The following is a 55,071-nucleotide window of genomic DNA, read 5'->3' on the forward strand; positions in this document are numbered from 1 at the left end:
GGCCGCCGGCGCCTACCCGCCGCGGAGGAAGACCTGCAAACCGTGCAGCAGCCGCCAACGACCTGTTATCGGCGAACAGACGCGTACCAATCCAGGAGAGCCGGATTGTCGACAGCACTGCGCTCCACCACTTTTGCCGCATCGGCGCCTTGGAAGAGCTTCTTTATCGGCACCTCGAGCTTCTTGCCTGTGCGGGTGTGCGGAACACCGGGCGCGACGATGATCTCGTCAGGCACGTGGCGCGGCGACACCTCGGTGCGAATGGTCTGCTTGATGCGTTCGGTCAGCTCGTCGGTGAGGTCGACGCCGTCGGACAGCACAACAAACAACGGCATCCAGTAGCCGCCGTCAGGCTGCTCGGCGCCGATCACCAGGGCTTCGACGATCTCGGGCAGCCGCTCCACCGATTGGTAGATGTCGGCGCTGCCCATCCGGATGCCGTGCCGGTTGAGCGTAGAATCGGAGCGGCCGTGCACGACGATGCTGCCGTGGTCGGTGATCGTGATCCAGTCGCCATGCCGCCACACGCCCGGGAACATCTCGAAATAGGCGCCGCGGTAACGCGATCCGTCAGCGTCATTCCAGAAGGCGATGGGCATCGACGGCAGCGGTTTGGTGATGACGAGCTCGCCGACCTCGCCCCGGACGGGATTTCCGGCTTCATCCCACGCATCGAGCGCCACACCGAGATACGGTGCAGACAGCTCACCCGGCCACACCGGAACCGTCGGCACACCACCTATGAATGCCGACACCACATCGGTGCCGCCGCTGATCGACGCGACCTGGACACGTTCACCGATGTTGTCGCGCAGCCACAAGGACGAAGACGGCGGCAGTGAGGACCCCGTGATGCCGACGACCTTGAGCGCCGACAGGTCGTGCTCCTTGCGTGGCACAGAACCGGCTTTGGCGCAGGCCAAGACGTAGCCCGGGCTGGTGCCCAGCACCGTGGCACCGACGCTGGCCGCGATGCTCCACAGCGCGTCGGGCTCCGGATAGGTGGGGCTGCCGTCGTAGCAGACGATGGTTGCACCCACCAGCAGGCCCGCCACCTGAAAATTCCACATCATCCAACTGGGGCTGGTGTACCAGAAAAATGTGTCATCGGCACCGATGTCGGACTGCAAGGCAACGGCTTTGAGGTGTTCGAGGACCACGCCGCCATGGCCGTGCACAATGCCTTTGGGCAAACCGGTGGTGCCCGACGAATACAGGATCCACAGCGGATGGCCGAATTCCACTGCCGCGGTGTTCAACTCAGCGTCGACGGGCGCGGACGTCGCTGCCCAGTCGAGCCAGTCGGATCGTGCCGCACCAAGGCGGGCCACCAGCACCGACGCCTTCAGAGTGGGCAGACCGTCCCGCAACGCGGTGATGTCGTCGGTCTTGTCGTGCGTCTTACCGCCGAATCGATAGCCGTCGGCGGCCACGAGCACTGTCGGCTCCAACTGGCCGAGGCGGTCGAGCGCCGCTTTGGCGGTGTAGTCCTGGCCGCACGCGCTCCAGATCGCGCCGATGCTGGCGGTGGCCAGGAAAGCGATGATCGCTTCGGGGATGTTCGGCAGATAGCCGACCACACGGTCACCCTGCTGCACCCCGAGCGAGAGCAGGGTGTCGGCGAATGCAGTTGTGCGCTGGAGCAGTTCGGTCCAGGACAGTTCACTGACGGCACCGCCCTCGGCGACATACAGGATGGCCGGCCGGTCGGTGCGGGCATTGCGCTTGATCTGGTCGACATAATTCAACCGGGCACCGGGAAACCAATGGGCACCGGGCATTGCCTCACTGGCGAGCACCTCGTCGGGCCGGTCTCCGAGTTCGAAGTAGTCCCACAGCGCACCCCAGAACGCGTCGGGATGGTCGACCGACCATCGCCACAGTGCCTGATAGTCGGGCGCAGCGACGCCAGTGCGCGATTCGACGAATCGGCCGAAGTCCGTGACCCGTGCCTCCGTGAGTTCCCGATCCGTAGGTACCCACTGAGGTTCGGCCGCTTCGCTCATCTTGCGCTCCAACCACCGTCCATCGTGTACGACGCACCGGTCACCATGCGGGCGGCCGGCGATGCCAGCCAACCTACCAATGCGCCAACCTCTTCGGGTTCGACCAGTTGTTTGATCGCGCTTTCCTTCAGAAGAATCTGCGCGACGACGTCATCCTCGGGGATGCCGTGAATGCGGGCCTGGTCGGTGATCTGCTTGGTCACCAGCGGCGTCCGGACATAGCCGGGGTTGACGCAGTTGCTGGTCACCTGGTGCGGACCGCCCTCGAGGGCAGTCACCTTGGACAGCCCTTCCAGCGCGTGTTTGGCGGTGACGTAGCCGACCTTGTACTCGGAGGCTCGCAGCCCGTGCACCGACGAGACGTTGATGATGCGCCCGAACCGCTGGCGGTACATGTGCGGCAGCGCAGCCCTGATGAGCAGGAACGGCACCTCGACCATCAGCGCCAGCAGCATCCGGAACTTGTCCGGCGGGAACTCCTCGATCGGGTTGATGCTCTGGACACCGGCGTTGTTGACCAGGATGTCGCAGTCCAGCTCCAACGTCTCCAGTGCGGCCACGTCGAGAAAATCCACGGCCCAGGGCTTTCCGCCGATCTCGGCAGCCAGCGTGCCTGCCCCGTCGGCATCGACGTCGGCCACGGTCACGGCGGCCCCGCGTGCGGCGAGTTCGCGCGCACATGCCGCACCGATACCGCTCGCCGCCCCCGTGACCAAAGCCGTGCGACCTGCAAGGTCGGTCACAGGACACCGTGCTTCGCGAGGACCTCACGGTCGGCCTGATCGATGCTCTCAAGGTCGGTACCCGCCGTCTCGCGCATGAAGATCGCAGCGACGAGCGTGACCGCGGCGGCGCAGGCGAGGTAGATCGCGATGGGAACCCACGAGTCGAAGATGTCGAGCAGTTTGACGGCGATGATCGGTGCCAGCGATCCGGCCACGATCGACGTCACCTGGTACCCAAGGGACACACCGGAATACCGCATGCGGGTCGGGAACATCTCGGCCATGATCGCGGGCTGTGGTGAGTACATGAGCGCGTGGATGATCAGACCGATGATGATGGCACCCATGATGACCAGGTAATTGGCGCTGTTCATCATCGGGAAGGCGAAGAACGCCCAGGCCCCCGCGCCGATCGCGCCGACGATGTACACCGGGCGTCGCCCGAATCGATCGGACAGCCGGCCCACCGTCGGGATGGCGACGAAGTGAACGGCGTGCGCAGCGAGCAGCCACCAGAGGATGTCGCTGGTGTCTGCGCCCACCTGAACCTTGAGATACGTGATGGAGAACGTGACCACCAGGTAGTACATGATGTTCTCGGCGAACCGCAGCCCCATCGCGGTGAAAACGCCACGGGGATAACGCGTGAGCACCTCGACGACGCCATATGAGACGGCTTTGACCCGCTCGACCTCCTGCTGCGCGGCCAGGAAGATCGGGGCGTCGGAGACCTTGGTGCGGATGTAGTAACCGATGAGCACCACCACGGCGGACAGCCAGAACGCGACGCGCCAACCCCAGGACAGGAACGCGGCATCGGACAGTGTCGTCGTCAACAGCAGCAGCACGACGGTCGCGAGCATGTTGCCCACCGGCACGGCGGCCTGCGGCCAGCTCGCCCAGAACCCGCGACTCTGGTTGGGACTGTGCTCGGCCACGAGCAACACCGCGCCGCCCCACTCCCCGCCGACGGCGAAGCCCTGGATGAATCGCAGCACCACGAGCAGAGTCGGTGCCCAGTATCCGATCTGGTTGAACGTGGGCAGGCAGCCCATCAGGAAGGTGGCCGCACCGACCAGCAGCAGGCTGAACTGAAGTAGCTTTTTGCGGCCGTACTTGTCGCCGAAGTGACCGAACACGATCCCACCGAGCGGGCGTGCGATGAAGCCGACCGCATACGTCACGAACGCCGCGAGAATCGCGTCGAGATCGCTCGTGCTCTCGGCGAAGAAGACCTTGCTGAACACCAGCGTGGCGGCAGTTCCGTAGAGGAAGAACTCGTACCACTCCACGACGGTGCCGGCCATCGACGCGGCGACGACGCGGCGCAGGCCGGTCGGGATGGGCGCGCTCATCGGCGACTCCTTTATGACGTGTGTCATCTATGTCCGGACTCTGTGATGTCCATGACAGCTGAGGTGAGTATTCCTGCAGGTTCACTTGCCTCGCAATGGCCAAATGTGCGCCAGCATTCTGCGAAAATGCAGATATGGATGTTGCCCGACGACCCAGCGCCGATGACCTGCTCGTGCTGCTCGCCGTCGGCCGGTCCGGCCGCTACACCACCGCGGCCGACGAGCTCGGCATCAACCACACGACCATCTCGCGTCGCATCGCCGCGCTCGAGCAGGCGATCGGCGGACGCGTGTTGACGCGCGGCGCCGGCGGTTGGGAGCTGACGGAGCTCGGACGTTCGGCGCTGTCGGCCGCCGAAGCCGTCGAGTCGGCGGTGGACTCCCTGTCCGCGGGCGGGCTTCGCCGGCTCGAGGGCGTCGTGCGGATATCGGCGACCGACGGCTTCAGCGCATACATCGCCGCGCCGGCAGCCGCCCAGGTGCGGCGGCACCACCCTCTCGTCACCGTCGAAATCGTGGCCGCCACCAGACGCGCTTCGCAGCAACGCTCCAGCGTCGACATCGAGATCGTCGTCGGAGCGCCTCAAGTCCGCCGTGCCGAAGCGATCCGTCTCGGCGACTACTGCCTCGGCCTCTACGGTGCTCGCGATTACCTCGCCGAGCATGGGACCCCGCTCAGCGTCGATGATCTCGCCCGGTTCCCGCTCGTCTATTTCATCGACTCGATGCTCCAGGTCGACGATCTCGACATCGCCGCGAGCTTCGCGCCCGCCATGCAGGAATCGGTGACGTCAACGAACGTTTTCGTGCACGTCGAAGCCACCCGGGCCGCCGCGGGCCTCGGCCTGCTGCCGTGCATCATGGCCGACCGGCACGACGATCTGGTCCGGGTGCTGCCGGATACCGTTGCGGTGCAGCTCAGTTACTGGCTCGTGGCCAGGGCCGAGACGCTCCGCCGCCCCGTCGTGGCGGCCGTCGTCGATGCGATCTCAGATCGCATGGCCGACCAGCACGACGTGCTGCTCGGCGTCTGCTGAACCAAATGCTTGCGGTTCGGCGCCGATGTTGCTGCAGTGAAGACCATGCCATTCATCGACCACGAGCGCGGGCGCGCGTACTACCGGCACTGGGCGGCGGCGCAGCCGCGAGCCGCGGTGATCTTCCTGCACGGGTTCGGTGAACACACGGGCGTCTATCACCGGTACGGCTTTTCGCTGAACGCGGCGGGCATCGATCTGTGGGCGGTCGACCAGTTCGGTCACGGGCTCAGCCCAGGCACGCGCGGAGATTTCGGCACGATCGAAGACAGCTCGGCACTCGCCGAGTCGCTGACCGGACTCGCGGCGGCCGAACATCCGGGATTGCCGTTGATCGCGCAGGGGCACTCGTTCGGTTCGGTTGTCACCCTGTTCCGGCTGTTGGGCGAGCCCGACAAGTACCGCGCCGGAGTGATATCCGGCGCGCCGCTCGTACCGATACCGGAAATGCTCGACGCGGACACGTCATTCGAGCTGCATCCCAGCGTGCTGTCGAGCGATCCGTTCTATGTGGACTCCTTGGAGAACGATCCGCTCGCGTTCGTCGACGCGGACGGCGCGCCGCTGACCCGCGAACTGGACCGGGGCTGGGACCGGTTCGGCACGGAATTGCCGAAGCTGAAGGTACCGACGCTGGCGGTGCACGGTTCGGCCGACGTCATCGCACCTGCCGGCGCCGTCCGCGCGTATGCCGAGCAGATCGAACCCTTGCAGTTCAAGGAGTTTCACGGATACCGCCACGACATCCTCAATGAGTCGGTGCACCGCGAGGTCGCCGCGACGATCGTGGAATTCATCAACACGCAGATCGGCTAACGCGACGCGTCATAGCCGGCGGTCAGCCACCGCACGGTGCGATCGAGACTCGGCAGGATGTCGGTGACCTCGATCTCGCCAGCGGCGAAGCGCCCGGTCAGGCCGAATACCAAGCTGGACAGGATGGTGTCGAGGTCGGCGATGAACTTTTCGTCGATGCCCGCCAGAATCTCCATCGCGGCAGGCACCACGGCGTCGAGGCCTCGCCGGACCAGGCGATCTCCACCTGGCGCGGACCGCGACCTGAAGTACGCCATCAGCATGCCTGGGTGCTTTTCCCATGGTTCGAATATGGTGCGGAACATGCGCATCATGCCGTCATAGAGGGTTTCGTCGGCCGGATGTGGCTGGCCGGCCAGGCCCGAGTACCGGTTCTCTTCCATCCACGAGTCCAGCGCAGCAAGGATGAGTTCGTCGCGCGTGGAATAGCGCTTGTAGATCGTGGCGAGCGAAGTCTTGGACCGGCGGGCGACCTCACGTAGCTGTACGGCGTCATAGCCGTCCGATTCCAAGATCTCCACGACGATGTCGAGGATCCGATCGCGCTCACTGGCCACTTCGAGAACCCCCTTGCCGCGAATGAGTAACCCGGTTACCGTACCCGGAGTAACACAGTTACTCACATTCCCACTGCGCAATGAAGCGAGGATCCATGGGGCACTTAGACGGAAAAGTCGCCTTCATCACCGGGGTGGCCCGCGGCCAAGGCCGAAGCCACGCCGTCCGGCTTGCCACCGAGGGCGCATCGATCATCGGCGTGGACATCTGCGCTGACATCGCGTCGAACGGCTACCCAATGGCGACCCGCGCCGAACTCGACGAGAGCGTCGCCCTAGTCGAGGCGGCCGGCGGCAAGATGGTGGGCTCGATCGCCGACGTCCGCGACTTCCACCAACTCAAAGCCGCGCTCGACGCGGGCGTCGAGCAGTTCGGCCGTCTCGACATCGTGTGCGCGAACGCCGGAATCGCGACGATGGCATTCCGCGAGCTCACGATCGAAGAAGACCTCGAGATGTGGACCGACGTGCTCGACGTCAATCTGGTCGGGTCGTTCCACACCGCCAAGGCGGCGATCCCCCACCTGATCGACGGCGGCCGGGGCGGCGCGATCGTCTTCACCAGTTCCACCGCGGGCCTGCGCGGGTTCGGCGGGCTGCAAGGCGGTGGCCTCGGCTACGCGGCATCCAAGCACGGCATCGTCGGACTGATGCGTACTCTCGCCAATGCGCTTGCACCGCACAGCATCCGGGTCAACACCGTGCACCCGACTGCGGTCAACACCATAATGGCCGTCAACCCCGCCATGACGGCGTTCCTGGAGAACTATCCCGACGGCGGGCCGCATCTGCAGAACCCGATGCCGGTATCGCTGCTGGAGCCCGAGGACATCAGCGCGGCGATCGCCTACCTGGTCTCGGATGCCGCCAAATACATCACCGGGGTGACCTTCCCCGTCGACGCCGGATTCTGCAACAAATTATGACGGGCCGCGTAGCGAGCAAGCGCGTGCTGATCACCGGCGCGGCACGCGGTATGGGCCGTAGTCACGCCGTCCGCCTCGCCGAGGAAGGCGCCGACCTGATCCTGGTCGACATCTGCCGTTCGCTCGACGAGATCGAGTACCCGCTCGCCTCGCGCGAGGATCTCGATGAAACCGCACGGCTCGTCGAAAAGCAGGGCCGCCAAGCCGTTACGCACATCGTCGACGTGCGTGACGGCGCGGCACTGGCCGCTGCCGTCGACGACGGTGTCGCGCAACTCGGCGGGCTGGACGCCGCGGTGGCCAACGCGGGCGTGCTGACCGCGGGCACCTGGGACACCACGACGTCCGAGCAGTGGCGAACGGTCGTCGACGTCAACCTGATCGGGGCTTGGAACACATGCGCCGCGGCGCTGCCCCACCTCGTCGAACGGGGCGGCAGCCTGGTCAACATCAGCTCGGCCGCGGGCATCAAGGGCACACCGCTGCACACGCCCTACACCGCATCGAAGCACGGGGTGGTCGGCATGAGCCGAGCATTGGCCAATGAACTTGCCGCCCAGCATGTCCGGGTCAACACGGTCCATCCGACGGGTGTCGAGACCGGTATGCGTCCCGCCTCGCTGCACACGCTGATCGCCGAACAGCGGCCCGATCTAGCGCCCTTGTTCGGAAACGCCATACCCATCGTGATGGCCGAGGCGATCGACATCAGCAATGCGGTGCTGTTCCTGGTATCCGACGAGTCGCGGTACGTCACCGGACTGGAATTCAAAGTCGATGCGGGGGTGACGATCCGATGACCGCATTGGACACTCGGTCCGAGCGGGGCCGGCGCGAGTTCGCCGAGGTGATGACGTTCTCGGCGCCCGCCGATCCGACACCTGCCACCGCGAACCTCATCGACTTCGTGTTCGCCGAGGTGTGGACGAGGCCTGGCCTGAGCCGTCGGGACCGGCGATTCATCACGCTGCCGTGTGTCGCCGCGGCCGACGCCGAGGGAGCGTTGCGCGATCACGTGTACGCAGCACTCAACAGCGGCGACGTGACGATCACCGAAATACGGGAAACGGTACTGCATTTCGCGGTGTACGGCGGCTGGCCCAAGGCGTCGCGCTTCAACATCATGGTCGACGAGCAATGGGACCGCATTCACCGCGAGCGGGGACTGACACCGCCCCCGCCCGAACCGCTGCTGCCGCTGGTCACGCCGAGCGATCCCGAGAGCCGGCTGGCCTGCGGCGAACAGTCCTTCAAGGACATCAACTGCATGCCGTTCGCGCCGATCCGCGACAACCCGTATTCCGGCGCCGGGATTCTCAACTTCGTGTTCGGCGAGATGTGGCTGCGACCCGGCCTCGGCATGAAGGAGCGGCGGCTCGTGACGGTGGCGTGCGTGGCGTTCCAGGACGCACCGCTGCCGATCATGAGCCACGTCTACGCCGCGCTGAAGAGCCGCGACGTCTCGTTCGAGGAAATGGACGAATTGGCACTGCATTTCGCCGCGTACTACGGATGGCCCAAGGCGTCACACCTCAATCAGGTGATCGGCGAGCAGAAGCAGCGCGTGTTGGCGGAGTGGCAAGCATGATCTTCGAGCACATCTATCCGGCGACCGGAAAGCCGAACGGGACCGTGACGCTCGCGGGGGCCACCGAGATCGGCCGCGCGGTCGAAGCGGCCCGTGACGCACAACGCGAGTGGATGTCGATGACCGTCGACCGGCGACGCGACCTGCTGATCGACCTTGCCGACGTCGTGCACGACCACCTGGACGAACTCGCAAGCCTGAATGTGGCCGACTACGGCGTGCCGATATCGTTCGCGGGCACCGCGTTATTGCTCGAGCGGTTCCTGCGTCATTTCGCCGGATACGTCGACAAACCGCACGGTGCCAGCACCCCGGTCAACGGCTCGTTCGACATCAATCTCATCGAACGCGAACCGTACGGTGTCGTCGGTGTGATCACGCCGTGGAACGGCGCACTCGCGGTCGCCGCATCATGCGTCGCGCCCGCGCTCGCGGCAGGCAACGCCGTGATCCTCAAACCGTCCGAGCTCGCACCGTTCGCCGCACTGCGATTCGGTGAACTGTGCGACGAGGCGGGGTTGCCCGCGGGCCTCGTCAGCGTCGTGCCCGCCGGATTCGAGGGCGGCGACGCCCTGGTGCGGCATCCCGGCGTCGGCAAGATCGCCTTCACCGGCGGCGGTACGACCGCACGCAAGGTGTTGGCCGCCGCGGCGGCGAATCTGACTCCGGTGGTCACCGAACTCGGCGGCAAGTCAGCCAACATCATTTTCGACGACGCCGACCTCGACCTGGCGGCGACGCTGTCCGCACACCAGGGCCCGCTCATGCAGTCCGGCCAGAGCTGCGCGTGCGCGAGCCGAATCCTGGTGCAGGATACCGTCTACGACGCGTTCGTGGAGAAGTTCGTCGGCGTGGTCGCACGGGCCAAGGTCGGCGATCCGATGGATCCCGCCACCACATTCGGACCGGTCATCAGCCAAGCCGCGGCCGACCGAATCCTCGACACCGTCGCTGCGGCGGTGTCGAGTGGCGGGGGCGAATTGTTGTTGGGCGGCAGCCGGATCGGTGGCGACCTCGCCGACGGCTACTACATCGAGCCGACGGTGTTCGGCGAGGTGGACAACTCGTCTGAACTGGCGCAGGTGGAGACCTTCGGCCCCGTGGTGTCGGTGATGAGATTCCGCGACGAGCAGGAAGCCGTGGAGCTGGCCAACGCCACGCCGTACGGACTCAACGCGTTCGTGCAGACGACCGATCTGGCGCGGGCGCATCGCGTGGCCCGCAAGCTCGAGGCCGGTTCGGTATGGATCAATCAATTCAGCGACATCTCACCACAGGGCCCGTATGGCGGGTACAAGCAGAGCGGCTCTGGCCGAACCGGGGGCATCGAAGGGCTCAACGAGTTCAGGCAGGTCAAGAACATCAGGATCGCCATGCGGTGATCGGCTCGCACATCGAATTCACCCTTCGACCGGGGTGAATTCGATGTGGAGTTCGGTGAGTCCGCGCAGCAGAAACGTGGGCTCGTACGCGTAGCGGCGGTCCCCTGCGGGTCCATGTGCAGCCTCGCTGATGGCGATGTCGCGCATGCGGTCGAGCAGTCGGTGCACGGTGATCACGCCTTCCACGCGCGCGAGCGGCGCTCCGGCACAGGTATGGATCCCGCGCCCGAAGGCGATGTGCTCGCGCACATTCGGGCGTTGGATGTCGAACTCGTTCGGATCGTTGAACTTTCGCGGATCCCGGTTGGCGGCACCGAGGCACAGCATCAGCACGGTGCCCGCCTTGATGTGGACGCCACCGAGCGTCGTGGTCTTGCGAGCAAGTCGGAAGTCGACCTTGGTGGGGCTCTGCATGCGCAGGGCCTCCTCGATGAATGCCGGGATCAGGTCCGGCTTGTCGCGCAGCAGCTGCTGGTAATCAGGCCGCTCACCAAGGGTCTGCACCGCCGCACTGAGCAGCTTGGTGACGGTCTCCTGGCCCGCGGCGAACAGGAATGTGGCCGGTCTGACCACTTCGAGCAACTCGGGGATCGAGCCATCGGGATACGTCGCAGAAGCCATGCCGCCCAGGACGTCTGCGCGTGGCTCACGCCGGCGCTCGGCAATGTAGGCGCTGAACTTGTCGTCGAGATACTGCAGCGGATTGAGACCGACCGGTTCGCCGTCGAGCGCGCCCACCCGACTGCCCGGCTGCTTGCCCGCGCCGAGCGCCAGCCGGAATTCGGCGCGATCTTCCTCAGGCACTCCGAGAAGGTCGGTGATCGCAAGCGTTGCGAAGGGTTTGGCGTACTCGCCCAAGAACTCGCACCGGCCGTTTGAGATGAACTCGTCGAGTTGGCGGTCGGCCAGCTGCCACATGTAGTCCTCGTTCTCCTTGAGCCGGCGGGGCGTGAGCAGCCGGCTCAGCAGGGACCTGGCCCGCTCATGTTCGGGCGGGTCCATCACGACCATGTGCTCGAATATCGGGAACTCGTGGCGATGCGCCTCGATCTGCGCGGTGATGTCGTCGCCCTCGGGCTCGAACGGCAACGGCGGGAACGGTCCACCGATCGCATTGACCGCCGAGAAGGATTCGGTGTCCTTGAAAGCCGCCATCACCTCCTGGTAGCCGGTCACGGCCACCACGCCGTGGTGCGGCTCGACGAACACCGGCCCCTGGCTGCGCAGATAGTCGTAGTACTCGTAGGGGTCCTGTGTGACCGCCGGGTCAGAGAAGTAGTCGACGGTGGCCAGATCGGTCATTGCTCGTTCGCCTTTCGTGGAGAGAGTTGGAATGTGATCGCCTGGCGCGGACACGCGTCCACAGCTGCTCTCACCCGCTCCCACTGTTCGGGTGTGACTTGTTTGGCGCTGGCGACCTCGTCGTCGCCGAGATCGAACACGTCGGGTGCGAGGTCGATGCACAGCGCGTGGCCTTCGCACAGGGCGGCGTCGACCCGCACGTGCCTGTCGCTGTTGTCGTTGGCCATTTGTTCCTCGATATCCTGCACTTTGATCGATCGATCAAATTGTTAAGATGGCTCATGCTTACCACCTGCCGCGGATCGCGGTCAAGAGCGTCGGCGCTGTCGCGAGACGGCTTGATAGACAGAACTTCTCGGCGGTTCGCCTGATGCCCGCCACACGCGCGACCAAAGAGAAGGACGCCGGCACCCGGCGTCGCCTTATCGAGGCGACCGCTCAAGTCATCCGCGACGAGGGCTACGCCGCAGCGACAACACGCCGTATTGCCGCCGTGGCCGGGGTTCGGTCGGCATTGGTCTACTACTACTTCGACACTCTCGACGACTTGTTCGTCGCGGTATTGCGAAGCGGCGCCGACGCAGCGCTCACCCGGATGCGCGAGGCGATCGCCGACGAGGACCCACTCCGAGCCCTGTGGGTCCTCAACTCCGACTCCCGCGTGACCGGCCTGAACACTGAGTTCATGGCTATGGCCAACCACCGCAAGGCCATCGGCACCGAACTCAAGTCCTATTCCGAACGCGTCCGCGACATCGAGACCACCGCCATGGCCATGGTCCTGCGCACACACGGCGTCGACACGGACGAGTACCCACCCGTCGTGATGTCGATGCTGCTCACCCAGTCGGCGCGCAGCCTGTGCAACGAGGAGGCCGTCGGCGTGACGCAAGGACACGACGAGTTTCGCGCGTTTGTGGAACGGATACTGAAGCGGTTCGCGACGAAATAGGTTGAGCTACTTCAACATGCTGCCGGCGTCGACCGTCACCGGAAGACCGGTGATGTAGCGCGCCTCGTCGGAAGCGAGGAACAGCACGGCATTGCTGATATCGACCGGCTCAACCCAGCCGATCGGCAACACGTGCATGAACTGCGCGACGGCGGCCATATCGTCCGGGCCCGGGTTCTCCAAGTCGGGACGGAACAACTTCATGGTCCCTTCGTTCATGAACATCGGCGTGTTCACGTTGGTCGGATGCACCGAGTTGACCCGGATCGAATGCGCGCCCAATTCGACGGCGAACGTCCGCATCAGCCCCACGACACCGTGTTTGGCCGCGATGTAGTGACCGGTGTTCGGATAGGCCTTCAGCCCGCCGACCGAACTCGTGAGGATGATCGATCCCCCACGCCCCAACGAAAGTAGATGCGGCACCGCGGCTTTGACGGTCTTCCAGACCCCGGACAGGTTGACCCCGATCATGTCGTCCCAGTCCTGCTCACTGGTCTTGTCCAACGTCTCGCCGCCGTTGCCGATACCCGCGTTGGCGACAATGACGTCCAGCCTGCCCAACTGCTCGACACCGCCGTCGACGGCAGCTTTCAGCGCGTCGAAATCGCGGACATCCACCTCGGCCGTGACAATCCTTCGGTTCAAACCCTTGACCAGGTCGGCGGTCTCCGCAAGATCGTCTGGCGTCGATGCCGGGATCACGCTGTTGCTGCTGACCGCCCGACAGACGTCGACCGCGATGATGTCCGCGCCCTCCTGCGCCAGCCGGACTGCGTGACTGCGCCCCTGCCCACGCGCCGCACCAGTGATGAATGCAACCTTGCCTTCTACCCGCCCTGCCATCGCGCGACCCTTTCCATACGTTTGATCGATCGATCAAACATGTCAGTGAAGCGCGCGTGTGTCAATAGGGAATTTGATCGATTGATTAATGACTGCATGCCATCGCGGCGCAGGGCGCGCTTACTGAACTCTCAGGTTGGGAGCGCGTTCGCCGATACGTAGAAATAGGCCGTCTTGCAGCCAGTTCACAGCATACTCACAGTTATGTAGCACTACTAAATGAGGTTAGCCATACCTATTGTCCCTTAGGTAAATCTCAGCTAACGTCTCATCGCCGTCATAGACCGACGTATCAATTCAAAGAGGAGATTTTTGTGCAGATCGCACTTCAGCCCAGCTCGGCGCAATCGCCGGGACGCATGAACAAACTCGTGATTGGCGGCATCGCCGCACTGGGTGCCGGCGTCATCGCCGTCAACCCGGTGGCCACCAGCCCCGCACTGCTCGAAGCCCAGCATCGTGCGGTGCAGCTCGTCGCCGACGTCACGCACTCCCCCAGCGAGGTGTACGGCGAGCTGTTCGCCAAGACCGGCGACAACTTCACCGCCCTCGTCGAATCGATCACCGCCAACCCGTTCCCGGTGCTCAGTCAGATCATGGAAAATGGGATCGGCTATGCCGACCAGGTGGGAACCGGCGTGCAGACCGGCTTCACACAGTTGCAGACGTGGTACGAGACCGGCATCGCCGACAACTACGAGCTGAGGACGTCGGGCAAGACCTACGTCGCAAACATTCAAGCCGCAATCGAGACCGGTGACTTCGGCACGGCTTACGAGAACTTCAACCGGCTCACGCTGTTCGGTCTGATGGCCACCCTTCAGCCGATATACAGTGTCATCCTCTCCTCGACCCCCCGCGGCGGCGGCGCGTACTACACCGGCATCATCGAGCAGATCGCGCAGAACTTCGCCGACGCAGTCGGCGCGGTGGCCAACTCGAGCACCCTGATATTCGGAGCCTTCCAATCCGTGTTCGCGCCACTGAGCGGAGCCGCATTCGAATTCTCGCGCGCCACCGAGGCGATCTCGGCCGCCCTGACGGCAGGCGATACGGAAGCCGCGTTCAACGCGATCGTGAACACCCCCGGCGTCGTCATCAACGGGTTACTGAACGGGTTCGACTACAACGACGACGACACCACCGCCGCATGGCAGGGATTGCTCACCTCGGGCGGTCCGCTCGGACAGTTCCTGGTGACCATCCCGACGAAGATCGCCAACGCGATCGACAACACTCCGGCGACCCCGTCCCTCACCGGAGGGCTCAGTCTGGCGAGCCTGTTGTCGCCCGCCGCCCAGTCGGTTGAAGCTCCCGACGTCGCCGGTGCCGAGGTTGTCACCGATGAGACCAAGGCCGGCGATACCAGTGCGATCGAGGATGCGTCGACGGACGCCGTCGAGAGCGCAGCCGCAAGCGGTGCGGTCAGCACCGCAACCACAACCACGGGCGCCGATGAGGCTGAGATCGCGCCTGCCACCGACACCGAGGCACCCGCTACCGACACCGAGGCCGCCGACACGGACGCCGACGACGCAACCACCACCAAGCCCGCCACGGAAACCAAGCCGAAGCCCAAGACGTTGGGCGACCGGCTTAACGCGGCCGTCAAGAAGCTCGGTGACAAGGTGAAGAAGCCGGCGAGCAAGTCCGACACGTCCGAGAGCGGCGCCGCCGCGTCCTCGACGGGTGCGTCGACCGCCGCGGGAAGCGAGGCCAAGAACGACTCCGGCGATGCTTCGCCGAAGGCCACGGGCAAGCACGCGAAGAAGGAATCGGCCAAGCAGGCCGACAAGTCTGCCGCCTGATCACCGCACAAACAGAACTGGGCCCCCTCCGCGGGAGGGGGCCCAGTCTTGTCAACGACGAAAAGCTCAGAGCCAGGTGTCGTGTGTGGTGGTGGTGAGGAACGCCTCCAGGTCATCGCGCCACTGCGCCGGAGTGTTCTTGTCCGGTTCGATGCCGGTGTACTCGCCGCGATAGAACAGCAGTGGCCGAGGCCTCCGTTTGGGAACCTCCGACAGTGAATGCACCGCACCGAACACCACGAAGTGATCGCCACCGTCGTGCACCGAATCGACCTTGCAGTCGATGTGCGCAAGCGCACCGTCGATCACCGGTGCCCCGAGCTTCGAAGGCTGCCAGTCGATTCCGGCAAATTTGTCGGGCTCCTTTGAGCCGAACCGCGCCGAGACGTGCTGCTGCTTCTCGTGCAGGATGTTCACACAAAACATGCCGCTGGCCTCGATGGCCTGCCACGACCGGGACTGCTTGGTCGGGCAGAACAGCACAAGCGGCGGATCCAGCGACAGCGCGGCGAACGACTGGCATGCGAAACCGACCGGCACCTCGTCATGCACCGTAGTGATGATCGTGATGCCGGTGCAGAACTGGCCAAGCACATTCCGGAATGTGCGCGGATCGATCGGCTCAGACTGCGTCACTTGAATCCGACACTGAAGTCATGGCCCCACAGGCTGACTGCGGTCGATTCACGGGCTACCCAGTCGTTGTCATCGACTTCGAGCCCCTCACAACCGAATTCGATGTCGAACCCGCCCGGTGTCTTCATGTAAAACGACAGCATCTTGTCGTTGACGTGGCGGCCCAGCGTCGCCGACATCTTCACCTTGCGGCGCAAGGCACGGTCCAGGCACAGGCCCACGTCGTCAGCCTCGCCCACCTCGACCATGAGATGCACGATGCCGCTGGGCGTCTGGCCCGGCATGAACGCCAAGCTGTGGTGGCGCGGGTTGACCCCGAGAAACCGCAGCCATGCCGGCTCGCCGTCGGCCGGCCGGCCGACGAGCTGCGGTGGCAGCCGCATCGAGTCGCGCAGGTGAAAACCGAGCACGTCGCGATAGAAGTGCAGGGTTTCGGCATCGTCCTTGGTGGTCAGCACGACGTGACCGAGCCCCTGCTCCTCGGTGACGAACTTGTGCCCGTACGGGCTGACCACACGGCGGTGTTCGAGCGCGACGCCGTGGAAGACCTCGAGCGTGTTGCCGGACGGATCGTCGAAGACGATCATCTCGTCGACCCGGCGGTCGGCCAGTTCGGTGGCAGTGGCTTCTTTGTAGGGGGTGCCAGCGGCCTCGAGCCGGCTGCGGATGTCTTGAAGCTCAGCGGCATTGGCGGTTTCCCAGCCGGACTCCAGCAGCCGGTCATGTTCGCCGGGAACAATCACCAGCCGCGCGGGGAACTCGTCCATCCGCAGGTACAGCGCGCCCTCGGTCTGGCCCTTACCCTCGACCATGCCGAGCACCTTCAGGCCGTACTCACGCCAGGCCGCGACGTCGGTGGCTTCGATACGCAGATAGCCCAGTGACTTGATGCTCATACGGCTTAGCCTCCCAGGAAATCGACAGTGAGCTTGTTGAACTCGTCGAACTTCTCCACCTGAGCCCAGTGCCCACACTGCCCGAAGACATGCAGCTGCACGCGCGGAATCTGCTTGACCGCGACGAGCGCGCCGTCGAGTGGGTTGACCCGGTCCTCACGCCCCCAGATCAACAGCACCGGCTGACGCAGCTTGTACACCTCGCGCCACATCATGCCGAGCTCGAAATCCGGGCCGGCGAACGATTTTCCCATCGCGCGGGCCGCGGCAAGCGACTCGGGCTGGCTGGCGATCTGGAAGCGCTCCTCGACCAGCTCAGGGGTTACGAGCTTCTGGTCGAAGACCATGATGCGCAGGAATTTCTCCATGTTCTCGCGCGTCGGGTCGGCCGTGAACTTGCCGAGCAGCTTCACACCCTCGGTCGGGTCCGGCGCGAACAGATTGACACTGAGACCACCGGGCCCCATCAACACGAGCTTGCCAGCGCGGTCCGGATAGTCCAGTGCGAAGCGCACCGCGGTACCGCCGCCGAGCGAATTGCCGAGTAGTGGAATGCGGCCCTGCAACCCGAGATGGTCGAACAGGCCGAGCAGCGCCTTGGCGCTGTAGCGGTTGTACTGCTCGTGCTCGGTGTGCTTGTCGGAGTGCCCATACCCGGGCTGATCGACCGCGAGCACATGGAAATGCTCGGCCAGCACCGCGACATTGCGGCCGAAGTTGGACCAGGCCGACGCGCCGGGGCCGCCGCCGTGCAGCAGCACGATCGTCTGAGCTTCTGGGTCACCGGCCTCGTGGTAGTGCAGTCGCATGTCCAAGTCACCCGCGCGGACCTGCGCGTACCGCGACGTGGACTCGAACGTGATCTCTTGCTGCTGTGCAGCTTCGGCGGCGAAGGAAGTCATGTCAGACCATCGTGTCCGCGGGCGGGAGGCCGAACTCGTTGTTGCCGAAGATCAGGTACGCGCGCTCGGGATCGTTGGCCGCATGCACGCGACCGGCGTGCGCATCACGCCAAAACCGTTGCAGCGGAGCACTGTTGGCAAGCGCGGTGGCGCCGGCCGACTCGAAGAGCCGGTCGATCGACGCGATCGCGCGGCCGGTGGCGCGCACCTGGTCGCGACGGGCGCGGGCCCGCAGTTCGAACGGGATCTCCTTGCCTTCCTTGAGGAGCGCGTACTCGTCACCGACGTTGCCGATCAGCTGGCGCCACGCGGCGTCGATGTCGCTGGCAGCCTCGGCGATACGCACCTTGGCGAACGGGTCGTCCTTGCCCTTCTCCCCCGCGAAGGCCGCGCGAACGCGCCTGCCCTGATGCTCGACGTGCGCGTCGTACGCGCCGTAGGCCATGCCGACGATCGGAGCCGAGATGGTGGTGGGATGCACCGTGCCCCAAGGCATCTTGTAGACGGGCGCGGTATTGGTCGCGTAACCGCCCGCGGTGCCGTCGTTCATCGACTTGTAGGACAGGAAGCGGTGCCGAGGCACGAAGACGTCCTTGACCACCACGGTGTTGCTGCCCGTGCCACGCAAGCCGACCACGTGCCACACGTCGTCGATCGTGTACTCGGTACGCGGAATCAAAAAGCTGCCGAAATCGACCGGCCGACCGTCCTTGATCACCGGACCACCGAGGAACGCCCACGTCGCATGGTCACAGCCCGAGGACCAGTTCCACGCGCCGTTCACGAGGTAGCCGTCGCCGGCTTCGGTCACCACGCCCGCACCCATCGGGGCGTATGAGGAGGACACCCGAACCGTCGGGTCCTCGCCCCACACCTCTTCCTGCGCCTGCTGATCGAACAGGGCCAGGTGCCAGTTGTGCACACCGATGATCGAGCTGACCCAACCGGTCGAGCCGCACGCGCTCGCGATCCGCCGCACCGCCTCGTAGAAGACCGTCGGGTCGGCCTGCAGGCCGCCCCACTGCTCGGGCTGCAGCAGCTTGAAGAAGCCGACCTCGTCGAGCGCCTTGATCGACTCATCCGGGATCTTGCGCAGATCCTCGGTGGCCTGGGCGCGCTCGCGCAGTTGCGGCAGCAAGTCATCGATGCCGGCCAGTACCGCCTGCACGTCACGCTGTTCAATGGACGTCACTGAATGCCTCCCAAGAATCGCTTAGACAGAGATTAGAACACGTTACGATTTGTGTCGAGTAGCGTGTTCATACAGCGGCTGGACCTGGGCAAGTAGGTTTTTGTAACCTGTTCTAGTTATGGCCGGATTGATGAGTAGAGAGGGCCACCGCCCGTGACCGATGAGCCACTGGGTAGCCACGTGCTCGAACTGCAGGTGGCTGCGGTCGTCGAAGAGACGGCCGACGCCCGCTCTCTGGTGTTCACCGTCCCCGAGGGTTCCACCATCCCCGCTGAACGGTTGCGGTATTCCCCCGGCCAGTTCCTGACGCTTCGCGTACCCAGCGACCGCACCGGGTCGGTGGCCCGGTGCTACTCACTGTCGAGCTCCCCGGTCACCGACGATCAGCTCACCGTCACGGTCAAGCGCACCGCCGACGGTTACGCCTCGAACTGGCTGTGCGACAACGCGCACGCCGGCATGCGGATGCACGTGCTCGCGCCGTCGGGCACATTCGTGCCGCGCAACCTCGACACCGATTTCCTGTTGCTCGCCGCGGGCAGCGGTATCACCCCGATGATGGCCATCTGCAAGTCGGCACTGGCCGAAGGCAGCGGCAACGTCGTCCTGATCTACGCCAACCGCGACGAGAACTCCGTGATCTTCGCGGCCACTCTGCGCGACCTGGCCGCCAAGTACCCGGACCGGCTCACCGTCGTTCATTGGCTGGAGTCCGTGCAGGGCCTGCCGAGCGCCGCGGCACTGGCCGGCCTGAGCGCGCCGTTCGCCGGACGCGAGGCGTTCATCTGTGGGCCGGGTCCGTTCATGGCCGCGGCCGAGGAAGCGTTGCGCCAAGCCGGTGCCGCCGACGAGCGCATCCATATCGAGGTGTTCAAGTCGCTCGAGTCCGACCCGTTCGCCGCGGTGGTGATCGAAGAAGACGAGGACAGCGACCAGGGCCCCGCGACCGCTGTCGTCACCCTGGACGGCACGACGCACGAAATCCGTTGGCCCCGTTCGGCGAAACTGCTCGACGTACTTCTCGACAAAGGTCTCGACGCGCCGTTCTCCTGCCGTGAGGGCCACTGCGGCGCGTGTGCTGTGCTGAAGAAGTCCGGCGAGGTCGAGATGGAGATCAACGACGTACTCGAACCCTCCGACCTCGAGGAGGGGCTGATCTTGGGGTGCCAAGCCACCCCGGTATCTGATTCGGTCGAAGTCACCTACGACGAATAGCGTGCGGGCTAACATTCGCCGGACCGGAGGGAGAGCCGTGAAGAGGATTCTTGGGGTACTGGCGGTGTCTGCGGCCACTGCGGCGCTCACGGCCCCTGCGGTCGCCAACGCAGCGGTCAACAGTGCGGTGACCTCGATACCGACACCCAACGGCATCTTGGAAATGCACGTAACGGCCGACTGTTCGGGCGATCGCTGCACGTTCAACACGCAAGCCAACCTGCTGGGACCCAACGGCCCCATCGGGCTTCCCGGCGATACCTGGGCCCGGCAGACCATCACCCTGCGCAGCACCGATCGCAGTGTGTGGCAGGAAGCGTCTTACAGCGCACCGTCCGGCGTACCGCGCGAACTCAAGGGCGCCAATCACAACAACGTGCTGTCACGGATGCTGAAGGCCACCAACAATGTCGAGGTCTCGGTGACCTACTTCGGCGGCGGCGGGCTCGAGCGCTTCCGTGTCGACGGCGATTCGATGCCGATCGACTGGCGAACCGGCCAGCCCGACCGGGACGCCGACTTCATCGCGTGCTCGGTCATCCAGGTGGTGTCGGGAGGCGCGAACCTCACGACACCGACCGCCTGCGCCCAGACCAACTTCGGCTGAGCGCAGGCCAGGCCCACGTCAGCGCGGCAGGCCCAGCAACCGCTCCCCGGCCAGCGTCAACAGGATCTGCTCGGTGCCACCGGCGATGGTCAGGCAACGCGTGTTGAGGAAGTCGTGCACCTCTGAGTTGAGAACCACACCGCCGCCCGCGGAGAGCTCCATCCGGAACTCGGCCAAAGCTTGCCGATAACGCACGCCGATCAGTTTGCGCGCGCTCGCCTGCGCACCGGGATCCTGGCCGCCGACCGCAAGCTGGGCGATGCGCTGATCCAACAGTGAGCCCACCTGGGCCGTGAGTATCAGCCCGCCCAAACGGTCCTCATCGGCCGCGTCGACGTCGATCTCGCTGACGGTACGCAGCAGCTCCTCCATCGGATTGCCCAGTGCGGTTCCGCCTGCCATCGCGACGCGTTCGTTGGCCAGCGTGGTGCGGGCCAACCGCCAGCCGTCGTTGACGGTGCCGACCACCATCTCGTCGGGCACGAAGACGTCGTCGAAGAAGACCTCATTGAACAGCTCGTCGCCGGTGATCTCGCGCAGCGGGCGGATCATGATGCCCGGTGACCTCATGTCCACAAGGAAGTACGTGATGCCCTTGTGCTTCGGAGCATTTGGGTCCGTTCTGGCCAGACACACGCCCCAATGCGCCTTCTGCGCCGCCGAGGTCCACACCTTCTGGCCGGTGAGCTTCCAACCGCCCTCGGCACGAACGGCTTTGGTCCGCAACGCGGCCAGATCAGAGCCCGCGCCGGGCTCGGAGAACAGCTGGCACCAGATCAGGTCACCGCGCAGGGTCGGCGGGACGAACTGGTCGATCTGTTCGGCGCTGCCATGCTCGAGAATCGTCGGTACCGCCCACCAGCCGATGACCAGATCCGGCCGTTGGACCTTCGCCGCGGCGAGCTCCTGATCGATCAGCAACTGCTCGGCGGGTGATGCGTTGCGCCCGTACGGCTTCGGCCAATGTGGCGCCTGCAGACCGGATTCCGCGAGGGCGATCTGCCGCTTCTCGACCGGCTGCGCGGCCACCTCGGCGACCGCGGCGCTGATCTCGGGACGCAGATGCGCGACCGACTCCAGATCGATGGTCAATTCCCGGCGCACGCCCTGCCTCGTCAACCCCGCGACGCGGCGAACCCAACGGCGCCGGCCACCAAGGAAGTGCGCGATGCCGTACGCGCGCCGCAGATACAGATGCGCGTCGTGCTCCCACGTGATGCCGATACCGCCGAGCACCTGAATGCAGTCTTTGGCATTGGCGATCGCTGCGTCGATACCGGTGGCGGCGGCGACCGCGGCGGCGACCGAGCGCTGCGGATCGTCGGATTCGCCTGCGGCGCGGGCAGCGTCGGCCGCGGCGACCGAGACCTGTTCGGAACGCAGAAGCATCTCGGCGCACATGTGCTTGATCGCCTGGAAGCTGCCGATCGGCTTGCCGAACTGTTCGCGCACCTTGGCGTACTCGGCGGCGGTGTGCAGCGTCCAGCGAGCCAGACCGGCTGCTTCAGCCGAGAACACGGTGGCCGCGGCGTCTTCGAATCGTTGCCGCGACACCGCGAGCACCTCGGCCGGCGCCGAGTCCAGGACAACCCGGGCCAACGGGATGGAGAAATCGGTGGCCTTCAGGTGCTCGACCGTCACACCGTCAGCGCCCGCGTCGACCAACAACACCTGCTCACCTGCCGGCACCAACAGCACACCCGCCGCGTCGGCACCCAGGACGTGCTCGACGGTTCCCGACACCCGGACCCGGTCCGATGTCGCCGCCGGGGCGGCTCCGGCGGTGACCTCGACCGAAGCCGCCAGCGCCACACCCGCGCTGCGCTCACCCGACATCAAGGCATCCAGAAGCGTGGCATCGGTGACCAGCAGTGTGGCCAGCGCCGTCGTCGCAAACGGGCCGGGCACCAGGGCGGCCGCCGCTTCGTCGACCATCGCGCACAGGTCCTCGACAGTGCCACCGGCGCCGCCGTGCCCTTCGGGGACCGCGACGCTGAAGATCCCTAGTTCGGCGAGGCCCCGATACGTCGTGCGCCAGGCCTGCGGATCGTGTTCAATCTCACGCACGGCGGCAACCGCGCCAGACGCCGATGCCCAGCTTCTCACCAGCTCGCGGGCGGCAAACTGCTCGTCGGTAATCGTGGCTGACACCGTCAACTCCTAGCCGTAGTGCGAGAAGTCCGTGCTTCCCACTAGAACGTGTTCTAATGGTGACAGTGTTCGACCGTCAAGTCGACCCGCGTTATAGCAGGACACGTCCGTGTCTTTACCGGCCCGGAGGTGAGAAAAAGGAGATCGGCGTGCGTATCGTTTTCGATGAGGTACGCAGTATGAAGGAGTCGCCAACCCCATGGCCGGAGTGTCACAGCCAGCGCGCGACGAGCCACCCGGCTCGGACACGCGACCACGTGAGGTGACGAACGTGTCGGTCCTCGCCGAATCCGAACTCGGTTCCGAAGCTCAGCGTGAACGCCGTAAGCGCATCCTCGATGCCACGCTGGCCATCGCCTCCAAGGGCGGTTACGAGGCAGTGCAGATGCGCGCCGTCGCCGAGCGCGCCGATGTCGCGGTCGGCACGCTGTACCGCTACTTCCCGTCGAAGGTGCACCTGCTGGTGTCCGCGCTCGGCCGCGAGTTCGAGCGCATCGATGCCAAGACCGACCGCGCCTCGCTGTCCGGTGGTACGCCGTATCAGCGGCTGAATTTCATGGTCGGCAAGCTGAACCGGGCGATGCAGCGCAACCCACTGCTCACCGAGGCCATGACCCGCGCGTTCGTATTCGCCGACGCGTCGGCGGCCGGTGAGGTCGACCACGTCGGCAAGCTCATGGACTCGATGTTCGCGCGCGCCATGAGCGACGGCGAACCGACCGAGGACCAGTACCACATCGCGCGGGTCATCTCCGACGTGTGGCTGTCGAACCTGCTGGCGTGGCTGACCCGGCGCGCCTCGGCGACCGACGTGAGCAAGCGACTGGACCTGGCCGTGCGGCTGCTGATCGGCGCAGAGGACCAACCTAAGATCTAGCGGGTGAGCGAGCTACCCGCCGACCTGTCGCAAGTTCTGTCCGAGGCGGCCGGGGCCACGCGGCTTTTGGTCACGTCCGACTTCGACGGCACCCTCGCACCGATCGTCAACAATCCCGGCGATGCCCGCCCGTTGGCCGATGCCGCCGACGCGCTTGTCGCCCTCGCGGACCTTCCCGGCACTGCGGCCGCGCTGATCTCCGGCCGTGCATTGACGGTCCTGCGGGAGTTGTCCGGGATGCCGTCGACCGTGCACCTCGTCGGCAGCCACGGAGCCGAATTCACTTCGGGATTCACCCATGACATCGACCGTGAGCTGTTGGACCGCATCACCGCCGAACTGAACGCGATCGCCGCCGACCGGCCGGGCGTCACCGTCGAAACCAAACCTGCCAGCGTCGCACTGCACGTGCGCAACGCCTCGGCCGACGACGCCGATGGCGCACTCGCTGCGGCGCGCGAAGCCTCGACGGCCTGGCCCGCGCAACTCACCGAGGGCAAGGCGGTCCTCGAGTTCGCGGTCATCCAGACCGACAAGGGTGAGGCCGTCGATATCCTGCGCGATCAGGAAAATGCCTCGGTCGTGGTCTTTTTCGGCGACGACGTCACCGATGAGAAGGCGTTTCGGCGGATGCGCGACGGCGATGTCGGGATCAAGGTCGGGCCGGGCGAGACGTTGGCGGCCTACCGTGTCGAATCGCCGCAGGACGTCGCGACCGCGCTGGCGTACCTGCTCAAAACCCGCCGCTCGCAGTGCTGACCGCCGACGAGCTCGCCGCGCGCACGGCACGGGCGGTCGCCGCCGCGACCGCCGCAGGCACAGCACTCGGGCTCGAAGTCGACGATCCCCGCATTTTGTACGACGCGTTTTCCGTCATCGTGCATTTGGCGCCGTCTCCCGTTGTCGCGCGCGTGCCGACAGTCCTGCCTCATTCGTTCGTCGCAGATCCGAATCGGCAGACAGCGCAGCAGAAATCGGAGTTGGCCGTCGCGGGTTGGCTGGCCGACCGTGGCCATCCCGTCGTACCGCCGAGCCCGCTGGTGCCCCGCCAACCGGTCCGGCGCGACGGGTTTTCGATGACGTTCTGGGAGTTGGTCGAGCAGCTCCCGGACACCGAGCCGGATTGGAACAGCCGCCTGCAACAGACTGCGCGACTGCACGCGGCTCTGCGCGACTACGACGGACCACTCAGCTTCTGGGCGCCGTTCGGCACCTACATTCCCGAGGGGCTGGCCGAATTGCAGCGCCTGCCGGAACTGATTTCGGCTGTCGACCTCGAACGGGCACAGCAGGAATGGGCCGTCCTCGCGCCGGTGCTGACGTCTCGCGCGGCTTTCGAATCCGCCTTCCCCGGTGTCGACCTCCAGCCGATTCACGGTGACGCGCCGTACTACAACATGATCGCCACACCTGACGGCGAACTGTGCTCGGACTTCGAACTCGTGACCATCGGCGCCGTCGAGTCCGATCTCGCCATGATCGACACCGAAGGCATCGCGAGCTACGACGCGGCCGCAACCGAGTTGGGGCTGCGCACCGTCGACGAGCGGGTGCTGCGAGCCACGGAGGCCGCGGCACGTCTCGCGACGATCGCAGCGCTCGCGATGGCACCGGAACTGCCGGTACTCATCGAGCATCTGACGCCGGTGATCGACGCCTGGCGAGCCACCTCACCGGTGACCGAACTCTAGGCCGGTTGGCCCGACGTACGCCCGCGCACCACCTCGGTGTCCAGCACGTCGATCACGGGCAGGCCTGACCGCGGTGGATTGTGCAGCAACTGCCCAGCGCGGCGGCCCTTTTCGACACTGGACTGCACGACCGTGGTGAGGCCGCGCCGCAACGCCTCTGGCACGCCGTCGAATCCGGTGACCGTCATCTGGCCCGGCACATAGATCCCGCGCGAGCGCAGGTAGTCCATCGCCGACAACGCCAGTACGTCGGCCGTGCACATCAGCGCGGTGATACGCGGATTGGCTTCCAGCGCCACCTCGGCGGCCGCCCCGCCCGATGTCGGCAGATGCTCGTAACTCTCGACGACGGTCAGCGACGCCGGGGCCAGCCCGGCGGCCACCATCGCGTCGTACACACCGTGAATGCGCTCGCGCTGCACGTGGAAGTGCGGGGACAGCACGCGTTCGGGATCGGCGAGCGCCGGCTTGGGGCTGCCGTGCGGCCAGTCTCGGCCCAATCGCATCGTCAGCAGGCCGATGTCACGGTGGCCGAGTTCGAGTACATACTCGGCCAGTTTCCGCATGCCGCCGCGATCGTCGATGCTGACCCGCGACACCCCGGGCACATCCTTCGGCTGGTCGACCACCACAACGGGAAGATGGCGCTGCCGCACGACGGGCAGATAGGGGTCGTCGTCGGAGGCCGAATACACCACGAAACCGTCGACCCCGGCCGACAACACCGCCGCCGAGCCGTCCTCGAAACTACGGTTGGGTCCGACCGCGACCAACAACAGCCCCTGACCGGCCTCCTCACACGATTCGGCCAGGCCCGCAACGAAATCCAGCGCTGCCGGGTCGCTGAAGGAGTAGTTGAGCGGTTCGGTGATCATCAGCCCAACGGCTCCGGCTTTGCGCGTGCGCAGCGAACGCGCCACCGGGTCAGGGCCCGGATAGCCCAGCCGCTTGGCGGCATCGAAGATTCGCTCGCGCAGATCGGCCGAAAGCTGATCCGGCCGGTTGTACGCGTTCGAGATCGTCGTCCGCGAAACCTTCAGTTCGGCCGCCAACGAGGCCAGGGTGGCCCGACGTGGCGGGTCGGGACTCCTGGACATGCTCTCTGAGGCTAGTGGATGAATCCCATCGCCGACCGCGTGGCACGCTGGGCCGCCCACACCGCAAGCCAGAACGCGCACGCGATCGTCACGATCACAAAGCTCGGCGGCATGTTGAAGATCGCGGAAACCGCCAGACCGGCCCACACCGAGACCAGGCTGATCCCGGTGGAGATCGCCATCGCGGCCAGGGGTTGGGCGGTGAGCATGATCGCCGTGGCAGCGGGCGTGACGACGAGCGCGAACAACAGCAGGGTGCCGACGGCCTGCACGGCCATGGTCACCGCGACGCCGAGCAGGGCCATGAACAACACCGACAGCGCCCGCACCGGCACCCCCTTGGCCTCGGCAACCTGAGCATTGACCGAGGCGAACAGCAATGGGCGATACACCAGCACGACCGTCGCGGCCAGTAGGACCAGCAGCGCGGTGAACGTCAGCAGCTGCTGGTGAGTGATCGCGAGCAGATTGCCGAACAGCACGTTGGTCAGCGTCGACGAGTTCTTGGTCGCCAGCGAGTTGAAGAACAACCCGAAGCCGGTGGCCAACGCCAGGACGGTTCCCGTCGCGACCTCGCGGTCGTCAGCCCGCTTACCCAGGGCGCCGATGACAAGTGCCCCGCCGATACAGAACACGCCGAGCCCGAAGACGACCGGCAGGCCCAACAGCGCCGCACCGGTGGCTCCTGGCAATCCGATGTGAGCGAGCGCGTGTGCGGCGAACGCGGTGTTGCGCACGATGATGAAGTAACCGATCAAGCCGGCCGCGAGCGCGACGAGCGTGCCGCCGATCAGCGCATTGCGCATGAAGGCCGACGTCAAAATCTGCCACCAGTTGTGCTGATAGCCCAGTGCGAGATTGCTCTGGGCGACCACGAACGTCGGCATCACCCGCCGCTCCTCATGTACATCTGCCCCTGCAACGTATTGGCCACCTGCACCTTGGTGCCGTACAGGTGAGTCAGTAGATCAGCATCCACCACCTCGTCGATCGCGGCGTGGTGGGCATGCCCGTCGAGCAGATAGATGGCGCTGTCGAGCACCGCGAGCAAGGGATTCAGATCATGGGCGACAACCAGAATCGTGACGCCGAGTTCGTTGTTCAGCCGAGCCAGCAGCTGCACGATCTCATGCTGGTTGCGCAGGTCGAGAGCAGCCAGCGGTTCGTCGAGGATGAGCAGCTTCGGATGCCCCACAAGGGCGTTGGCCAGCGCCACTCGCTGCCGCTGGCCACCCGACAGCTGCGAAACCCGCATATCGGCGAACTCGGTGGCCTCGACCCACTCCAACGCCTCGGCCACGCGTTCCTTGTCGGAGCGCGTCGTGCGGCTGAAGCCCCAACGGCGCCCGGTGAGGCCGAGCGTGACGGCGTCGCGCGCCCGGATGGCCTCGCCGGCACCGGCGACGTAGTCCTGCGGCACATAACCGATGAGGTCGTTGCGTTCGCCGGGACGACTGCCGAGCACGCGCACGGAGCCCGATGCGACGGGCAACAGCCCCAGCACGACCTGCAACATCGTCGACTTACCGGATCCGTTGGAACCGATCAGCGCGACGATTCCGCCGGCCGGGATCTCGAACGTGCCCTCCGACCAGATCAGGCGTCCGCCCCGGACCACGCTGACGTCGTCGAAGACCAGCGCGGGTTCCGATTCACTGTTACGGCTGGACACCAAGGGCCTTGGCGAGCGAGGTGAGTTGATCCACCTGCCAAGCCTCGAACGAATCGGCGCCCGGCGCCACCGTTTCCGTCACATCGACGACAGGAACGCCAGCGGCTTCCGCCGCGGAGCGGATCTGCTGCGGCACCGAGCCCTCGGTCTGGGTGTTGTAGATCAGCACGTCGACACCCTTGTCGGCCAGCAGGCGCAGGAACGCGTCAAGGTCGGCAGGCGACGGGTCGCTTTCGTTGGACGAGGCCACCTGATAGCCCTCCGGCGTGCGATTGACCAGTCCGACCGCGGCGGCCATATCGTCGAACACCGCCTCGGTTGCCGCGTAGGTCTTGCCGGATGCGTTGCTCTTGATGTCGTCGATCAGCTGGTTGTACGGCTTCATCGAATCGGTGAAGGCCGTGCGCCGCTGCTCGAAGTAATCCTTTGCGTCCGGCGCCAATTCGCCGAGCTTCTCGGTCACGGCATCGGCGACGGATGTCACCGCTGCCGGGCTGTACCAGGCGTGCGGGTTGGTTCCGTCACCGTGGTCGTGCCCCTCCTCCTCGTGGCCGTGGTCGTGCGTCTCGTCCTCGTGCGCACCGGCATCCTCGATGGCCGCGACGACCGGCGCGTCGGGGGCGGAGCTTTCGGCGAGCTTGCTCGCCCACTCGTCGTAGTGGCCGCCGTTGATCACCACGAGCTGGGCACCCTCGAATTTCGCCGCATCCGAAGGCGACGGTTCGAAGTCGTGCGGGTCGACCGACGACCCGGCGAGAACCGTCGTCACCTTGGCGCACGCCCCGCCGAGCTCCGAAACGATGTCGCCCCATTGGTCAACACTGACCACCACGTTGACCGGGGTGGTCGGGCAGTCGCCCGCGGGCTCGGCCGTCGAGGATTCGTCGGAACCGCAGGCGGCGAGTGCAAGAGGCGCGACAAGGACGAGGCTCGCGGCCAGAGTGCGCAGGTGGATGGGCGATATCACGCCGATAACGATAACCGTTTGCATTACTCGACGCACATCCGCATGGTCTGGAACGCCGAATGGCCACCTTTGACACGGAGCTTTGGCTGACGCGTGTCAGAAGTGGCCACTCGACGTTGTGACGCTAGTGTTCGTGGCCGACCGCGCCACTGAGCTCGTTCGGCGTCTGCTCCAGTGTCACCGATTTCGTCACCTCACCGGATTCCACATCGACGAGATGCAGTTCCTTCGTCGCCGGGTCGGTGACGTAGACGTCATGCCCGCGGGTGAACACCGTCGGCCGGGGCTGCTGCCAGTCGTCGGGTTCGGTCCACTGCTCGGTCACCGCAATGGTTTTGGTGGTATCCCCCGTATTCGGGTCGATGACGTACAACTTGCCATCGGTGCCGAGGATCAACGCTTCGGCATGTGGCCCGCGCGCCAGCGACCGGAACGAGTAGCTGACCGACGGCGGCAGCGTGACAACGCGAAGCTGGTTGGTGGTGGTGTCGATGAGCGCGAACTGGTTCGGCCGTTCCAGCTCCGCGTCGGGATCGACCTTGAAGTCACCGAGCGCCACCGGCGACTCTTCATGGCCGCGCAGATTGCCCACCCTGCCGTACTCACCCGGTGCCGCGATCTTCGTGAACGCGCGGTCCGAATACGTCAACACCCCGTTCTCGCAACCGAGTACGACGGTCTCCCCATCGACAACCGTTTCTCCGTGCAGGCCGGGGCACTCGGTGTTGCGCGCGATCTCGGCCTGCCCGGAATCGAAGGCCACGGCTCCCGTGCGCTCATCGGGGTCTCCCTCACTACGCACCCAGCTGCCGTCGGACAGCACGACCGCCACCCCGTGATGCGGCTTGGTCGACTTGAGTGTCTGGGTCTCGGGCTTGCCACCCTCCAGCTCGTGGGGGTCGAACACGGTGATGTCGCCCGATCCGTCGGCGAACAACGCGGTGCGCTCCCCGTGCGGTACGACGTGGCCGGGCTCGCTCGCCTCGAACGTGGTGTCGGTCAGTTGGCCTGCCGACGCGTCGAGCACCCGGAAGCCCTGGTCGGTGGACACCAGCACGTGTGCGTCGTCACCGGCCGGATTGACGCGCAGGAATCCTTCCAACGGGATCGTCGACTTGACCTCCAGGTTGTCACCGTCGAGCACGTACAGGCCACCGTCGTAGGTGACCACAAGCGGCTCGACGATCGGCTCACTGGGCGCGTCGGCGGCGTCGGTTTGGCCGCCGCTTCCGCACCCGGCCAGCGCCGCGGCGAGAAAGAGTCCGCCGACGGCGGCGAGTGGTTTGTGCATCCGTTCTCCTTGATCGGTCAATTTAGTTGTTTGACAATGGTTTCGGTGTTGGCGCGCATCATGCCGAGGTACGTGTCGGCCGGGCTGCCCGGTTCGCTGAGCGATTCGCTGTAGAGCGATACGACGTTGACCTGCATGCCGGCCTGCTCGGCGAGGACGCGCGCCAGGCGGTCGGGTTGCGACGAGTCGACGAAGATCGCCGGCACTCCCGCGGTCCGGATCGCGCCGGCCAACGACTCCAGATCCGACGCGCTCGGCGACGCGAGCGTGGTGCCGCTGGGGATGACCGCGCCGATCACCGTGAAGCCGAAGCGGTCTGCGAGGTAGCCCAGCACGTGGTGGTTGGTGACGAGCTTGCGCCGCTCGGCGGGAATCGCCGCGAACTGTTCGGTCATCGAGTCCGACAGCGCGGTCAGTTCATCGCGGTAGCGCGCCGCGTTGGCGGTGATTGCCGCACCGTCGATTCCGGACAGCTCGGTAACGCGGTCGGCGATCGTATCTACCGCGAGCACCATGCGCTGCGGATCGGTCCAGAAATGCGGGTCGGGGCCGCTGTGTTCGGATTCCGAGAACTGCAGCGGTTCGACATGTTCACCGACCGCCAACGTGGGAACACCGTTTTCGGCTGCCGCATCGACGTGGCGCTGCATGGATTCTTCGAGGCCAAGGCCGTTGTAGACGATCAGATCGGAACTGTTGAGCTGAGCCGCGTCGGCCGCCGACAGGCTCGATGAATGCGGATCGGCGTTGGGTTTCATCACCACTTTCACGTCGGCCTCCGCACCGACGATCTGCCGTACGACATCACCGAGAATTGTTGTTGTGACCGTGATTTCAGGCCGCCCGCCCGCCTCGTTCTGGGCGCCGCACGCGCCGAGCAACGATGCGGTCAGGCAGAGCCCGGCCGCGAACCATCGCCGGATCACCGCCCGGTCTCCACCATGAACCCTGGGGCGATGGACGTTTTCAGCGTGCGTGCCAGCCGAAGGCCGTCCCGGTAATCGATTTCGTAGACCGCCCGGCCCGCGGCATCGTTGAGGTATGCCCGGTCGGCGTCGACCTCGATCACCGGGGTGGGCCCAGCGGATGGCACCGGGCCACTGAAAAGCGGGACAGTTGCCGTTTGTGTACCGGTTTTCGTATCGAACTGGCGCAGTTGACCGTCGGCAGTGAGCACCAGCACCGCGTCTGCTGAGACCGCGTTGGCTGCGATCACGCCAGGCACCCGCACCGAGGCCCAGGCACCGCGCCGCCCGTCGAGCACCCACACCTCATCTGCGGTCACGGCGGCCAGGGTGCTACCGCCGTATCGGTACGACAGCGGGCCGAGTTTAGCTGCGGGACGGGCATTTCCGAATGGCATCGGGTCGGCCGTCAGTTTCCCGGCTCGTTTCGCAATCCGCACCGCGCCGTCGGCGCAGCCGAAGACCAGCGAGCCGCCGACCATCGAGGCGCCCGTGACGCCGGGACACTGCCCGAGGGGCTGCGCCGTGCCGTCGGTACCCACGGCACTGATGACACCGGCACGGGTCACCGTCACGAGATCCTCTCCGAGCGGAGCGATCTCGGCGATATCACGCAGCGGGCCGAATCCGTCGACCGTGGTCACCCGATGCTCACCGAGTGCGTCGCGGTCGAGCACGTCGACGGTGCCGTCGTCGCGGCGCAGCACGGTGAGGGTGCGCTGACCGACAGCATCGGCGAACCGGCCGTCCAGGTGACCGGCGAGGCCTGCCGGTTCGACGTAGTAGTGCGAATGGTCGCCGTGGTCGAATGTCCACGAACCGCCGTCCACCACGGTGATCGCGCCCACACCGCGCAGGTAGGCGAACCGCCCGTCACCGCTGATGCCGTCGGTCGGACCGAACTCACCCAGCGAGGTCTCGGTCTCTTCGCCGGCGTCGAACACCACGCTTGCGCCGGTGTCCGGATCGACCAACACCAGCCTCGTCACCGGATCCTTGCTTTCCTGGGCGTCGATTCCCGTGTCGTCGTGTGCCGCGGAAGTCGTTGACGCAGTCGGGGTTTCCGGTGATCCACAACCGGCGAGCAGCAGGACGCACGTCATCAGCGCCAGGATCGCCCTCATGCCGCGGCTCGCTGAAACATCGACGCGGCGATGACCGAGCAGAAGAACAATCCGACCGCGACAGCGGCGATACTCGCCCCGCCCGCGGTGGCGGCGTGCCAGGACACCAGCAGCCCGAGCCATACCGACACCACACCGATGCCGGCAGCCAACACCATGATTCGCCCGATCGAGTGGGCCCACAGCGTCGCGGCGGCCGGCGGGGCCACGAGCAGGCCCAGCACCAGCAGCGTGCCGACGACGTGGAAAGACGCCACGATCGCGACGGCGATCAGGACCGTGAGAGCGATTGCGGCGAGCCGTGGGTTGAGCCGCAGGGTGGCCGCCTTGCGGACGTCGAACGTCGCCGCGACGAAGGCCCGACGGCCCACGAATGCGACCGCGGCGATGAAGGCCAGCGCGGCACCGAGCACCGCGATGTCGCGTGGCCGCACGCCAAGCACATCGCCGAACAGGAAGGCGGTCAGATCAACCGCGTACGTGCTCGAGTGCGACACCACGATGACGCCCACGGCCAGCATGCCGACCAGCAGCAGACCGATACTGGTGTCCGAGGAGAACCTGGACGAACGGCTCAGCGCCGCAACACCGTATGCCATGGCGAGCGCGGCGATCAGCGCGCCGACGAACAGATTCCCGCCGACCGCCGAGGCCAGCGCGACGCCCGGCAGCATCCCGTGCGACATCGCGTCGCCGAGGAACACCGAGCCGCGCAACACGACCCACGTGCCGACGATCGCACACATCAACGCCACCGCCGACCCCGCGACCGCCGCACGCACGACGACCTCGGAGCCGAACGGTGCACCCAACCAGTTCAGCACGGCTAAACTCTTATCATCAATGAAAACCATTTTCAACAAGGAGTTGGCTTGCATCCCATCCGGCTGAACCGAGTGACGTTCGGCTACAACCGAACTCAGGTTCTCACCGATCTCACGGTCGAGTTCGCCGGCGGCGCAACCACCGCCATCGCCGGGCCCAACGGATCCGGCAAATCAACGTTGCTGGGCCTGATCGCCGGATTGCTGCGCCCCCAACACGGCTCGGTCGACCTGGCCGGGGCCGATGACATCGCGTTGGCCGTGCAGCGCGACCAGGTCGCGCAAACGTTTCCCATCACGGTCGGCGAGGTGGTCGCGATGGGCCGCTGGCGCAGGCTCGGCCTGCTGCGCCGCGCGACGCGGGCCGATCGCGACATCGTCGACTACTGGATCGACGAACTGGCACTCGACGGGCTTCGCCACCGCAGGCTGGGCGAGTTGTCCGGCGGGCAGCGGCAACGCACGCTGCTCGCCCAGGCGTTCGCCCAGCAAGCACCCATCCTGCTGCTCGACGAACCGACCGCGGGCCTCGATGCCGACAGCGCCGAAACGGTCTACCGCCAACTTCACCGGCTAGCCGCGTCGGGCACCACCGTCGTCGCCGCGACACACGATCCGGATGCGCACGCCCGATTCGACCACCACATCGACCTGACCACTTTCGCGGCGGCGATAGGCTCAAGCTGTGCTTCGACATGCCTTCAGCCCCGCCGAACGGCAGGCCGTCTACCGGGCCATAACCGAGCGCCGTGACATGCGCCGATTCGTGCCCGACAGCACGGTTCCCGCCGACGTCCTCGGCCGGTTGTTGCAGGCCGCGCACGCCGCGCCGAGTGTCGGCCTGATGCAGCCGTGGCGGTTCATCCGCGTCACCGACGCCGCGCTGCGCACCAAGATCCACGCGCTCGTCGACGAGGAACGCGCCCACACCGCGGAGGCGCTCGGCCCGCGCGGCGAGGAGTTTCTGGCGCTCAAGGTCGAGGGCATCCTCGACTGCGCGGAACTGCTCGTCGTCGCACTCGGTGAGGGCCGGGAGCGCCACGTCTTCGGCCGCCGCACGCTGCCGCAGATGGATCTGGCCTCGGTGTCGTGCGCGATCCAGAACATGTGGCTGGCCGCGCGCGCCGAAGGGCTCGGCATGGGGTGGGTGTCGATATTCGAGCCGCGCCCGCTCGCGCATCTGCTGGACATGCCCGATGACGCCGAGCCGGTCGCGATCCTCTGCCTCGGCCCGGTCCCGGAGTTCCCGGACCGTCCGGTGCTGGAGATCGAGCACTGGACCGTCGGCCGGCCATTGCCCGAGTTCGTATCCGAGAACGGCTGGCCGGGCTGATGACCACCGTCGACCTCAACGCCGATCTCGGCGAGAGCTTCGGAGTGTGGCAGCTCGGCGACGACGAGGCCATGCTGGGCGTGGTGACGAGCGCCAACGTCGCGTGCGGTTTCCATGCCGGAGACCCGGCGCTGTTGCTGCGCACGTGCCGGACCGCGGCGCAGCGCGGCGTGGCTGTGGGCGCGCAGGTCAGCTACCGCGACCTGGCCGGATTCGGCAGGCGCTTCATCGACATCACACCCGAGGATCTGACCGCCGACGTCATCTACCAGATCGGCGCGTTGCAGGCGATTGCACATGCCGCCGGTACGACCGTCGCCTACGTGAAACCGCATGGGGCGCTGTACAACACGATCGTCAGCCATCGCGAGCAGGCCGCCGCGGTCGTGGCCGCGGTGTCTGCGGTCGATGCGGGGCTGCCGGTGCTCGGCTTGTCGAGCTCGGTGTTCTTCGCCGAGGCGTCCGCCCGTGGCCTGCGCACGGTCGCCGAGGCCTTCGCCGACCGGGCCTACCGGCCCGACGGCACCCTGGTGTCACGACGTGAACCGGGGTCCGTGTTGCACGACCCGGGCGAGATCGCCGAACGCGTCAGCAGCATGGTGACGTCGGGCGAGGTGACCGCGATCGACGGGACCACCATTCCGATCACCACGGAATCTATTTGCGTACACGGCGATTCGCCGGGTGCGGTGCAGATCGCGACGACCGTGCGCGAGCGGCTTGTCGCAGACGGGGTTGAGTTGGCTGCGTTCACTCAAGTCGGTTCGTAGCGGGCCGCCGGATCCTCGGCAGCGTGGACGACCGCCGCAATCACGATGCGAGCCAGATGATCGTCGACGAGGCGATACTTCACCTCCCGCCCGACACGTTCACCGGCTACCACCCTGGCCGCCTTGAGAATGCGCAAATGCTGGCTCACAAGTGACTGCGGGGTGTGCAGGGCGTCGACGAGCTCATGGACACAGCGGGGAGAACCGTTCAGTTGCAACACAATCGCAATCCGGACCGGTGCCGATACGACGCGAAGTAGCTCGCCCGCCGCGTTGAGAACGGTGACCGGCGGCTGCAGCGGGGGCACTGCGCCAAGTTACCGCGCAGCGTGACGCTTGTCGACAATCATTTTCAATAAGGTGTGCGGATGTCAATTCAACGCGATGGCGCTCTCGGTATCCGACGGCGTATCACGGCATCTCGGACACACCCCATAAAGGTCGAAGTAGTGCGTGATGTCCGTGTATTCGGACCGGCGGCCGAGCTGACTGGTGTGCTCCTCGAATGCCGGCGCCGTGAAACCCACCGCCCGCCCACACCGGCGGCACACCAGATAATGACGATGTTCGTTCGTCGTACGCAATCGGTAGAGAACCTCCCCCTCCTCAGCGCGCTGCGTCTCGGCGATCTCATCGTCGACGAGGGATCGAAGGATGCGATACACCGTCGTCAGCCCGATCGGCAGCGACCGGTACTGACGTAACTCGCGGTGGATCTGCTGCGCGCTGCGAAAGTTCTCGCTGCTACCGAGCACGTCCAGGAGTTCGCGTCGATTCCCCGTCCACCGTCGACGGCTCGGTGACCCGGCGTGCGCAGCACCGAGTGAGTCCGTCACGCTTCGTTGTCCTCGTCGGCGAATTCGCCAGGCACCGACGGCGACACACCCGCCCGCTCATGCGCGGAGCTGCCCTCCAGCACCCGCTCGGCTTGAAAAACCGCGAGCGCCACCAGTTCTCGCGCCCGATCGTCGACGAGCTGATAGAACATGCGCGTCCCATCCTGACGAACCCCCACGATTCGCCCCCACCTCAGTTTCGCCAGATGCTGCGATGTGGTCGTCGGCGTTTTTCCCACGATCTCGGCAAGTCGGTTCACCGACAGTTCGCCATGGTCGCGCAACGCAAGGATGATCCTGATCCGCGTCGGATCCGACAGCAACCGAAACACCTCAGTGGCCAGATCCACGTACGCACTCTCCGGCCCAAAGCTGCATGTCTTCTTATCTTCGGACATACGAAGATATTAAGGCAGTGACCTGCCGTTGCCAAGCATCTGCGCGGTGCCATGACCCATCGGCGATCCGGTTTCACGGTCGCTCCTGATCGCTGCGGCTGCGCAGCCCGCCCTCGTCGTCGTAGCCGACCAACCCGTCACAGGGCACTTCCCGCCAATCGCCGAACGGATCGTCGTAGCTGCACCAATCTTCGGGCCGCGCGAACTCATCGCCGGTCAGCAGGGCCGCGTTCAGCGTCTCGACCACCACCTCGGGGATCGCCCCGCAACACAGCACCGTCATCGCCACATGCCGATCGCCGTACTCGTCGTCCCAATGCGATGCGGCCAACGCCTGACGCTCGGCCCCGACGGTGGCGAGTTCGGCCGCGCTCATCGCCGCGAGCCATCGCCCCACGTCCGCGATGCGCATGGTCGGCCCGGCGGACTCAAGCCAAATGACCGTGTCCGGCTGGCTGGCCAGCCAGATCCGCCCGCGGGCCCGCACGACACCGTCCAATAGGACGTCAATCCCGGTGTGCAGCCGACCGGGATGAAACGGGCGTTGCGCCACGAACTCGACCAGCGAAACGTCGCAGTCGGGTGTCAGCGGCGGCTGCCCGGCAAGCAGGGATTCATGGGGATCGACGTCGGCGCCGCGGCGTGACCACGCATCGAGGTCGCGTAGCGCCGATTCGATTTGAGAAGGCTCCCAAGCGATTCGGCATCGCGGCGCCAGCCGGCGCAGCACGGCCAGCGTCACACCGTCGAGTTCGGTCAAGACCAGGACGTCGGCGAACTCGACCTGCCCGACAACCACCTGGGCAACCGGCCGGAAGTCGTCGACTTCCTCGTCGCTCGTCGCATGGGTCATCCAGACGTCGGTGTCGATGCACGTCACCACTGCGCTGATCACAACATCACCGGCCGCGGGTCCGTCGGGGCAACCCTCCCCGATATGCACCGGCACGTGGTTGATTGCGTGGCAGATGCGCTCGGGTTCGGCCCACGGTCCGAGTAACAGCACGATGCGGCGGACGTCCGCCCGACGGGACAACCGCCGCAACAGCACCAGCACGTCGTCGCGGATCGCGCGGTCGATGCAGCCGCCGGCAAGCTCGAGAACCGATTCGCTGGTGTAACACTCACTGTCCCGCAGCTTGCTGACCCGGCGACGCAGCACATGTCCGTCGGGCATATGGCTGACCACCACAGTGCCGGCTGCCTGCACCAATGCGGCCGCGACACCATTGGAACACCCGTGCCCGCAGACGAGCACCACCGGAGTACGCATCGCACCCCTTATCGGTAATGGTTTTCAATAGACCGGTTTCACGCTACAGTGCCACGCAACCCTTGTCGAAAACGATTTTCAATAACGCGGGGCTTCAACAGCACGTTAGAGGCCGGTGAGAGGAGGAACCATGGGCCGACTGGCCGACAAGATCGCGTTCGTGACCGGTGGAGCGCGCGGCCAAGGCCGCAGCCACGCTGTGCATTTGGCCGACGAAGGCGCCGACCTCATTCTGGTGGACATCGGCGAGAACATCGACAGCAATCAGTATCCGCTCGCGACAGCTGCCGATCTCGACGAGACGGCCAGACTTGTCGAGAAGGCCGGCAGGCGCGCCATCTCCGCACAGGTCGACGTCCGGGACCGGGCCGGCCTCAAGACGTTTCTCGCGGGCGCCGTAGCCGAACTGGGCGGCCTGCACGTCATCGTTGCCAACGCCGGTATCTGCCCACTCGGCAACGACATTCCCGTCCAGGGTTTCATCGATGCCTTCGATGTCGACTTCGTCGGGGTGGTCAATACCGTCCATGTCGGCCTTGCGCACCTGGATGCCGGAGGGTCGGTCATCGTCACCGGTTCCGTGGCCGGCCTGGTACCCCAGGCCGGCGGCGTCAACGGGCAAGGCGGCCTACAAGGGCCCGGTGGTGACGGATACGGCCTGGCCAAGAAGATGATCCGCGACTACACACGCTCATTGGCGTTGACGCTGGGCCCGCAACACATCCGGGTCAACGTCATTCACCCGACCAACGTCGACACCGACATGTTGCAGAACTCGGCCATGTACAAGACATTTCGACCCGACCTGACCGAACCCACCCGTGAAGACGCCGAGGTCACCTTCCCATACATGCAGGCCATGCCGATCCCCTACATCGAGCCGTCAGACATATCGCACGCGGTGGTGTACCTCGCTTCCGATGAATCCCGTTACGTCACCGGGCAGCAGCTCTTCGTCGATGCCGGCGCATCTCTGAAACTGGGTATCTGACAAGTGGATACCTTTCTGAACCGGTGAGCAGCGATCAATTCTCTCGCCGCGAGATCGACCTTGCATTGGGCGCGTACATGGGCATTCGCCGCTGCACACAGCGTGAGGCACTGCAGGCGATCGTCGGCGCGGCACACGCCACGGGGATCGGATTAGGCGGCGTATCCCATGCGCTCATCGCCGTCATCACCGGCGACACGACTACCGCCCCATCACCGGCAATCGACCACTGGACATCGGTGTTGCGTCTTTGACATAAAGCCATTATTTGCCGACTCGGCAAACCGACTTGCACCCGGCTGCGGGGATCATGACGATGGACACATGCAGCGTGACGTTCAACCAAGCCGAACTGCCACACCGGATTACGACCCGGCCGGCGATCCGCAGGAGTTCTGGGAAACCGTCTATGGAAACACCGGCCAGTCGTGGAGTGGTCGGGTCAACCCGCACCTCACCGAGCTGGCATCGACCCTGTCGGCGGGACGTGCCCTGGACCTGGGCTGTGGCCAAGGCGGCGACTCGATATGGCTCGCCCAGCGGGGCTGGCAAGTCGTCGCGGTCGACGTCGCATCCCGCGCCCTCGAACTCGCCGCACACCGCGCGCGGGAACTTCACGTCGACGGTGTGATCGACTTTCAGCGCCACGACCTGAGCGAGAGTTTCCCGACCGGCACGTTCGACCTCGTGTCAGCGCAGTACCTGCATTCCCCGGTCCGGCTGCAACGCCCACAGATCCTGCGGCGTGCCGCCGAGGCCGTCGCTCCGGGCGGACTTCTACTGATCGTCGACCATGGCTCTGCGGCACCGTGGTCATGGGATATCCCCGAACATCGGTTCTTGTCACCCGATGAGGTTCTGGACTCGCTGGAACTCGATGACGGTCAATGGGATCGGCTGCGCGTGGCCGCGATCGAGAAGGAAGCCACCGGCCCGCAAGGGCAGGTCGCTACGGTGACAGACCACGTGATCGCCGTGCGCCGCCGCCGGGCTCAGTTGGAGTCAACTCATACCGAATAAGGCGAGCGCTGTTGGCCACCACCGCAACCGAGGACGCGTTGTGGAGTACCGCGGCGAGCACCGGCGACAACGCGCCGGCGGCCCCAATGACGAGGCCGATGGCGTTCACCGCGATGGACATCGCATAGTTCTGCTGGATCACATCCACGGCACGGCCCCCGAGGTCGCGCACGTCGAGCAGCCGTCGTAGATCGTCGCTCGCCAGCGCGACATCAGCGGTTTCGACTGCGACGTCGGTGCCGCCAAGACCCATCGCGATACCGATGTCGGCTGCTGCGAGCGCCGGTGCGTCGTTCACACCATCGCCGATGACTGCGACGGTGTGCCCCTCGTCGTGAAGCTCGCGTACCACTGCGAGCTTGTCCTCTGGCATCACCTCGGCACGCCACTCGGTGATTCCGAGCTCCTCGGCGACGGCGGCCGCGGCGTCCGGGTGATCGCCGGTCAACATCACCATGCGGCGCACGCCCGTCGCACGCAGGGCATTCAACACCTCGAAAGCCTCTGGCCTGACCTCATCTCGAAGGCTGATGAGGCCGATCAGCTTGCCGTCGACCGCGAGCAGCAGCGGCGTCTCCGCACGCTTGCGCAGCTTGTCCACCCATTCCGAGGCACGCTTGGTCACCCGCACTTTTTCCTTGCTCAGCAGCGACGGACTTCCCAGCAGAAGTGTTCGACCGTCGGCCCTGGTGCGCATTCCCAGCCCGACGAGGACTTCACACTCCTCGTGCGGCGGTATCACGATGTGGCGTTCCTGCGTCGACCGGATCACCGCCTCGGCCAGCGGATGACGAGCGTGGATCTCCGAGCTGGCGGCATAGGCCAGAACTTGCTCGGGCTCCCAATCCTTGTGGAAGGCAACGACGTTGGTGACGATCGGACGGCCGATCGTCAACGTGCCCGTCTTGTCGAACACCACCGCGTCAACCCGGCCGGCTTGCTCCAGATGCGAACCGCCCTTGATCAGGATGCCGCGGCGCGCGCCGTTGCCGATCGCGGCACTGATCGCCGTCGGTGTCGCCAGCCCCACGGCGCACGGGCAGGCCACCAGCAGCATCGTCATCGCCCGCCGCACATCCCGGGTCACGACGAGTGTCGCGGCCGAAAGCAGGAACGAGGCAGGGACGAAGCGTCGCGAGAAGTTCTCGCCGACCGTCTGGATGGGTGCACGATCATGTTGCGCCTCTTCGACGCGGGTGATGATCCGGCCGATCGTCGTGTGCCGCCCCACCGCTTCTGCCCTGACCACGAGCTCGCCACGAACCACGACCGACCCGGCGAACACCTTGCTACCGGCCGTCACTGCGACCGGTAGGTTCTCCCCGGTGATCGCAGACTGGTCGACGATCGCCTCGCCTTGACTGACCACACCGTCCACGGCGAGCGCCACCTGCTCGTGGACGACCACCTCATCGCCGATGCGCACAGTGTCGACGCCGACCTCGACCTCAGTCCCATCGGACATCCGCAGCCATACCGTGTCCTGCGTGCCCTGCAGCAGGTTGGCGATGGCGCGACGGGTTCGCCGCAACGTCAGGTCCTGGAGGTATTCGCCGATGTTGAGCAACCACAGAACCGTGAGTGCCACGACGTTTTCCCGCAGCACCAAGCTGGCCACGGTCGCCGCCGACACCAGCACATCGGTTCCGGCGGCGCGGCGACCGGCGAGAGTGCGCAATGCCCCACGCAGGAACGGATAGCCGGTGATTATGGTTGCCCCGGTGGCGAAGGTGCGGCTGGTCGGCCCGAGCAGCGGGGGACGCGCGAACCCGTAACGGCGAATTCCCAGTAATGCCAAGGCGATAGCACCGATCGCCATCCGGACGATGTCGGCGTTGTGGACGTCGGCGGAGCGCGGCGTACGGACGGGCACCAGGTGTCGCGCCACCTCGGCAGCCGTCGTGATGGCAGACAGCACCGCGTCACGATCGCAGCGCTTCGGCGAGTACCACACCACCACCGATGCGGTGCGCGGAAAGGCGTGTACCGCACGCACGCCCGCTACCTGGTCGACGGCGTCCTCGACCGCAACCGCCCGCACCGCATCGCCGCGCAACCACGGAGCGCGCACACGCATCCGGCCCGCGGCATCGGACACCACCGTGAGGCTCGCCACGGGCTCAGTGGTCGTGCAAATGTTCGGCGTCACCCACGGCAGGCGGCGGCACTTCCTCGCCGATCCGTTCTCGCGCCTCAGCCATCACATCGGCAACCTTCAACCGAGCGGACTCCGCTCCTTCTTCGGCCTTGCGTGCTCCACGCAACGCCCATGCGGTCGTCGTCACCGCCGCTTCACGAACGGGCGCTTTCGCGACCGCTTTACGAAGTCCCTCATACGCAGCGACCCCGACTGCACCCGTTACCACTGTCGTCGCGGCCTTTGCCAGCAAGCCATGCCACACCATTCGCCAAGCCTAACGCCAACTAGTGAAAATGATTGTCGACTGCCTGCCGCGGCGCGGGCCGATTCCCAAACGCTCCTGGCATCATGGCCGCGTGGCCACGGATTCGGCGGTATCGAGATTGCGGCCGAGTTCTATGCAGATACTCGTCGTCGGGATCATCGCGCTCGCACTCGCGGGTAGCACGCTGCGCGCATTCGTGGAAGGCACGCCGGATGTGGCGACCGGAGCCACGGTGTTCTGTGGCGTGTTCGTCCAGGCGCTGCCGTTCCTGGCGCTCGGCGTGGTGATCAGCGGGCTGATCGCGGTGTTCGTGACGCCGGACCGGCTGGCCCGCTGGCTGCCCGAGCGCACCGGTGCGGCGATCCTGGCGGCCGGTCTCGGCGGCGCCGCACTACCGGGCTGCGAATGCGGTTCGGTGCCGGTGGCGCGCAGGCTGTTCGGCGAAGGCGGTGTGGGGGCGGCGGCACTGACGTTCATGCTCGCCGCACCGGCGATCAATCCGGTGGTGCTGGTGGCTACGGCCGTCGCCTTCCCCGGCCATCCGCAGCTCGTGGCCGCCCGGTGTGCGGCATCGTTGCTCACCGCACTGATCATGGGTGCGGCCTGGGCCCGGTTCGGCAGGCCCGAGTGGATCAGCCGACGGCTGCCCGAACTCCATGGCGGCGACGGTCCGCGGTGGGCGGTGTTCACCGAGGCGGCCAGGCACGACTTCCTGTCCGCGTGCTCGTACCTGGTTGTCGGCGCGGCCGCCGCCGCTGCACTGCACGTGCTGGTACCGGGCTGGGTCTATGAACACCTTGCCGGCCAGATCGTGCTCGGGGTGATCACCATGGCAGTCCTGGCCGTGGTGCTCGCGCTCTGCTCGGAGGCCGACGCATTCGTAGCGGCGAGCCTGACGATGCTGCCGCTGCTGCCCCGCCTGGTGTTCCTGGTCGTGGGACCTGCCGTCGACGTCAAGCTGTTCGCGATGCAGGTCGGAATGTTCGGCCGGGCCTTCGCAATCCGTTTCGCGCCTGCGACCTTCGTGGTGGCAACGCTGGTCGCCACGGCGGTCGGACTGATCGTGCTGGGGCCGCAGTGAGCCGCGAGACCGAGAACGCCCTGCTACTGCTGATCGGCGTCAGCACCGCGATCATCGCCGCCACCGGCGCCTACACGCGCTATGTCAAACCGTCCCTGCTGCCCTATCTGGTCGCCACCGCGGTGCTGTTGATCGCACTCGCGCTCGCGGCGATCGTGCGCGACATCCGCGGCCACGCCGACGGCCACGATCACCACCATCGACCGGGTGTCGCCTGGCTACTGCTCATCCCGATCGCCCTGCTGGCCTTCGTGGTACCGCCCGCGATCCGCCCGGAGGCTGCATCGGTGACCGAGGTGTCGACCGATGTGCTGCGCAGACCGTTTCCGCCGCTGCCGGACGGACGCGCCCCGGAGGTCTCACTGCCCGACGTGCTCATCCGCGTCGCACAGGACACCGCAGGCACGCTCGACGACCGCACGATCACCGTCACGGGATTCACGATGCGCGACGGCGACCGCACCGATCTGGCGCGCGTGGTGATCATCTGTTGTGCGGCCGATGCGCAACTCGCCCGCATCCGGCTGTCGGGACCAGCGGCCGCCGACGTCGCGAGTTACCCCGAGAACACCTGGATCAGTGTGGAGGGCAAAGTGCCTGCCGGACAGAGCGATTCGACTGGCCGCACGATACCCACGATAACCGTGCACAACGTGTCACGGACCGATCCGCCACCCCACCCATACGCCTATTGACGGCCGTCAGCGGGTGCCCGCCACCGGCAGCAGTGCCATCTCCCTGGCGTTCTTGATCGCCGTGGCAACCTGTCGCTGTTGCTGTGGGGTGAGCCCGGTGACCCGCCGCGAGCGGATCTTGCCCCGCTCACTGATGAAGGTCCGCAGCAGTTGGACGTCTTTGTAGTCGACGTGTGTGACGCCGAGAGCCTTGAGCTGATTGCGCCTCGGCTTCTTGAGTTCAATTGCGGGCGTGCGCTTTCGCGGAGTCTTCTTGGCCATTTACCAGCTCGACTTCCGCACGCCGGGCAGCTCGCCGCGATGCGCGAGCTCCCTGACCCGAACCCGGGAGAGCCCGAACTTACGCAGGTGGCCGCGCGGCCTGCCGTCCACGGAGTCGCGGTTGCGCAGCCGCACCGGACTTGAGTCACGCGGAAGTCGCTGCAACGCCGAAACCGCCGCGGCCCGTTGTTCTCTCGTGCTCGCCGGATTCCGGATGATCTCCTTGAGCTCGGCCCGCCGTTCGGCGTAGCGCTCGACCAGCTTGTGCCGCTGCTCGTTCTTGACGATCTTGGACACCTTGGCCATCAGCGCTCCTCGCGGAAGTCGACGTGCTTGCGGATCACCGGGTCGTACTTCTTCAGCACGATCCGGTCCGGATCGTTGCGCCGGTTCTTGCGCGTCACGTAGGTGTAGCCGGTTCCGGCAGTGGATTTCAGCTTCACGATCGGCCGAATGTCGGTGCGCGCCATCAGATCTTCTCCCCTCGCCTGCGCAGCCGGGCGACGACTGCCTCGATGCCGTCGCGGTCGATCACCTTGATGCCCTTGGCGCTGACCCGCAGCCGCACCCGGCGGCCCTCACTCGGCAGGTAGTAGGTCTTGCTCTGGATGTTCGGGTTCCAGCGCCTGCTACTCCGCTTGTGTGAGTGCGACACCGTGTTGCCGAAGCCGGGCGCTCGCCCGGTTACTTGGCAGTGGGCCGACATTGAATCTCCTTCGTCTCGAGGTACGGTGACTTAAACATAATGATAATCGTTTTCATTAGCTAATCGGGAGGCCAGGTGAGAACCCCCGTTGTGCTGGTCGCAGGCCAGGGCGACACCGACCGCGTTGTCGAGCAGTTGAGCCGCAAGCCGGGGACCGTGTTGGTCCGCCACACCTACGACGGCCAGGTGGTGCTGCGCACGGTGGGTACCGCGGCCGACACGTCGGATTGGCCGCTTGAACTGGCCCATGGTTGCGTGTCCTGCACGGTGCGCGACGACCTGCTCATACTCCTCCGCCGCCTGCACCGGCGCAGCGACGTCACGCGCATCGTCGTGCAACTGATGCCCTGGCTCGAACCCGAGCCCGTGTGCTGGGCGATCGACAACATCCACGTGTGTGTCGGCCCCGGCTACATCAACGGACCGGCGGCACGCGACGTGAGTATCGAGGCGGTCGTCAGCTGTATCGACACCACACTGTGGCTGCATCAAGCCGTCGGGGAGGACGAACTCGATGACGGCCGCACTGCCGCGCAGGTGGTGGTCGGCCAGGCCGAGTTCGCCGACGTACTGGTGCTCACCGAGCCCGAGGCCACCACCCTGGCGGTGCTGCGCCGGCTCGCACCGCGGGCCCGCATCACAGTCGGCTCCGACCGCGTCGAGATGGCACTCGCGCACCTCGAACCCGACAGCCGGCGTGGCCGCGCCGCCTCTCCGCACGATCCGCTGCTGGCCGGTGAGCCCCCACTCGACCGCGACGGCGAGGTCGGGATCGTCGAATTCACTGCCAGACGGCCGTTTCATCCGCTACGTCTGCACGCGGCCATCGACCTGCTACTCGACGGAGTCGTGCGCACCCGTGGCCGGGCCTGGCTCGCGAACCGGCCCACTGACGTCATGTGGATCGAATCCGCGGGCGGTGGGATGCATTTCAGCAACGCCGGAAAGTGGCTGGCGGCAATGGATTCCAGCGAGCGGGCCTACGTCGACCCCGAACGGCTCGCGATGGCCGCCATCGACTGGGACGACCGGTTCGGCGATCGTCACGTATCGCTGACCGTCCTGATCTGCGGGGCACGGCCCGACGACATCGTCGACGCGTTGCGCGGCGCCCTGCTGACCGACGACGAACTCGGCAGGCCCGGCGAATGGGAGCACTACCCCGACCCGTTCGGGGACTGGCACGAAGACCCGTGCGACGACCAACCCGGAGCAGGCGAGACCGCCGCACCGGGCCGCCAACAAGGAGAACAGCAATGAAGCCAGGAATTCACCCCGACTACCACCCCGTCGTGTTCCAGGACGCGGCCACCGGCAAGCAGTTCCTCACCCGGTCGACCGCGACCAGCACGCGCACCGTGGAATGGCCCACGCCGCAGGGCGTACAGACGCTGCCGTTGATCGTCGTCGACGTCACCAGCGACTCGCATCCGTTCTGGACCGGCTCGGCACGGCATATCGACTCCGCCGGGCAGGTGGAGAAGTTCCGCAGGCGTTACGGATAGGCGCCTCTATGGTGGGGCCATGCGGCTCAAACCCGGCAGGCCCGACCTGGCGTCCTACGCACGGTTTTTCGATGCGCCGGCGGCAACCGCGCAGTCCCCGGTCACAGTCACCTGGGCGGGGGTCACCACGCTGCTGGTGGATGACGGCTCGTCGGCCGTCCTGACCGACGGCTTTTTCTCGCGGCCCGCGCTCTTGGCCGTTGGCTTCGGGAAAGTCGCGTCGTCACTGCCCCGCATCGACGGCTGCCTGGGCCGGCTGGGCGTGCAGCGCCTCGCCGCCGTGTTGCCGGTACACACCCATTTCGACCACGCGATGGATTCGGCGGTGGTCGCCGCACGCACCGGTGCACAGCTCGTGGGCGGAGCCTCGGCCGCACAGGTCGGTCGCGGGGGCGGCCTGCCTGCCGACCGACTCGTCACCGTGACCCCCGGTGAACCGGTTCCGCTCGGCGCCTACGACGTGACGCTCTTCGAGTCCGAACACTGTCCGCCCGACCGGTTTCCCGGCATCATCTCCGAACCGGTGGTGCCGCCCGTCAAAGCCTCGGCCTACAAATGCGGTGAGGCCTGGTCGACGCTCATCCATCACCGTGACAGCGACCGGCGCCTGCTGATCGTCGGCAGTGCCGGCGCCGTCGCGGGCGCGCTGGCCGGCCAACGTGCCGACGTCGTCTATCTCGGCGTGGGACAGTTGGGCCTGCAGCCCGAGCACTATCTGCACGACTACTGGACCGAGACCGTCCGGGCCGTCGGCGCGCGGCGCGTCGTGCTCATCCACTGGGACGACTTCTTCCGGCCACTGCACAAGCCGCTGCGCGCGCTGCCCTACGCCGGCGACGATCTGGACGTCTCGATGCGGGTGCTGACGCGGTTGGCCGAACAGGACGGTGTCGCACTGCACCTACCCACGCTGTGGGAGGCGAGCGACCCGTGGGTGTTCAGCTGACCCGGTGATACGCAGGCGGCAGCGGCATGCCCAGCTCGGCCAGCACCGACCGCAGCCGGGTCGGGTAGTCGGTGATGATCCCGTCGACTCCCAACCCGATCAGGGCGTGCATCGTCTCGACGTCGTTGACGGTCCACGGAATCACCCTCAGCCCCAATTCATGTGCCCGGTCGACGAACGCGCGATCGGTGACCAGGCTGTAGTTGGGCGAGAGCACATTGGCCCCCACCAGCATTGCACCTGCGATGGGATCGCCCACCACGGCCGGATTGACCCCGGCCAGCCATGGCGAATCGGGAACCCACGTGGTCTCGTCCCACAGGGCGACCCGCGGAATCGACGGATCGGCCTGTTGCACGAACGGCAGTGTGCGCCAGTCGAAACTCTGGATGTCGACTCTGCCCGCTTTGCCCGCGGCACGGACAGCGGCCAGGATCACGTCGACGAATTCTTGTGGGCCGGCTGATGTTTCGGGCTTGTCGGCCTCGATCTTCGTTTCGATGTTGAAACGGACATCGGCCCGGTAGGAGTCGGTGAGCGCGAATACCTCGGGCAGAGTGGCGATTTTGTTGCCGCGCACCACTTCGGCGTCCGGGTAGCCGGACAGCAGCTTGCCGCAGTCGAGTGTTCGGACCTGATCGAGCGTGAGGTCGTGCACCAATTTGCCGACGTAGGGATACATGGGGTCACCGGGGAACGCGGGCGCGGTGTCAGAGCATTTCGTTGCCTCGATGACCGGGTCATGCCACACCAGCGGCTGGCGGTCCTTGGTGAGCACGATGTCGAGTTCGAGGGTGCTGACGCCCAGCTCGAGTGACTTCGCGAACGCCCGTAACGACTCTTCGGTGGTCTCGCCGCGGCCGCCCCGATGGGACTGCAGGTCGAACCCGTCGGGCGCGGCGGCTGCCTGCGGGACAGACTGGAAGGCGGCGGCCAGTGTGAACAGCATGAGTAACGAGGCAGCCCTACGCATGGTTGACCACGCTATCCACCCCGGCCGGTACGGTCGGGACCGCACGGGGCGACCGTGCGAATAGTCACCGAATGTTCGACTGGCCGAAAGGATCTGCCACGTGATTCTGGCGGTGGTGCTGCTGGCCGTCGTTCTGGTGTTCGCGCTGGCTCGGCCGGAAGGCTGGCCAGAGGCCGCGGTGGCGGTTCCGGCGGCGGGCCTGTTGATCGCGGTCGGCTCGATCACTGTCGAGCAGGCCACCGATGAGGTGACCAGGCTGCTGCCGGTCGTGGGATTTCTCGCCGCGGTTCTCGTGCTCGCGCACATTTGTGACAAGGAGGGGCTCTTTCACGCCGCGGGGACGCTCATGACGCGGACCAGCGCCGGCAACCCACGCCGGCTCATGTCGATGGTGTTCCTGATCGCCGCCGCGACCACCGCCGCGTTGAGTCTCGACGCGACAGCCGTGCTGCTCACGCCCGTTGTGCTCGCGAGCGCCCGTGCGATGTCGGTCCCGGCGCGGCCGCACGCCTACGTGAGCGCCCATCTGGCGAACACCGCGTCGCTGGTGTTTCCGGTGTCCAATCTGACCAACCTGCTGGCCTTCACGACGGCGGGCATCTCGTTCATCCAGTTCACCGCGGTCATGTCGCTGCCGTGGCTCGCGGCGCTGGCCGTCGAGTTCCTGATCCTGCGGTGGTATTTCCGCCGCGAGTTGAAGGCCACCAAGCCTGCCGCGGCGCCACCCGCGCCCGAGATACCGGTGTTCGTGCTCGCCGTGCTGGCAGCCACTCTGGCCGGATTCGTCGTCACGTCGCTACTGGGCCACTCCCCCGCGTGGGCGGCGCTCGCCGGGGCGGTCGTGCTGGGGACACGCAGCCTGGGCAGCGGCCGCAGCACCGTCACCGGAATCGTGCGCGCGGTCAACCTGCCGTTCCTGGCGTTCGTGCTGTGCCTCGGCATCGTCGTCGACGCGGTCATGCTGCACGGCCTCGACGACGTGATGCGGGATGTGCTGCCTGTCGGCAACTCGCTTCCGGCCCTGCTCGGGTTGGCCGCCGTCGCCGCGGTGCTGTCCAACGCGGTCAACAACCTGCCAGCGGTCCTCGTGTTGCTACCACTGGTCGCGGCGTCCGGCCCTGGCGCGATCCTCGCCGTGCTCATCGGGGTGAACATCGGGCCGAACCTCACCTACGTCGGGTCGCTGGCGAATCTGCTGTGGCGCGACGTCGTGCACCGCAATGGATTGCGCGCCCCGTTCACCGAGTTCAGCGTCGTCGGGTTGTGTACGGTGCCGCTGACTCTCGTGGCAGCGGTTCTCGGCTTGTGGGCGGGTCTGCGGATATTCGGCGTCTAGCCGCGCTCAACGATCGCAGGCAGCCACACGGGATTCGTCAACGCCACCATCGGTCGCGGGACCGCGCGGCGACGTACCTCGGCCCGGACGAAACGCATCGAATCGCCGGATCCGGTCCACCGAATCGAGCCCGCGCCGGATTGATCGATGCGCACATCGGCGACGCGTCCGGCACCCGTGATGATCGCCATCCTGGTGTTCGGGGCACCGCTCACCGCGGCTGTCACCGTGACGTCCGCGGCGCCGGGAGCCACCGGCAACGTGTCACCCGGACCGGCAGCGAGAATGTGCCCGCCCACCGTGCAACTCGCTGTCAGGGTCAACTGCACCGCGCTGGACTCGGCGAGATAGCAGCGGCCGCGCCGCAGCGCGGCGACGAGATCGGCCGCCGACGAACCTTCAGCACGCACGACGGTCTGCGGACGCCCCACCGGCTGATGGGGACCATGCGAATCACTGCCCCCGACCGCGACGACCCGGCGTCCGCGGCGGAGCAGTCGGTGCCAAATGCGCAGGGAAGCCTCGTCATCCACGTTCCAGGCGCCGTTCCACACCTCGATCGCGTCGACGTCGTCGAACCCGAACTCCCACGCCGATCCCGGCACCGGCACAGCGGGGTGCGCGGCGACAACGAACCCGCCGTCCGCCCGGACCTCAGCCGCGAAACGCCGAAACACCCTGTCGGACGGCGTGTAGCGCCAATCGACCCAGTCGCGTGGGCCCAGCCCCACGGCCAGCCAGTGTCCGTGGCGGGTGGTCACCTCTTCGCCGCCGACCACGACCAGGCCCTCGGTGTCGCATTCGGGCCACACCCGGTTCGCCGAGTTCGTGTTGTGGTCGGTCGACACGATGAAATCGAGCCCGGCCGTGCGCGCGACGGCCGCCAGTTCAGCGGGCCGGTATCTGCCGTCGGAATGGACGGTGTGCAGGTGCAGATCGCCCCGGTACCAGCCCGCAGCGCGGTCCGTCGGGGCGGCCGGGTCGGCTTGCGGGCGCTGCAAGCCCGTGACGCCACAGCTCAACGCGATGTCGGCCTGCCACGTCATGCCCAACGGGTTGAGCACGACGGGCCCGAAGGCCAGCATCCAGCGGCCGGCATCGATCGGACCCGGCAAATAGCCGGGTGTCGCATGGCTGGCCGACAGACTGAATTCGCTGCGCGCGCCGCCGGACCAGCCGCGGAAGCCTGCGATGTTCCCCAGCTCGTGGCCCGCCGGGCCGAAGATGCCGAGATCGAGCACGTTGTTGACGACGGCGCCAAGGGAGAAGCGGCTGTGGACCGTGCTGACGTCGATCCGCCGCACCCCTTCCGGGACGTCGAACGGCACATACGCCCATTGGTCGATGCCGAATCCGAACCGGCCGCGGTACGACAGCGTGATCGTCGAGTCCGGCGGCTCGACGCGGACCTGTGTCTTCACGCACACATCGTCCACGGGCCATGTCTAGCCATGGGTTACGCCGACACGAACAGCGGTCGGACGGCCGCGGTCGGTTCTGCGGTGCCGACTCTGTTCACTTGGCCGTGCCGCGCCGTTCGTGTTGACCGGGTAGCACGGCGCAGGTGACCGACAACTCCGGCGTGAGCAGACGAACGTTGCTATTGGCGGGTAGCACCACCGCGATACTGGGGGCGGGCGTCGGCGTCGCCGCTGACGAGATCGTGCGGGCCACCACGAGCGGGCCGGACCTGTGGCAGCGCGAAGACCGCAGCGGCGCACCGCGAGTGAGCGGTCTGCACCTGCAGTACGGCGCGGATGCCGCATCCGAGGTGGTGGTGTCGTGGCATACCGACGTCGCGGTCGGCAAGCCGCGAGTCATGTTCGGCACCCCGAGCGATGGCCTCGGTGAAACCGCACCGGCCGACACCGTCACCTATCGCGATGCGCAGTCGGGCACCGAAATCCGCGTGCACCATGCCCGGCTGACCGGCCTGCTGCCCGACACCGACTACGTCTACGCCGCCGTGCACGACGGCGCGAATCCCGAACTCGGTACCGTCCGTTCGGCGCCGCGAGGACGGGCCGCACTGCGCTTCACCAGCTTTGGCGATCAGTCGACGCCGACGCTGGACGCGATGGTCGCCGACGCGTTCGGCAGCGACAGCCTCGGATCGCCCGCGGCTGGTGACATCACCAGCGCGGTCGAGCGGATGCGGCCGTTGTTCAATCTGGTCAACGGCGATCTGTGCTATGCCAACCTGTCCGGCGACCGCGTCAGGACGTGGTCGAACTGGTTCGAGAACAACTCCCGGTCGGCGCGTTACCGGCCGTGGATGCCAGCGGCAGGCAACCACGAGAACGAGCTCGGCAACGGCCCGATCGGTTACAGCGCCTACCAGGCTTACTTCGCGCTGCCCGATTCCGGAGCCGACGCCGAGCTGCGCGGCATGTGGTACGCGTTCACCGCCGGTGCAGTGCGGGTGATCAGCCTCAACAATGACGACGTGTGCTACCAGGACGGCGGCAACTCCTACGTCCATGGCTACTCCGGGGGAGCTCAAAGACGTTGGCTGGAAAGCGAATTGAAGCGTACCAGCGCCGACGCCGACATCGACTGGATCGTCGTCTGCATGCACCAGACAGCGGTGTCGACCGCCGACCGGACCAACGGGGCCGACCTCGGCATCCGCGAGAACTGGCTGCCGCTGTTCGACCGCTACGGCGTGGACCTGGTGGTGTGCGGCCATGAGCATCACTACGAGCGCTCGCACCCGGTCCGCGGCACGCTGCCGACCGACACGCTGACCCCGAATCCTGTCGAAGACGGCAGCGGCACAGTGCATCTCGTAATCGGTGGCGGTGGTACGTCGATACCGTCCAACCGCATGTTCTTCGCCGAACGACGTTGCCGCGTGCTCACCGGGGTCGAGGCACCCGACCCCGCGCTGAAGAAACGCAAACCGCGATACGTCGAGGAGTCAGCGCCGTGGTCGGCCTTCCGCGACCTTGACAACGCCTACGGGTTCGTCATGTTCGATGTCGATCCGGGGTCGCCTGGCGGTGAGACATCGATCCAGGCAACGTATTTCGCAGTGACCGGCCTGTTCGGCGAGACGACACCGGTGGACCGCTTCACGCTGCGCAAGCCCCGCAAGGGCTGACCTAGCCGCGGCGCTGGCGCGCGATCTCGGCGAGTACCACGCCCGCGGCGACCGAGGCGTTGAGCGACTCGGTGGGCCCGGCCATCGGGATCGACACCACCGCGTCGCAGTTCTCCCGGACCAGACGCGAGAGCCCTTTACCTTCGGAGCCGACCACCACGACCATGGGGCCCGTGCCGTCGAGTTCGTCGAGTGTCGTGTCGCCGCCGGCGTCCAGCCCGACGATCTGCAGGCCGGCGTCGGCCCAGCTCTTCAGTGTCCGGGTGAGATTCGTCGCGCGGGCTACCGGCGTGCGGGCCGCGGCGCCGGCGCTCGTGCGCCAGGCCACCGCGGTCACCGAGGCCGAACGGCGCTGCGGGATCACGACACCGTGGCCGCCGAACGCGGCCACCGAACGCACGATCGCGCCGAGGTTGCGTGGATCGGAGATGTTGTCGAGGGCAACCAGAAGTGCGGGCGTGGACTCGGCCTTGGCCGCCGCGAGCAGATCCTCGGGGTGGGCGTAGTTGTACGGCGGCACCTGCAAGCCGAGGCCCTGATGCAGTGCGTTAGAGCTCATCCGGTCGAGATCGGTGCGCGGTACCTCGAGAATCGAGATGCCCCGGTCTGCGGCGATCTGAACGGCCTCGGTGACCCGCTCGTCGGCGTCGGTGCCCAACGCAACATACAGCGCGGTCGCGGGGACTTTCGCCCGCAGGCACTCCAGCACCGGGTTACGGCCGAGCACGAGTTCGGTGTCGTCGGTCTTGCGCGGGCGGCCCTGCTGCTGGCGGGCCGCCTTGGCCGCCTTCTTGGCGGCCGGATGGTTGGGCCGCATGTGCGCGGGCGGGGTCGCGCCGCGGCCCTCGAGGCCACGACGGCGTACGCCGCCGGACCCGACCGGCGGCCCTTTCTTCGTTCCGGACTTGCGAATCGCGCCGCGGCGCTGTGAATTTCCGGCCATTACTTGATATCCCGATCGAGTAGGGCCCACTGCGGGCCGTCGGCGGTATCGGTGACCTCGATACCGGCCTCTTTGAGGCGGTCCCGGATCGCGTCGGCCGCCGCCCAGTCACGGTTTGCGCGGGCCTCGGTCCGGCTGGTCAGCGCCCACTGCACGAGAACGTCGACGGCGGCCAGCGCAGCCGATGTTTCGTCGCGCGACTCCCAGCGTTCGTCGAGCGGATCGCAGCCGAGAATGCCCATCATGGACCGGATCGCGGTGGCCTGAGCCATCGCTCCCGCGTGATCGCCCGCGTCGAGCGCCCGGTTGCCCTCGGCCCGTGCGGCGTGCACCTCGGCCAGTGCGATCGGCACCGACAGGTCGTCGTTGAGTGCCGCTGCGAACTTCGGTGTCCACTCACCCACCGCGATGCTGCCGACCCGGTTGCGCACCCGGTGGAGGAAATCCTCGATGCCGGTGTAGGCCTTCACCGCGTCCTGCAGCGCGGTCTCGGAGAACTCCAGCATGGACCGGTAATGCGCACTGCCCAGGTAGTACCGCAACTCGGCAGCCCGAACCCGTTGAAGCACAGCGGGAATGGCGAGCACGTTGCCCAGCGACTTGCTCATCTTCTCGCCGCCCATGGTGACCCAGCCGTTGTGCAGCCAGTACCGCGCGAAGCCGTCACCGGCCGCGACTGCCTGAGCGATCTCGTTCTCGTGGTGCGGGAAGACCAGGTCCATACCGCCGGCGTGGATGTCGAACTGAGCACCCAGGTAGGCCTCGCACATCGCCACACATTCGGTGTGCCAACCCGGACGGCCGCGGCCCCACGGCGTCGGCCACGACGGCTCACCGGGTTTGGCGCCCTTCCACAGCGTGAAGTCGCGTTGATCGCGCTTGCCGGTCGCCACACCCTCGCCCTGGTGCACGTCGTCGATCCGGTGACCGGACAGCTCCCCGTAGCTCGGCAGGCTCAACACGTCGAAATACACGTCGCCGCCCGCCGCATAGGCATGGCCCTTGTCGATGAGGCGCTCGATGAGCTCGACCATCTGGGTGATGTGCCCGGTGGCGCGGGGCTCGGCCGACGGTGGCAGCACTCCCAGC

Annotated in this window: 60 protein-coding genes (1 of these 60 only partly in view); 26 read left to right on the plus strand and 34 right to left on the minus strand. The window is 66.3% G+C overall.

Annotation, left to right across the window (positions count from 1 at the left end; all coding sequences use genetic code 11):
• Positions 1-65 precede the first annotated feature (65 nt).
• The 3 genes from ACRCUN_RS23630 to ACRCUN_RS23640 are packed head-to-tail and all read right to left on the minus strand — an operon-like array spanning position 66 to position 4,086.
• On the minus strand, positions 66-2,006 hold the full coding sequence (locus ACRCUN_RS23630) for an acetoacetate--CoA ligase (RefSeq protein WP_462144052.1): 1,941 nt from the start codon (positions 2,004-2,006) through the stop codon (positions 66-68).
• A complete protein-coding gene (locus tag ACRCUN_RS23635) occupies positions 2,003-2,749 on the minus strand; it encodes a 3-hydroxybutyrate dehydrogenase (protein ID WP_462144053.1) in 747 nt (248 codons plus the stop codon). The genes ACRCUN_RS23630 and ACRCUN_RS23635 overlap by 4 nt, the downstream gene beginning before the upstream one ends.
• Positions 2,746-4,086, minus strand: a complete 1,341-nt coding sequence (locus ACRCUN_RS23640) for an MFS transporter (protein ID WP_462144054.1) — start codon at positions 4,084-4,086, stop codon at positions 2,746-2,748. The genes ACRCUN_RS23635 and ACRCUN_RS23640 overlap by 4 nt, the downstream gene beginning before the upstream one ends.
• A 95-nt stretch (positions 4,087-4,181) precedes the next feature.
• On the opposite strand from ACRCUN_RS23640, the gene ACRCUN_RS23645 reads away from it, so the two are divergent.
• Positions 4,182-5,123 carry a LysR family transcriptional regulator gene (locus ACRCUN_RS23645; RefSeq protein ID WP_462144055.1) on the plus strand — a complete coding sequence of 314 codons (942 nt, stop codon included), beginning with the start codon at positions 4,182-4,184 and terminating at the stop codon, positions 5,121-5,123.
• Positions 5,124-5,168: 45 nt separating this feature from the next.
• Positions 5,169-5,939, plus strand: coding sequence for an alpha/beta fold hydrolase (locus ACRCUN_RS23650; RefSeq protein ID WP_462144208.1), 771 nt, complete (start codon positions 5,169-5,171; stop codon positions 5,937-5,939).
• Here the strand turns inward: ACRCUN_RS23650 and ACRCUN_RS23655 are convergent.
• Complete coding sequence (locus ACRCUN_RS23655) at positions 5,936-6,496, minus strand: TetR/AcrR family transcriptional regulator (RefSeq protein WP_462144056.1); 561 nt, start codon at positions 6,494-6,496, stop codon at positions 5,936-5,938. The two genes, ACRCUN_RS23650 and ACRCUN_RS23655, sit on opposite strands and share 4 nt — an antisense overlap.
• Positions 6,497-6,591: 95 nt before the next feature.
• Here ACRCUN_RS23655 and ACRCUN_RS23660 point away from each other — a divergent pair, with 95 nt between their 5' ends.
• The 4 genes from ACRCUN_RS23660 to ACRCUN_RS23675 are packed head-to-tail and all read left to right on the plus strand — an operon-like array spanning position 6,592 to position 10,392.
• Positions 6,592-7,422 (plus strand): mycofactocin-coupled SDR family oxidoreductase, encoded by an 831-nt coding sequence (locus ACRCUN_RS23660; protein WP_462144057.1) that lies wholly within the window; start codon positions 6,592-6,594, stop codon positions 7,420-7,422.
• Positions 7,419-8,222: a mycofactocin-coupled SDR family oxidoreductase gene (locus ACRCUN_RS23665; protein WP_462144058.1), complete on the plus strand. Its 804-nt coding sequence runs from the start codon at positions 7,419-7,421 to the stop codon at positions 8,220-8,222. Before ACRCUN_RS23660 ends, ACRCUN_RS23665 begins: the two co-directional genes overlap by 4 nt.
• Positions 8,219-9,010, plus strand: a complete 792-nt coding sequence (locus ACRCUN_RS23670; RefSeq protein WP_462144059.1) for a carboxymuconolactone decarboxylase family protein — start codon at positions 8,219-8,221, stop codon at positions 9,008-9,010. Before ACRCUN_RS23665 ends, ACRCUN_RS23670 begins: the two co-directional genes overlap by 4 nt.
• Positions 9,007-10,392, plus strand: coding sequence for an aldehyde dehydrogenase family protein (locus tag ACRCUN_RS23675; protein ID WP_462144060.1), 1,386 nt, complete (start codon positions 9,007-9,009; stop codon positions 10,390-10,392). The genes ACRCUN_RS23670 and ACRCUN_RS23675 overlap by 4 nt, the downstream gene beginning before the upstream one ends.
• 18 nt (positions 10,393-10,410) lie before the next feature.
• Here ACRCUN_RS23675 and ACRCUN_RS23680 read toward each other — a convergent pair whose 3' ends face one another.
• Positions 10,411-11,694, minus strand: a complete 1,284-nt coding sequence (locus ACRCUN_RS23680) for a cytochrome P450 (protein WP_462144061.1) — start codon at positions 11,692-11,694, stop codon at positions 10,411-10,413.
• Complete coding sequence (locus ACRCUN_RS23685) at positions 11,691-11,921, minus strand: ferredoxin (RefSeq protein WP_462144062.1); 231 nt, start codon at positions 11,919-11,921, stop codon at positions 11,691-11,693. Before ACRCUN_RS23685 ends, ACRCUN_RS23680 begins: the two co-directional genes overlap by 4 nt.
• 143 nt (positions 11,922-12,064) lie before the next feature.
• On the opposite strand from ACRCUN_RS23685, the gene ACRCUN_RS23690 reads away from it, so the two are divergent.
• Positions 12,065-12,646 carry a TetR/AcrR family transcriptional regulator gene (locus tag ACRCUN_RS23690; RefSeq protein WP_462144063.1) on the plus strand — a complete coding sequence of 194 codons (582 nt, stop codon included), beginning with the start codon at positions 12,065-12,067 and terminating at the stop codon, positions 12,644-12,646.
• A 6-nt stretch (positions 12,647-12,652) separates the two neighbouring features.
• Here the strand turns inward: ACRCUN_RS23690 and ACRCUN_RS23695 are convergent, their stop codons facing one another.
• The gene (locus ACRCUN_RS23695; RefSeq protein ID WP_462144064.1) at positions 12,653-13,492 is read right to left on the minus strand and encodes a mycofactocin-coupled SDR family oxidoreductase; all 840 of its coding nucleotides are present in this window, start codon (positions 13,490-13,492) and stop codon (positions 12,653-12,655) included.
• Positions 13,493-13,806: 314 nt separating this feature from the next.
• Between ACRCUN_RS23695 and ACRCUN_RS23700 the strand changes: the two genes are divergently transcribed.
• On the plus strand, positions 13,807-15,300 hold the full coding sequence (locus ACRCUN_RS23700; RefSeq protein ID WP_462144065.1) for a hypothetical protein: 1,494 nt from the start codon (positions 13,807-13,809) through the stop codon (positions 15,298-15,300).
• Positions 15,301-15,366: 66 nt separating this feature from the next.
• On the opposite strand, the gene hsaB is transcribed toward ACRCUN_RS23700, so the two are convergent.
• Genes hsaB through hsaA form a run of 4 tightly spaced genes read right to left on the minus strand, consistent with a single transcriptional unit; the run spans position 15,367 to position 18,926 of the window.
• Entirely contained in the window at positions 15,367-15,936 is a 570-nt protein-coding gene (gene hsaB, locus ACRCUN_RS23705; RefSeq protein WP_462144066.1) for a 3-hydroxy-9,10-secoandrosta-1,3,5(10)-triene-9,17-dione monooxygenase reductase subunit, read from the minus strand.
• The gene (hsaC, locus tag ACRCUN_RS23710) at positions 15,933-16,832 is read right to left on the minus strand and encodes an iron-dependent extradiol dioxygenase HsaC (protein ID WP_462144067.1); all 900 of its coding nucleotides are present in this window, start codon (positions 16,830-16,832) and stop codon (positions 15,933-15,935) included. The genes hsaB and hsaC overlap by 4 nt, the downstream gene beginning before the upstream one ends.
• 5 nt (positions 16,833-16,837) lie before the next feature.
• Positions 16,838-17,734 carry a 4,5:9,10-diseco-3-hydroxy-5,9,17-trioxoandrosta-1(10),2-diene-4-oate hydrolase gene (hsaD, locus tag ACRCUN_RS23715; protein ID WP_462144068.1) on the minus strand — a complete coding sequence of 299 codons (897 nt, stop codon included), beginning with the start codon at positions 17,732-17,734 and terminating at the stop codon, positions 16,838-16,840.
• 1 nt (position 17,735) lies between these two features.
• Positions 17,736-18,926, minus strand: coding sequence for a 3-hydroxy-9,10-secoandrosta-1,3,5(10)-triene-9,17-dione monooxygenase oxygenase subunit (gene hsaA / locus ACRCUN_RS23720; protein ID WP_462144069.1), 1,191 nt, complete (start codon positions 18,924-18,926; stop codon positions 17,736-17,738).
• A 153-nt stretch (positions 18,927-19,079) separates the two neighbouring features.
• Here hsaA and ACRCUN_RS23725 point away from each other — a divergent pair, with 153 nt between their 5' ends.
• Both ACRCUN_RS23725 and ACRCUN_RS23730 read left to right on the plus strand, forming a co-directional pair.
• On the plus strand, positions 19,080-20,141 hold the full coding sequence (locus tag ACRCUN_RS23725) for a 2Fe-2S iron-sulfur cluster-binding protein (protein ID WP_462144070.1): 1,062 nt from the start codon (positions 19,080-19,082) through the stop codon (positions 20,139-20,141).
• A gap of 37 nt (positions 20,142-20,178) precedes the next feature.
• Complete coding sequence (locus tag ACRCUN_RS23730; protein WP_462144071.1) at positions 20,179-20,748, plus strand: hypothetical protein; 570 nt, start codon at positions 20,179-20,181, stop codon at positions 20,746-20,748.
• A gap of 18 nt (positions 20,749-20,766) precedes the next feature.
• Here ACRCUN_RS23730 and ACRCUN_RS23735 read toward each other — a convergent pair whose 3' ends face one another.
• On the minus strand, positions 20,767-22,899 hold the full coding sequence (locus ACRCUN_RS23735) for an acyl-CoA dehydrogenase family protein (RefSeq protein WP_462144072.1): 2,133 nt from the start codon (positions 22,897-22,899) through the stop codon (positions 20,767-20,769).
• 271 nt (positions 22,900-23,170) lie between these two features.
• Here ACRCUN_RS23735 and kstR point away from each other — a divergent pair, with 271 nt between their 5' ends.
• The 3 genes from kstR to ACRCUN_RS23750 are packed head-to-tail and all read left to right on the plus strand — an operon-like array spanning position 23,171 to position 25,467.
• The gene (kstR, locus tag ACRCUN_RS23740; RefSeq protein ID WP_462144209.1) at positions 23,171-23,776 is read left to right on the plus strand and encodes a cholesterol catabolism transcriptional regulator KstR; all 606 of its coding nucleotides are present in this window, start codon (positions 23,171-23,173) and stop codon (positions 23,774-23,776) included.
• Positions 23,777-23,779: 3 nt separating this feature from the next.
• On the plus strand, positions 23,780-24,535 hold the full coding sequence (otsB, locus tag ACRCUN_RS23745; RefSeq protein WP_462144073.1) for a trehalose-phosphatase: 756 nt from the start codon (positions 23,780-23,782) through the stop codon (positions 24,533-24,535).
• Entirely contained in the window at positions 24,529-25,467 is a 939-nt protein-coding gene (locus tag ACRCUN_RS23750; RefSeq protein ID WP_462144074.1) for an aminoglycoside phosphotransferase/kinase family protein, read from the plus strand. Before otsB ends, ACRCUN_RS23750 begins: the two co-directional genes overlap by 7 nt.
• Here the strand turns inward: ACRCUN_RS23750 and ACRCUN_RS23755 are convergent.
• The 8 genes from ACRCUN_RS23755 to aztB all read right to left on the minus strand — a co-directional run bounded on the left by ACRCUN_RS23755 (position 25,464) and on the right by aztB (position 33,407).
• On the minus strand, positions 25,464-26,564 hold the full coding sequence (locus ACRCUN_RS23755; RefSeq protein WP_462144075.1) for an Rv3575c family transcriptional regulator: 1,101 nt from the start codon (positions 26,562-26,564) through the stop codon (positions 25,464-25,466). The two genes, ACRCUN_RS23750 and ACRCUN_RS23755, sit on opposite strands and share 4 nt — an antisense overlap.
• Positions 26,565-26,575: 11 nt before the next feature.
• Positions 26,576-27,451: a metal ABC transporter permease gene (locus tag ACRCUN_RS23760; RefSeq protein WP_462144076.1), complete on the minus strand. Its 876-nt coding sequence runs from the start codon at positions 27,449-27,451 to the stop codon at positions 26,576-26,578.
• Entirely contained in the window at positions 27,451-28,236 is a 786-nt protein-coding gene (locus tag ACRCUN_RS23765; protein WP_462144077.1) for a metal ABC transporter ATP-binding protein, read from the minus strand. Before ACRCUN_RS23765 ends, ACRCUN_RS23760 begins: the two co-directional genes overlap by 1 nt.
• Positions 28,223-29,227, minus strand: a complete 1,005-nt coding sequence (locus ACRCUN_RS23770) for a metal ABC transporter solute-binding protein, Zn/Mn family (protein WP_462144078.1) — start codon at positions 29,225-29,227, stop codon at positions 28,223-28,225. The genes ACRCUN_RS23765 and ACRCUN_RS23770 overlap by 14 nt, the downstream gene beginning before the upstream one ends.
• A 100-nt stretch (positions 29,228-29,327) precedes the next feature.
• Positions 29,328-30,494: a zinc metallochaperone AztD gene (gene aztD, locus ACRCUN_RS23775; protein WP_462144079.1), complete on the minus strand. Its 1,167-nt coding sequence runs from the start codon at positions 30,492-30,494 to the stop codon at positions 29,328-29,330.
• A 17-nt stretch (positions 30,495-30,511) separates the two neighbouring features.
• On the minus strand, positions 30,512-31,420 hold the full coding sequence (aztC, locus tag ACRCUN_RS23780) for a zinc ABC transporter substrate-binding protein AztC (RefSeq protein ID WP_462144080.1): 909 nt from the start codon (positions 31,418-31,420) through the stop codon (positions 30,512-30,514).
• The gene (locus tag ACRCUN_RS23785; protein ID WP_462144081.1) at positions 31,417-32,583 is read right to left on the minus strand and encodes an ABC transporter; all 1,167 of its coding nucleotides are present in this window, start codon (positions 32,581-32,583) and stop codon (positions 31,417-31,419) included. Before ACRCUN_RS23785 ends, aztC begins: the two co-directional genes overlap by 4 nt.
• On the minus strand, positions 32,580-33,407 hold the full coding sequence (aztB, locus tag ACRCUN_RS23790) for a zinc ABC transporter permease AztB (RefSeq protein WP_462144082.1): 828 nt from the start codon (positions 33,405-33,407) through the stop codon (positions 32,580-32,582). Before aztB ends, ACRCUN_RS23785 begins: the two co-directional genes overlap by 4 nt.
• 48 nt (positions 33,408-33,455) lie before the next feature.
• Here aztB and aztA point away from each other — a divergent pair, with 48 nt between their 5' ends.
• The 3 genes from aztA to ACRCUN_RS23805 are packed head-to-tail and all read left to right on the plus strand — an operon-like array spanning position 33,456 to position 35,510.
• Positions 33,456-34,160: a zinc ABC transporter ATP-binding protein AztA gene (gene aztA / locus ACRCUN_RS23795; protein WP_462144083.1), complete on the plus strand. Its 705-nt coding sequence runs from the start codon at positions 33,456-33,458 to the stop codon at positions 34,158-34,160.
• A 1-nt stretch (position 34,161) separates the two neighbouring features.
• Entirely contained in the window at positions 34,162-34,740 is a 579-nt protein-coding gene (gene bluB / locus ACRCUN_RS23800; protein WP_462144210.1) for a 5,6-dimethylbenzimidazole synthase, read from the plus strand.
• On the plus strand, positions 34,740-35,510 hold the full coding sequence (locus ACRCUN_RS23805; protein WP_462144084.1) for a LamB/YcsF family protein: 771 nt from the start codon (positions 34,740-34,742) through the stop codon (positions 35,508-35,510). The genes bluB and ACRCUN_RS23805 overlap by 1 nt, the downstream gene beginning before the upstream one ends.
• Here ACRCUN_RS23805 and ACRCUN_RS23810 read toward each other — a convergent pair.
• The 4 genes from ACRCUN_RS23810 to mrf (ACRCUN_RS23825) form a co-directional block, all read right to left on the minus strand.
• A complete protein-coding gene (locus ACRCUN_RS23810) occupies positions 35,495-35,818 on the minus strand; it encodes an ArsR/SmtB family transcription factor (RefSeq protein ID WP_462144085.1) in 324 nt (107 codons plus the stop codon). The two genes, ACRCUN_RS23805 and ACRCUN_RS23810, sit on opposite strands and share 16 nt — an antisense overlap.
• Positions 35,819-35,881: 63 nt before the next feature.
• Positions 35,882-36,346, minus strand: coding sequence for a Fur family transcriptional regulator (locus tag ACRCUN_RS23815; protein WP_462144086.1), 465 nt, complete (start codon positions 36,344-36,346; stop codon positions 35,882-35,884).
• Positions 36,343-36,744: an ArsR/SmtB family transcription factor gene (locus ACRCUN_RS23820; protein ID WP_085143336.1), complete on the minus strand. Its 402-nt coding sequence runs from the start codon at positions 36,742-36,744 to the stop codon at positions 36,343-36,345. The genes ACRCUN_RS23815 and ACRCUN_RS23820 overlap by 4 nt, the downstream gene beginning before the upstream one ends.
• Before the next feature lie 73 nt (positions 36,745-36,817).
• On the minus strand, positions 36,818-38,017 hold the full coding sequence (gene mrf / locus ACRCUN_RS23825) for a ribosome hibernation factor-recruiting GTPase MRF (RefSeq protein ID WP_462144087.1): 1,200 nt from the start codon (positions 38,015-38,017) through the stop codon (positions 36,818-36,820).
• A gap of 130 nt (positions 38,018-38,147) precedes the next feature.
• Here mrf (ACRCUN_RS23825) and ACRCUN_RS23830 point away from each other — a divergent pair, with 130 nt between their 5' ends.
• The 3 genes from ACRCUN_RS23830 (at position 38,148) to ACRCUN_RS23840 (ending at position 40,028) form a co-directional block, all read left to right on the plus strand.
• On the plus strand, positions 38,148-39,008 hold the full coding sequence (locus ACRCUN_RS23830; protein ID WP_462144088.1) for a mycofactocin-coupled SDR family oxidoreductase: 861 nt from the start codon (positions 38,148-38,150) through the stop codon (positions 39,006-39,008).
• Positions 39,009-39,031: 23 nt separating this feature from the next.
• Positions 39,032-39,262: an ANTAR domain-containing protein gene (locus ACRCUN_RS23835; protein WP_462144089.1), complete on the plus strand. Its 231-nt coding sequence runs from the start codon at positions 39,032-39,034 to the stop codon at positions 39,260-39,262.
• Positions 39,263-39,332: 70 nt separating this feature from the next.
• Positions 39,333-40,028, plus strand: coding sequence for a class I SAM-dependent methyltransferase (locus tag ACRCUN_RS23840; protein WP_462144090.1), 696 nt, complete (start codon positions 39,333-39,335; stop codon positions 40,026-40,028).
• On the opposite strand, the gene ACRCUN_RS23845 is transcribed toward ACRCUN_RS23840, so the two are convergent.
• Both ACRCUN_RS23845 and ACRCUN_RS23850 read right to left on the minus strand, forming a co-directional pair.
• Positions 39,958-42,105: a heavy metal translocating P-type ATPase gene (locus ACRCUN_RS23845; protein ID WP_462144211.1), complete on the minus strand. Its 2,148-nt coding sequence runs from the start codon at positions 42,103-42,105 to the stop codon at positions 39,958-39,960. The two genes, ACRCUN_RS23840 and ACRCUN_RS23845, sit on opposite strands and share 71 nt — an antisense overlap.
• Positions 42,106-42,148: 43 nt before the next feature.
• Positions 42,149-42,433, minus strand: a complete 285-nt coding sequence (locus ACRCUN_RS23850; protein ID WP_462144091.1) for a DUF1490 family protein — start codon at positions 42,431-42,433, stop codon at positions 42,149-42,151.
• A gap of 133 nt (positions 42,434-42,566) precedes the next feature.
• Here ACRCUN_RS23850 and ACRCUN_RS23855 point away from each other — a divergent pair, with 133 nt between their 5' ends.
• Both ACRCUN_RS23855 and ACRCUN_RS23860 read left to right on the plus strand, forming a co-directional pair.
• Positions 42,567-43,514, plus strand: coding sequence for a permease (locus ACRCUN_RS23855; protein WP_462144212.1), 948 nt, complete (start codon positions 42,567-42,569; stop codon positions 43,512-43,514).
• The gene (locus ACRCUN_RS23860) at positions 43,511-44,209 is read left to right on the plus strand and encodes a TIGR03943 family putative permease subunit (protein WP_462144092.1); all 699 of its coding nucleotides are present in this window, start codon (positions 43,511-43,513) and stop codon (positions 44,207-44,209) included. The genes ACRCUN_RS23855 and ACRCUN_RS23860 overlap by 4 nt, the downstream gene beginning before the upstream one ends.
• Positions 44,210-44,215: 6 nt before the next feature.
• On the opposite strand, the gene rpsR is transcribed toward ACRCUN_RS23860, so the two are convergent.
• The 4 genes from rpsR to rpmB are packed head-to-tail and all read right to left on the minus strand — an operon-like array spanning position 44,216 to position 45,176.
• On the minus strand, positions 44,216-44,470 hold the full coding sequence (gene rpsR, locus ACRCUN_RS23865) for a 30S ribosomal protein S18 (RefSeq protein WP_067850458.1): 255 nt from the start codon (positions 44,468-44,470) through the stop codon (positions 44,216-44,218).
• Positions 44,471-44,776, minus strand: a complete 306-nt coding sequence (gene rpsN, locus ACRCUN_RS23870; RefSeq protein WP_462144093.1) for a 30S ribosomal protein S14 — start codon at positions 44,774-44,776, stop codon at positions 44,471-44,473.
• Complete coding sequence (rpmG, locus tag ACRCUN_RS23875; RefSeq protein ID WP_462144094.1) at positions 44,776-44,940, minus strand: 50S ribosomal protein L33; 165 nt, start codon at positions 44,938-44,940, stop codon at positions 44,776-44,778. The genes rpsN and rpmG overlap by 1 nt, the downstream gene beginning before the upstream one ends.
• Positions 44,940-45,176, minus strand: coding sequence for a 50S ribosomal protein L28 (gene rpmB, locus ACRCUN_RS23880; protein WP_462144095.1), 237 nt, complete (start codon positions 45,174-45,176; stop codon positions 44,940-44,942). Before rpmB ends, rpmG begins: the two co-directional genes overlap by 1 nt.
• A gap of 75 nt (positions 45,177-45,251) precedes the next feature.
• On the opposite strand from rpmB, the gene mrf (ACRCUN_RS23885) reads away from it, so the two are divergent.
• Genes mrf (ACRCUN_RS23885) through ACRCUN_RS23895 form a run of 3 tightly spaced genes read left to right on the plus strand, consistent with a single transcriptional unit; the run spans position 45,252 to position 47,627 of the window.
• On the plus strand, positions 45,252-46,436 hold the full coding sequence (gene mrf, locus ACRCUN_RS23885) for a ribosome hibernation factor-recruiting GTPase MRF (RefSeq protein ID WP_462144096.1): 1,185 nt from the start codon (positions 45,252-45,254) through the stop codon (positions 46,434-46,436).
• Entirely contained in the window at positions 46,433-46,681 is a 249-nt protein-coding gene (locus ACRCUN_RS23890) for a type B 50S ribosomal protein L31 (protein WP_462144097.1), read from the plus strand. Before mrf (ACRCUN_RS23885) ends, ACRCUN_RS23890 begins: the two co-directional genes overlap by 4 nt.
• A gap of 19 nt (positions 46,682-46,700) precedes the next feature.
• Positions 46,701-47,627 carry an MBL fold metallo-hydrolase gene (locus tag ACRCUN_RS23895; RefSeq protein ID WP_462144098.1) on the plus strand — a complete coding sequence of 309 codons (927 nt, stop codon included), beginning with the start codon at positions 46,701-46,703 and terminating at the stop codon, positions 47,625-47,627.
• Here the strand turns inward: ACRCUN_RS23895 and ACRCUN_RS23900 are convergent.
• Positions 47,620-48,600: a glycerophosphodiester phosphodiesterase gene (locus tag ACRCUN_RS23900; RefSeq protein ID WP_462144099.1), complete on the minus strand. Its 981-nt coding sequence runs from the start codon at positions 48,598-48,600 to the stop codon at positions 47,620-47,622. The two genes, ACRCUN_RS23895 and ACRCUN_RS23900, sit on opposite strands and share 8 nt — an antisense overlap.
• A 100-nt stretch (positions 48,601-48,700) precedes the next feature.
• Between ACRCUN_RS23900 and ACRCUN_RS23905 the strand changes: the two genes are divergently transcribed.
• Positions 48,701-49,936, plus strand: coding sequence for an SLC13 family permease (locus tag ACRCUN_RS23905; RefSeq protein ID WP_462144100.1), 1,236 nt, complete (start codon positions 48,701-48,703; stop codon positions 49,934-49,936).
• On the opposite strand, the gene ACRCUN_RS23910 is transcribed toward ACRCUN_RS23905, so the two are convergent.
• Complete coding sequence (locus ACRCUN_RS23910) at positions 49,933-51,357, minus strand: CehA/McbA family metallohydrolase (RefSeq protein WP_462144101.1); 1,425 nt, start codon at positions 51,355-51,357, stop codon at positions 49,933-49,935. The genes ACRCUN_RS23905 and ACRCUN_RS23910 overlap by 4 nt on opposite strands.
• 143 nt (positions 51,358-51,500) lie before the next feature.
• Between ACRCUN_RS23910 and ACRCUN_RS23915 the strand changes: the two genes are divergently transcribed.
• Positions 51,501-53,039, plus strand: coding sequence for a purple acid phosphatase family protein (locus ACRCUN_RS23915; RefSeq protein WP_462144102.1), 1,539 nt, complete (start codon positions 51,501-51,503; stop codon positions 53,037-53,039).
• A 1-nt stretch (position 53,040) separates the two neighbouring features.
• On the opposite strand, the gene rlmB is transcribed toward ACRCUN_RS23915, so the two are convergent.
• On the minus strand, positions 53,041-53,982 hold the full coding sequence (gene rlmB, locus ACRCUN_RS23920; RefSeq protein WP_462144103.1) for a 23S rRNA (guanosine(2251)-2'-O)-methyltransferase RlmB: 942 nt from the start codon (positions 53,980-53,982) through the stop codon (positions 53,041-53,043).
• On the minus strand, positions 53,982-55,071 hold the 3' portion of the coding sequence (gene cysS, locus ACRCUN_RS23925) for a cysteine--tRNA ligase (protein WP_462144104.1). It continues 317 nt past the right edge of the window; only the last 1,090 of its 1,407 coding nucleotides appear in the window; the start codon falls outside the window, past its right edge; its stop codon occupies positions 53,982-53,984. Before cysS ends, rlmB begins: the two co-directional genes overlap by 1 nt.

It is taken from the genome of Mycobacterium venezuelense, assembly GCF_054919535.1.

Bases quoted from the DNA above. Each gene is read 5' to 3' on its own strand.
- ACRCUN_RS23630 (WP_462144052.1), bottom strand. From the start codon at position 2,006: ATGAGCGAAGCGGCCGAACCTCAGTGGGTACCTACGGATCGGGAACTC.
- ACRCUN_RS23640 (WP_462144054.1), bottom strand. From the start codon at position 4,086: ATGAGCGCGCCCATCCCGACCGGCCTGCGCCGCGTCGTCGCCGCGTCG.
- ACRCUN_RS23645 (WP_462144055.1), top strand. From the start codon at position 4,182: ATGGCCAAATGTGCGCCAGCATTCTGCGAAAATGCAGATATGGATGTT.
- ACRCUN_RS23650 (WP_462144208.1), top strand. From the start codon at position 5,169: ATGCCATTCATCGACCACGAGCGCGGGCGCGCGTACTACCGGCACTGG.
- ACRCUN_RS23660 (WP_462144057.1), top strand. From the start codon at position 6,592: ATGGGGCACTTAGACGGAAAAGTCGCCTTCATCACCGGGGTGGCCCGC.
- ACRCUN_RS23665 (WP_462144058.1), top strand. From the start codon at position 7,419: ATGACGGGCCGCGTAGCGAGCAAGCGCGTGCTGATCACCGGCGCGGCA.
- ACRCUN_RS23670 (WP_462144059.1), top strand. From the start codon at position 8,219: ATGACCGCATTGGACACTCGGTCCGAGCGGGGCCGGCGCGAGTTCGCC.
- ACRCUN_RS23675 (WP_462144060.1), top strand. From the start codon at position 9,007: ATGATCTTCGAGCACATCTATCCGGCGACCGGAAAGCCGAACGGGACC.
- ACRCUN_RS23680 (WP_462144061.1), bottom strand. From the start codon at position 11,694: ATGACCGATCTGGCCACCGTCGACTACTTCTCTGACCCGGCGGTCACA.
- ACRCUN_RS23685 (WP_462144062.1), bottom strand. From the start codon at position 11,921: ATGGCCAACGACAACAGCGACAGGCACGTGCGGGTCGACGCCGCCCTG.
- ACRCUN_RS23690 (WP_462144063.1), top strand. From the start codon at position 12,065: ATGCCCGCCACACGCGCGACCAAAGAGAAGGACGCCGGCACCCGGCGT.
- ACRCUN_RS23695 (WP_462144064.1), bottom strand. From the start codon at position 13,492: ATGGCAGGGCGGGTAGAAGGCAAGGTTGCATTCATCACTGGTGCGGCG.
- hsaC (WP_462144067.1), bottom strand. From the start codon at position 16,832: ATGAGCATCAAGTCACTGGGCTATCTGCGTATCGAAGCCACCGACGTC.
- hsaD (WP_462144068.1), bottom strand. From the start codon at position 17,734: ATGACTTCCTTCGCCGCCGAAGCTGCACAGCAGCAAGAGATCACGTTC.
- ACRCUN_RS23755 (WP_462144075.1), bottom strand. From the start codon at position 26,564: ATGTCCAGGAGTCCCGACCCGCCACGTCGGGCCACCCTGGCCTCGTTG.
- ACRCUN_RS23760 (WP_462144076.1), bottom strand. From the start codon at position 27,451: ATGCCGACGTTCGTGGTCGCCCAGAGCAATCTCGCACTGGGCTATCAG.
- ACRCUN_RS23770 (WP_462144078.1), bottom strand. From the start codon at position 29,227: ATGCAAACGGTTATCGTTATCGGCGTGATATCGCCCATCCACCTGCGC.
- aztD (WP_462144079.1), bottom strand. From the start codon at position 30,494: ATGCACAAACCACTCGCCGCCGTCGGCGGACTCTTTCTCGCCGCGGCG.
- ACRCUN_RS23785 (WP_462144081.1), bottom strand. From the start codon at position 32,583: ATGAGGGCGATCCTGGCGCTGATGACGTGCGTCCTGCTGCTCGCCGGT.
- bluB (WP_462144210.1), top strand. From the start codon at position 34,162: ATGCGCCGATTCGTGCCCGACAGCACGGTTCCCGCCGACGTCCTCGGC.
- ACRCUN_RS23805 (WP_462144084.1), top strand. From the start codon at position 34,740: ATGACCACCGTCGACCTCAACGCCGATCTCGGCGAGAGCTTCGGAGTG.
- ACRCUN_RS23820 (WP_085143336.1), bottom strand. From the start codon at position 36,744: ATGTCCGAAGATAAGAAGACATGCAGCTTTGGGCCGGAGAGTGCGTAC.
- mrf (WP_462144087.1), bottom strand. From the start codon at position 38,017: ATGCGTACTCCGGTGGTGCTCGTCTGCGGGCACGGGTGTTCCAATGGT.
- ACRCUN_RS23830 (WP_462144088.1), top strand. From the start codon at position 38,148: ATGGGCCGACTGGCCGACAAGATCGCGTTCGTGACCGGTGGAGCGCGC.
- ACRCUN_RS23840 (WP_462144090.1), top strand. From the start codon at position 39,333: ATGCAGCGTGACGTTCAACCAAGCCGAACTGCCACACCGGATTACGAC.
- ACRCUN_RS23845 (WP_462144211.1), bottom strand. From the start codon at position 42,105: ATGCGTGTGCGCGCTCCGTGGTTGCGCGGCGATGCGGTGCGGGCGGTT.
- ACRCUN_RS23850 (WP_462144091.1), bottom strand. From the start codon at position 42,433: ATGGTGTGGCATGGCTTGCTGGCAAAGGCCGCGACGACAGTGGTAACG.
- ACRCUN_RS23855 (WP_462144212.1), top strand. From the start codon at position 42,567: ATGCAGATACTCGTCGTCGGGATCATCGCGCTCGCACTCGCGGGTAGC.
- rpsR (WP_067850458.1), bottom strand. From the start codon at position 44,470: ATGGCCAAGAAGACTCCGCGAAAGCGCACGCCCGCAATTGAACTCAAG.
- rpsN (WP_462144093.1), bottom strand. From the start codon at position 44,776: ATGGCCAAGGTGTCCAAGATCGTCAAGAACGAGCAGCGGCACAAGCTG.
- rpmG (WP_462144094.1), bottom strand. From the start codon at position 44,940: ATGGCGCGCACCGACATTCGGCCGATCGTGAAGCTGAAATCCACTGCC.
- rpmB (WP_462144095.1), bottom strand. From the start codon at position 45,176: ATGTCGGCCCACTGCCAAGTAACCGGGCGAGCGCCCGGCTTCGGCAAC.
- ACRCUN_RS23890 (WP_462144097.1), top strand. From the start codon at position 46,433: ATGAAGCCAGGAATTCACCCCGACTACCACCCCGTCGTGTTCCAGGAC.
- ACRCUN_RS23895 (WP_462144098.1), top strand. From the start codon at position 46,701: ATGCGGCTCAAACCCGGCAGGCCCGACCTGGCGTCCTACGCACGGTTT.
- ACRCUN_RS23900 (WP_462144099.1), bottom strand. From the start codon at position 48,600: ATGCGTAGGGCTGCCTCGTTACTCATGCTGTTCACACTGGCCGCCGCC.
- rlmB (WP_462144103.1), bottom strand. From the start codon at position 53,982: ATGGCCGGAAATTCACAGCGCCGCGGCGCGATTCGCAAGTCCGGAACG.